Here is a 57671-nt window from a genome sequence, read left to right on the forward strand (position 1 = left end):
TGGGAGTCATTATGTCTATGTGCTCTGGCGAGAGAGAGGTTAAATTGAAGCCTAGTGTTCAGTTTAAAATACATTTGGGTTTGTTAATCTTATGCATCATAGGCTATCAATTCCAACATACAAGCATTGATGACTTCTTTGTTAACCCATTTTATATCGGTAGCATGATGCTTGGTATTCTATTAGTAATTAAAACTTTGCGTTATACCTGCCAAAAGTGTTGTAGAAATCAAGTGATACAAGGTTTTTACAAGTATCGCTTACCGTCTTCAAATTGTTATAACTGTGGTCACGATATTGATAAAAATAGTACCTAACAAGCCCTTTAAACCCATGAAACAAAAAAATACAGGAGAATCTAATGCCACATTGCGTAATTGAGCATTCTGATGATATTGATGGAAATATGTTAATTGAAGCTGTTCATAAAGGGGCGTTAGCGTCTGAATTATTTGAACCGACGGGCAGCGATATCAAAGTGAGGGCGACTTCATTTTCAGAGTACAAAACTGGCGTTGTCGACCTTAAGTTTGTGCATGTGACACTTAAAATACTCTCAGGGCGCACGGTCGAACAAAAAACGATGCTATCTAATACCGTTTTAGATAAATTAAGCGGCCTTTCACTTACAAACTGCTCAATCTCAGTGGAAGTGCAAGATATTGACCGTGCTAGCTATGCAAAAGTAATTGTGTAAGGTTTACTAATTTTACAAGCGAAACTGTTAGCGTGTAGCCCATAAAACACGGCACTATCAGTTTCGCAACGTTAATACATCTCATCGCGTGTCAGCTTTTCTAGCCATACCCTAGTTTTCCGACACCCTACCCGCTTACTAAGCTGTAACTAATCAGTACAACTAAAATGTAACCAAACATTAATATTAACAATGGGTTAAATAGCAGGTTACAACTCTTACCTAGGCTTAAGTTGATGGAAAAATAACAATCAACGAGGAGTCAATTATGGCCAAACAAAACGCTCATACGCAAAACGCAGAAGTAGATATGAACCCAATGCTGGATATTGTGTTTATACTGCTTATTTTTTTTATTGTTACCACTAGCTTTAATCAGCCAACTGCGCTTGATTTAAACCGTATGAAAGAAAACAAACAAACGCTTACGCAAACAGTTACACCGCAATTTCATATCACCGAAGATAATCGTGTAATGCTAAATAATAAGCAAATTGACTCACAATCAATCGCTATTAATTTAGCCCGCCTTGACGCTAATGGCGACATTACCGCTATTTCAGTAACTGCCGATAAAGAAAGCACGCATAACACCTTAGTGCATTTGTTAAATGAAATTAAAGGCTATACCTCAGCACCAGTATCACTGGGCAGCGCACTATAAAATTTAAAGGCTAACCGTATGGTTAGCCTTGTTTCACACAGTAAATATTACCCAAACTATTAAATTAACCAAAAAGTGCTGAAAAGCGTTTTTGTTTGTTTATTGTTGATAAAAGTGTCGATAAATTAGTTTGATGCTTCTCAAACACAAAATTTCCCATACTAATACGATTAACTCCTAGCTTCGCTAGCGTATCAAAATCAGCTAGATCTGGCATACACATCACATTTAACGGTAGTGATACACACTCGCCTACTTTTGAAATCTCGTTAAGGTCAGTAATGCACGGTACAAACAGCCCCGTTGCGCCAACTGCCTGATAGAGCTGCCCACGTTTAATGGTTTCTTGTAGTTTATCGTCGCACTCTAAAATATAAGTATCAGTGCGCACATTTATAAACACATCACAGTCACGTTGTTTTAATACCTGTTGAATGTGTGAAAGAAAACTGGCGAACTCATCTGCACTTTTGAGCACTCGGGTACCATTATTCACCTTGCTGTCTTCAATATTTATACCTACGACACCTAGGTTTACAAGTCGCATAATATTGGTTGCAACCGCTTCTGGATCATCGCTATAACCAGATTCCAAATCGACCGTCAGTGGTAAATCGGTATTTACTAAAATACGTTCAACAACCATTAGTAACGTTTCAAACGGCATGCTTTCGCCGTCTTCATAGCCAAATTGAGCGGCAACCGCAGCACTTGATGTACCAATAGCATTAAAGCCAGCGTGTTTTGCTGCGAGCGCGCTAGGTACATCCCACACGTTAGCTATTAATACTGCTGTTTGACCAAAATGCAGTTGATTGAAGTGTGTATAAGTCATTATGTTTTCCTAACTAAATAAATGTTAGGCGTAGTGTGCGTAATGGAGTGTTACTAAACCAACGATATAAATCGACTTGCATTATAAGATAAACTTATAATTCTAAAAAACGATAACCTAAAGTCATGTTTAAAAATCTACCTAACCTAAAGTTATTACGTACGTTTGAAGCAGCTGCACGCCACCAAAGTTATGGCTTGGCGGCGCAAGAGTTATGTATTTCACAAGCCGCAGTTAGCCAACAAATGCGAATGTTAGAGCAAGCTATAGGTATTACATTGTTTAACAGACAAAACAAAAACATGGTACTGACAAAACACGGTAAGCACTTCTACTCGGCCACATTTAACGCACTCAATACGGTACAAACGGCACTTAATACACTTCGCGAAAACGACCTATTTGGTAGTTTAACCATTACCTCCACTGTGGCATTTACTAACTTATGGCTAATGCCTAGGCTTAGTAAATTTGCAAATTTATATCCCAATATTCAAATAAACGTGGTGCCATCACCTAACTTCGAAGACTTAGCTAACAGCGATATTGATTTAGCAATTCGATTTGGGCAAACAGTAGAGCAACATACGCCTAAAAACTACCAATGCGAACAGTTTGGTGAAGACAAGGTGCTGCCAGTGTGTGCTGTGTCGCTTCAGCAACAACAGCAGTTTAGTAAAACAAGCGACCTATTGAGCACTTGGCTTGTAAGTTTAGATAAACCCAAACCTTATGATTGGGCAAGCTGGTTTGAATCACACGGTAACCTAGACTATCAAACTCATAATAAATGGACCTATGTGCCAAGTACCGATATGGCAATCAATGCTGTGCTTAACGGTCATGGATTTACCTTAGCAGCAGAGTACTTATGCAAAGAACTGATTGCACAGAACAAATTATGTGTGCCGATTAATATTGCGCACCCAAACACAGTAAAGCGCTATTTTGTTTACCCTACAGCGCTTAAAAGTAATCAACGACTTGCTGCGTTTACAGCGTGGCTAAAAAGTGAAATGAATTCAACGGGTCACGACAACCCAGCTGGTACGTGAAATCCAATCTGTTCGCCGTTAACTCGCTAGCCACTTTTTAAACTCGCTGGTGCGTGTTTTACTGGTGATCAGTGGCTCGTTAATGTGACTTACGTTTACCGCCAGCGTTTCTTTGCCGTAATTTTCAAATGACGTAACAAAGTGAATATTCACAATATCACTGCGATTCAGTCTGAAAAAATGCTCGGGGTTAAGGTCAGCTTCAAGCTCGGTCATCGAATTGCCCGATAACAAATGGTGATTACCTGCACTATCGTACGCCGAAAGTACGCCCGACGCGGCGCGAATACATACCACATCTTCTACATTTAAAATGCTCACGGCATTTGCGTGTTTCAGTAAAAAACGGGATTTATAGCGTTTTTCTCTTTGATTTTGAATCAATTGCTTGGTTTGAGTTAAATTTGCTTTTAACGACTCATAATTTGTCATTGCGTTTGTAAAACGCTTATAAGTAAAGGGTTTTAATAAATAAGCGATGCCTTGGTTATCAAAAGCCTCGGTCCAAAATGCGTTATACGAGGTCGTAAAAATAACCGGGCACGGTAAATCAATTTCTTCAAAGGCGTTAAATACTTGGCCATCGAGCAATTCAATATCAGAAAAGATTAGGTCAACTTCAGGTTCAGCCTGAAAAAACGCAATGACATCGGCAACCTTGTCGCATGTTTTTAGCACATTAGTATTGGCATCAAAGCGCGTGATGTAATTAACCAGTTTTTCCGCCGCCAGCGGCTCGTCTTCAATAATGACAATATTCATGCTACTTAAACTCCAAGAGGCAATGTGAGTGAAAAATGGCTGTCGCTTTCATCTACAAAAATAGGTTGGTTAAAAATGGCTTGGCACTGGGCATTTAAATGCGTCAAACCTATTTTGCTCGAGTGTGCTTTAAATTCTTTTAAGCGAAGCGGGTTTTTAATTACGATGCAATCGCTTTGAATATCTATTGTAATTTCAAGCGGATTATCGCTACTTGCTGCGTTATGTTTTACCACATTTTCAATGGCAAGTTGCAGCGCACACGGAATAATTTCTGATGTGTTTGTCTCCTCGCCTTGTGTCACATTGAGCGTGTAGGCGCCATTAAAGCGCGTATTGATAAGTGCCATATAATGGTTAGCAAACGCCAATTCATGGCTAAGTGGCACTAAATTTTTTGACTTATGTTCAAGAATATAACGATAAATATCGCTGAACTGGGCTAAATATTCTTCTGCCTCATCGGGATCTTTCACAATTAAGGCCGACAATACATTTAAGTTATTAAATAAAAAATGTGGGTCGATATGCTGTTGCAGGGTTTTTACTTGGCTATCGAGCAAGGCTTTGTCTTTTTTCGCCAAAACTAATTGCTGCCTTTGTAGTCGTGTTACTAACTCAAAAGCCAGCGAATAAGCGCCTACTAATGCATGTAACAAGGCATTCATACCAAGTGTTGCAACCATGTGCATGCTATCGACTTGCTGAATGCCAATGGCAGTTTCAAGCGCTATAACAAGCGAAGTCACTAAGGTACTAAACACTAAGTTACTGACAAAAAAAACTTTAGTAATGTGCGCCGTTATTGTGCTGTTACCTTGTTTTACAACGCGATAAACCTTAAGGGTTAGCCACTGGGCAATTACGCACTGCAAAAATATCCAAAACGGCGCATCTAAATGAATATTAAGGCTTTGCCCATTCGGGGTTGTTAATAGTGCTGCGTAAAGCACTATTAACAATGAAAATACAAATAGAACCAGATAATTAATTGCCTTTGGCACGTGCTTATTCCTATTATTATTGTTCGGCGGTTTCTGGAAGGCGCATAATAACCTTTCCATTGGCATCTAAAAACTCTAGTTTGGCTTCACCGTCTTTCGTTACAACCATTTGAATACGTTTTTTACCATCCGCATCATTTAATTGCAGGCGAGAATCACCATTTAACGTGCCGTAAAATGCGCGGCGTGCACCGAGTAATTTATTCTCAACCATGTAGCTTTCAATTTCATTCATGGTTTTTGTATCGCCAGCTTTTTGCGCTTCCATAAAGCGGTTGGTCATGTCAAAGTCCATTGCGCTGTCTGGTCTATCCATCACTGTTAAGCCGGTGATCATGTAATCATCCATTTCGATGTGTTGCATCATTAAAGTTTGATCTTGGTTGTAACGGTCAAATGACATGTGCAAACCGTGATTTACTTTGTCGTTTACCTTTTCACCGCGAAACACAAAGCCACCGTTTTCTGTCCCTTCATCGTTGTAGAAGATCATACCTGGGCGCGGTGAATTGTGTTTAAACACTTCTTTACCTTGCTTAATGGCACCTGGCGATTTATCTGAGTTAGCGAGTACCATACGGTTATAACCATTTTTCTCTACAATGTTTAAGCGCTCGACACTAATTTCTTCAAATTCAGCTACCGTTGGCTTAGCAAGGCCAACATAGCCCGCCAGTGACACTAGGCCAATGCTAAGTGCTGCGTTAATGCGTTTTTGTACAGTCAGTTGTTTTTCTACGTTGTTGTTATTCATGTTGTTATCTCGTTGTTAGTCGTTATGAGCTGATAGGGTCTAGACTAACCACAAAAACTTCGCGTTTTAATGCAAAAACAACAAGTGGGGGAAAATAAGAATTAACAGGGGGAAAAATCAAATAAATGATTATCCCACCCGTAAAAGCCGAAAATTGGCTGCGTTATAAGCGGAATTCAGCAGTTTTAAAAATGCTAGGGTCTGTTGACCTTTCAAGTTCGTTTTTGCAACAGCTTGATTGGGTTTTATACAAGGCAGAGGCTGCGTGGCATAGTTATTCTATGTGAGCCAGCCGATAACACAGGAGAAAACCCAATCAAGCGTTGCCGAACGGTTCTTTTGAGCGCACTTTTCTCATTGTTGCCTACATGGACGTAGGTAAAGAGCGTGTGCAGGACGCGGAAGCTTTGCTCGATATTCGAGGCCACACATAGAGCGTCGCGATAAAAGCACGCTGAAACAGAACAAAAATAGAACAGCAAAGGTGGGCAGACCCTAGTTAATATAAATAATCAAGAATTCACAGTTTAGAATATGTTTTTTTGATAATTGTTTTGTGGGTTTATACACATCAGCGGGGCGCGGGCCTAAATGCGTTTGCTTTTCTTCCTTTGCCAACTTAAATGTTTGGCTTATTTCTTTAAAATCGACTGTAAGAAAATTATCTGCAAAAAACCATTGGCCCTTAAGTGTGTCGATTTTATCGCTGCCATCGCCTAATAATTCGTATTCTAAAACCGCTTGTCCCTCTTTATTCAGTGCGAGTGTGCCGTCGGCAACATCGCAATATTGCGTGCGTAAATAAGGCGGTAAATCAACTTGCTCTTTACTGCCTGGTTTTCGCAGATAAAGCCCTAAATGTGCTTTGGAATAATAATGATTGCCTTCGCTAAAACGAAATTCGCGCGATGTTTTATGGCCGTTCGCCAAAAGCCAATTATCAAGCAGCGCAATCACTTCTGGCTGATTGTAGATTGGGTTTAAGGCAAGCGAAGCATCAGGAAACATCGCAGGCAGTGGAATATCGCTTAACACCACATCTATTTTTTGCTTTACAAGTTGCTCGCTCAGGCTACTTTTTAAGGCAGCAACTTCATTTTTAGAGTAGCCCTTTGTCACTAGGTGCAATTGTGTATTGGCACAAGCAGTTAAAAATAAACACAATAAGAGCGTTAAATATTTCATATACATCCTTTTAATTACAAATGTAATCTTAACCCTAATAATTACACATGTAATCTTTTGCTTCAAACAATTATTTCCACTCTTGTGATTCAACGCAAAATAGTAGTCATTTTTGATTTAAAGCAACCCATGCTTAAGGTAGGCTATTACTTTACGTTTAGTTGTTATGACCGCCTTTATGCTCAAGTATGTTTGTTTAGCACTGGTTCTTTTTGCATGTGATTTGTTTTCATGTGACATTACCGTGCGAGTTGAGCAATATTCAGCACAATCACAGAAAGTTACGGGCCGCTGGCAAGGGCTCGATGTTGAACTCGCCGAGCTATTATTAAATGAAGCACACTGTGAATTCGATTTTGTCGATTTACCTTGGGCGCGCTCGCTTAAGCTGCTCGAAAATGGTGAAATTGATTTGATGATGTCGGTCACTAAAACCGACGAACGCGAGCAGTTTGCCTACTTTGTTGGTCCGCAACGCTTTGAAACTTTGGTATTTGTTAGCCCACCTATGAGTGAAGAAATCACTCAAGTTACACAGCTTTTTTCACTAAATAACCCCGTTGCTATTCAAACAGGGTCTTTCTACGGTGAAGCCTTTATGAACACCTTGGCACAGTCTGAGCGGAATAAAGATAAAATTGTTTGGGTGACAAATAATCAAACCAAAGCCATTTTATTAAAATCGCAGCGTATTTCAGGATACCTTGAGGCCAAACTCAACATCATGTTTGAACAACAACAAGGCACGGCAATGCCAAACTTAAAAATTCATCCGCTTATTGTAAACAAGGCAGCGGTTTATTTTGCGTTCAGCAAGCAAAGCGTTTCACCTGCGCTTGTTAGCAAACTAAAACACGCGTTTTTGGTGCTACAAAAAAGCGGGAAAATCGACGCTATTTTGGCTAAATACGGTGCTAAGTAATCACAAAAACCGAAAACCTAAATCAGCTTTTATTTACGTGATGTGATTTTACATAGGCATTTGGGGCCACGCCAAAATAATGCTTAAACGCAGTATTGAAAGCCGAAACCGATTCAAAGCCAAGTTGATGTGCAATATCTTGCTGACGATACCCTGCTTCTAATAACTCTACTGCTTTAAATGCTTTAAGCTTTTGCTTCCACTGTGAAAACCCCATATTCATTTGCTTATTGAACAAACGACTGAGCGTACGACTTGATGCACCCACCTTTTCACCCCACTGTTCAATGGTGAGTTTGTTCCCAGGGTTGGCCAAAAGCTCACTAATAATTGGCATTAAGCGTACATCTTCACTTAGTGGCATCACAAAGTTAGTTTCTTTGGCAAGTTCAATACGGTCGATAAACACATCGATAAAACGCTGAGTTTTATCATCTAATTGATAGTCATCTTGCCACGTGCAGATCTCTAAAATAAGCGCACGGAGTACACTATCTACTTCAATTGATTTGGCAGATGTGCCTAAGCGCTCGGTATACTTTTCATCAATAATACACTGCGAAATTTGCCGCCGTAGCGACAAAAACTCTCATGTTCAAGCCCTGGTGGTAACCAAAGTGCTTGTTGCGGCGGAATAATAAATTTGCCTTCGGGGGTAAAAAGCGTGAGTACACCATTACTGGTATAAGCAAGCTGCCCCCACGTATGTTTATGGGTTTTTACATGCTCCCACGGCGGCATATTGGTGGCTCTTGGCAACACTGGCCTACCAAGGGTTTTCTTTTTAAAGCGAGAAGGAGTTGAGCGCCATTGGTTCATTAACGAGCATTACAATCTTGTCTGATTTTATAAATAGAATGTCATATATTCGATAACATGACAAAGCTTTACTGCTTTACACTTTTAGCGTTCTTATTCAAAACCGACAGGAGCGTCACTTTGCTTAACGCTATCAAATCTTATAAAGCCAGTCCCTTTAGCTTTTTAGCTATTGCCGGTGCGGTAATGGCATTTACCTTTTCAACGTGGAATGCGCTGTTAAATAACTTTGCAATAGAAGCCGCTAATTTTAATGGCGCTAACATTGGTATGTTGCAATCACTTCGAGAAATACCGGGGTTTCTTGCCTTTACTGCGGTGTTTGTACTATTGGTATTAAAAGAGCAAACCTTTGCACTGATCTCACTTGCACTTTTGGTAATCGGTGTAGCACTTACTGGGTTATTCCCCACCGTTTACGGCTTGTACGCCACAACCGTGCTGATGTCGATTGGCTTTCATTATTATGAGACGATTAATCAATCACTGAGTTTGCAGTGGTTTAGTAAAGACGAAGCGCCTGAAAAACTCGGTAAGTTACTGTCTATCAAGTCAATTGCATCACTGTGTGCATTTGCCATAATTTGGTTCTTGTTTACCTTTATGTCAACCTCATATCAATTTGTTTATTTATTTGTTGGTGGCATTGGCTTACTTGCTACTCTTTGGCTTTGGTTATCTCACCCAGAGTTTCAACAACACACTTCGCAGCATAAAAAACTGATTTTAAGAAAAGAATACACCCTCTTCTATTTACTTACTTTTTTCTCAGGTGCAAGGCGTCAAATCTTTATGGTGTTTGCTGGGTTTTTAATGGTAGAAAAGTTTGGTTATGGCGTTGCTGAAATTTCAGCGCTTTATATGCTCAATCACTTACTAAATATATTTATTGCACCAAAAATTGGCAAAATGATTGGTAAGATTGGCGAACAGCGCGCCTTATCGATTGAGTATATCGGCCTTATATTTGTATTTATTGGTTATGCTATCGTAGAAAGTGCAACCGGCGCTGCCGTTTTGTATGTGATTGACCATATCTTTTTTGCGATGGCAATTGCGATAAAAACCTACTTCCAGAAAATCGCTCGCCCTGAAGACATTGCGGCAACGGCTGGCGTAAGTTTCACCATCAACCATATTGCTGCAGTAATTATTCCGGCAAGTTTTGGTTTAGTGTGGCTTTACGATAATTCACTGGTTTTTTACTTTGGTGCTGCGCTTGCGTTTTGTTCATTAGTTCTTAGTCAATTTATCAATCCGCACTTGGCAAAACAGCGTTTAGTAAATAACCCAGCTTAACTAATAGGGCTATCTATTAGCCCTATATTTATATTCATTATCGCAACACCATTTATTGCGTTAAACGCATCAATATACAACAATCAAACCGAATAAATTATAATCAATTAGCACTTTATAACTAGAAAAGCCACCTAATGTATCAATTTGTAAACAGCTGGCATATTTGTCCTTTTAAACTGGTATGGACACCATTATATTGCGCAAAAATTAATCACCCTGGATTTTATTATGACAACGTTAAAATCGATTTTTCTTGCGGTAATTTGCTTAAGTGCACATGGTGTTTTAGCAAAAAATACACACTCTAAACAAAATAGCAGCCAGGGTTGGGCTTATGTAAATTATGTAGTAGATGCATCAGGTAATATCACCAACATTGATATTTTAGATCAGTCTGAATTTAGCGATGTATCAAAAAACCTAAGCCAACAAATCGAAAAACAATTACGTAAACAGCCTGCATCTCATGTAAGTAACACCCTGTTTATTGCTGCAAATAAGTCATCAAACTTACATGCGAGTAAATCGTTTTATCAAAGCTATGCGCAAATTGAACAGAGCATCGCAACAAGTTCTGTAGCGCAGCTTAAAACAGCAATTGCTAGCCAATTAAAGCCGCTAGTAAAAACAGACGCAGAGCAAGCCTTATATTACTGGCTTAAAAGCCGCGCCTTTCACAAACACCGTGCTTGGGCAGATTACGATACGGCAATGATGGGTGTGTTTAATACCGCACAAAACTTACCAGCAGAGCTTTCAGTTGCCGCGCTAAAAAGTGCTATTAACTGGTTTAACCGCGATCAGAATTACCAAATGGCAAGCTTTGCATTAAATAAACTAGAAACTATTTTAAAGCGAAACGCGATTAATACCGATGAGCTACATGAGCAATACGTTAGCGATATTCAACACGGTATTGTATCGAATAAAACACAAGCTACTCAAAAACAAATCGCTAATGATGCGCCGTTTTTTAGAAAGGTGTTTTTATCTGAAGGTGAAATTACAGTTAACCAAGGCAAAGTGTCAAACGCACAGCTACGTTGCGACGACAAAGTAGAAGACTTAAGCACCGCAAATAACACAATCGCCTTTTCAACCAAAGGTTTAAAAAACTGCCATGTGCTGGTTAAAACCAATAGCGCCGCTAATGTAACCTTAGTGCAAACAGGTAATATCAACTTAATTTAATATAATTTCACTAGCCCTAACACACGTTGGGGCTAAAAATTAAAAATCATTCATCATGATTGTGAGCGCATTCAAGCTGTTTACACAAACGGTAATTTTGAACATGCCCAATAATCACAAAGAGCGAGCCAATCAAGGTTAAGCCTTTTTCAAATCGCTCGCCAAAATCATGTCCAAATAATATTGCAGCAATTAAGAGTATTAACCCGCTTAAGCCCCAACCTAATACACGCCATGCTTTATGTCGTCTGCAACCCATAAACAACGCGCTGCAACTGGTTAGTAACACTGCCACAACCAACATTTGATGAAACGCCTCGTCAGCAAGCGTCTGTAAACCAATTGACGGGATAAACACAATCCCAATTGGCAGTAATAAGCAGTGCACTATGCACAGTGACGAAATACTAATGGCTAATTTATCTAAACGTTGTTGCACAAACGGACTCTCACAGCAAATAATGCAACAATATAACATCTCTAAACTTGTTATCAATACAGATTATGAGTTCAGCCTAAAAATCGCAACAATAGACTTACACAAAGCAACAGTTTCTCACAAAGCCTCACTAACACTTACAGAAAACAGTCCCTGCGCATTTTATAGTCTATTTGATGTTACTTTTTATCAAGGAATATAGAATGAAACACACGCTCTCTTTAATTACATTTACACTATTACTTGCTGGTTGCGGCTCATCAAAAAAAGACGATGATATTGTAATAACCCCGCCCTCAGCATTAATGCAACAAGCGGAACAAGACCGCATCAACAATAATTCGGGTGCAATTTCAGTTGCTATTTACCATAAAGGCGAAGTCGTTTTTGCTGATGCCGTTGGCAATAAGCAGCCAAATAGTAATGAAAAAGCGGATAAAAATACCCTTTTTCAAATCGGGTCTACCACCAAAGTACTTACCAACATTGCCACACTTCAACTTGTTGAACAAAATCGTTTAGCGCTAAACGATAAACTTGTTGATCACCTGCCCAATATAAACTTCCCTATTGAACACACAGATTTTTGGCAAGCAATTGAGCTTGAATGGTTAATGACCCACAAGGGTGCATTTGAAGATGACTATGAAGGCATTAGTGAAGATTCAGATTTAATTTCGTTTATGCGAGATGAATACACCATTGATAACGGCTTGCACAACCAACCTGGTCTTTTCTACAACTATTCTAACCCTAATTATTCATATTTAGGTGCCGTTATCGCGTTAGAAAGTGGGCTTGATTATGCAAGCTATGTAGAGCAAGAAGTATTTACGCCCCTTGCTATGACACGCTCAACATTTTCAAATGAAAAAGTAAAAGCCGATGGTAATTTTGCGCTTAGTATTGATGACGGCAATGGTCAAATTAAAAAGCATAGCAGTATTGATGAATTACTTAGCTCAGAAGTAGTATTACCTGCAGGTGGCAATACCTGGTCAACACCAACAGAGATGCTTAATTTAGCAAAGCTCTTACTTAAAGGTAATGAGAACGTGCTAACGCTGGCATCTTCACAAACACTTACCGACAAACACGTTTTAATCCCCAATCCGCTGCCAATTCATTATGGCTATGGCATGTTTTTAAGCGATGGCTTTATGTACGACAACAAATGGTACTCAATTCGGCATTTCGAACACGGTGGCAATGCCAATGCATACACCAGCTTGTTTTATGTATTCCCAGATCATGACTTAGCCATTTCAGTGCTCAGCAGCGGTGAATCAGATAATTTATCAGGAACATTGATTGCGGCGCTTAAACATGTAAACGTGCTGCCAGAAGCAGAGCCGTTTGAATTACCAGCCGTTAACACTGAGCTATTTGATAAATTCGCTGGTGAATACACCATTTATGGTTTGGATTTAACCATTTCAAATGTTTCGGGCAAACTACAGGTATCCATGCCTGCACTTGACGCACAAGGGGTAAGTTACAGTGGAACACTTACGCCTGTCTCTGCTAATATGTTTGCTTTAACACTAAATGATCAACAGTTAACCTTTAATTTTGTTTCAACCAATGACGGACAAAGTTATGACTACTTTGTAAGTCGACAGGCCGTTGCAACACGAAAATCGGTTAGCACCCGTGTTGAGCTAAATTCAAATAAGATACAGGTAAGCAAACTTCTTAATAACAAATAATATGCATTAAACATCAGCCGAGACACTCTCGGCTGATGATTAACACGTTAAAGCTTAAGAGCTACGCTCAATTAAGCTAACAGGCACTTGTTTTAAACTTTCCGGCTTATCGCCTTTTAAAATTTCGCACACCGCCTTTGCTATATCGTCCGCGTCAATTTTTACTGTACTAAGTGGCACACTCATTAGTTTTGAATCGTCCAAATCATCAAAACCAATCACGCCAATATCATGTCCCGGTTTAATATTTTGCTCGGCTAAATATTCCATCACGCCATAAGCCACAATATCGTTAAAGCACATAACCGATTCGATTGAGGGCACTTTTTCTAAGCACATCGACATCGCCAATCGCCCGCCTTGGCGGTTAGTCGCACTATTAAACACCCAAGAGCTTACATCTTTGTGTTCATTAATGGCGTTGTTAAAACCCAATAATCGTTGATGATAATCCGAAATCGCATCATCCCCCCCAATAAACGCAATTTGTTTATGACCACGTTTTATTAGTGCTTTGGTGGCGGTGTAAACCCCCTTTTCATTGTCAGGAAGTACGCAAGGTATGGTGCTGCCGCTTACTTGACGCATAATGCTCACCACTTGGGTTTGCATAGTTTGCAGCTCTTCAAGCCACTGTGCTTCAGTATTAGGTGCAGGACATATAATAAAGGCTTTAACGCGATATTCTTTCAACTTGGCAACAATTTGCGTTTGTGTTTCAACATCTTCACTGGTGTTAACTAGCGTTGCCATTAGCCCCAGCTGGCGCACATGTTTTTCAAGCGCCACCGCCAACTTTGCCGAATAGGGGTTGGTTAAATCGTTTATAACAATGGCCACTAAATCCGATGATTTACTGCGCATGGCAGCCGCGTCTCGGTTATACACATAACCGGTTTCTTCAATCGCCTTAAGCACTTTGTCTTTTGCTTTTGCACTTGCTTTTTCACTGCCGCGTAAAACTAACGATACAGTTGATTTAGATACCCCAGCAACGCGGGCAACATCATGAACTGTAACGGATTTTTTATCCTGTTGAGGGGACGCTTTTAGTGATTTATTTAATGAGGAGGTGTGATTTACCACTCAGCTTACCAGCTATAAATTTCGTTATTATGGCTTGTATTCTAACAAACTGATCAGTATATTCAAATTAAAATTGGAACGTTCCATTTTTGTTTTATTTCGGCATGAGGCACACAATGAAAACAATAAGCCAGCACTGGCAACGTACAAAAAACGCCGCTTTCTCCCTGTTTGCAAGCGGTGCAATGATGCTGACAATCCCTGTTGTATCGGCAAATACCCAATATGTAGACCCATTTATTGGCACTGGTGGTGACGGCCATACATTTCCAGGAGCCGTTGTACCATTTGGCATGGTGCAGTTAAGTCCTGATACCGATTCGGTGTTTCGCGGTATCGACCCGCAGCCCGAAATTTATAAACGCTGTGCAGGTTATCACTATGATGACACCACCATTGTTGGCTTTTCTCATACCCATTTTAGTGGCACAGGGCATTCTGATTTAGGTGATTTACTGATGATGCCGATTACAGGAGAGGTCAAATTAGACGCGGGCACAGCCAAAAACCCCGATGCAGGATACCGCTCGCGCTTTAGTCATCAAAACGAAAGTGCCAAACCTGGCTATTACCAAGTATTGCTTGAAGACTACAAGATTAATGCCGAACTAACCGCCACCACACGTGTTGGCATGCATAAATACACCTTTAAAGAGCACGATAAAGGCAGCGTGCTGCTCGATTTAACCCATGGCATTTATAACTTTAAAAACAAAGTAATTTGGAGTGATGTTCGCGTTATCAACGACCGCACTATCTTGGCTTACCGTGCAACCAATGGTTGGGCGAACAATCGTCAAATGTACTTTGCTATCGAGTTTTCAAAGCCTTTTAAAGACATTGAACTAATTAACCTCGATAACAGCCGTTATCGCTGTAATGGGTGTTTAAGTGAAGGCAGCGGTAAAAAGCCATCAACCATTGTTAATTACAAAATTCCAGAAGCCGCAGGCAAAGCCCTTAAAGTCGTTGCTGATTTTGATAATTTAAAAGGCAACCCGCTATTAGTTAAGGTGGGTATTTCTGCGGTGAGCAAATCCAATGCCCTTGAAAATTTAAACAGTGAAATTCCCCATTGGAATTTCGATAAAGTGGTAAAGCAAGCAGACGATGTTTGGCATAAATCCCTCGATAAATTTGACATTGAAGGCTCACTTTCACAAAAACGTCAGTTTTTCACCTCGGTTTATCATGCGCTGCAAGCACCAAGTGTGTATCAAGACATCAACGGCCAGTACCGTGGTGTTGATGGTGAAATTCACCAAGCAAAAGATCACACCCATTACACCTTGTTTTCGCTTTGGGATACCTACCGTGCGCTTCATCCGCTCTTAACGTATGTCGAGCCAGACAAAGTGTCTGACATGATTGCCTCGATGCTTGATCATTACCAGCAAAGTTATGACAAAATGCTCCCTATTTGGTCATTCCATGGCCACGAAACTTGGACCATGATAGGCTATCATGCGGTGTCGGTTATTGCTGACGCCTACCTAAAAGGTATTCGTGATTTTGATGTTGCCCTTGCTAAAGAAGCGATTTTAGCAACCGCAAACCACGCGCATTACGATGCTATTCCTGAATACAAACACTATGGCTATGTACCGCTTGATGTTCTGCCAGAATCAACCTCGATCACCCTTGAATACGCTTACGATGATTATGCCATTGGCCAGTTTTTAACAGCACTTGGCGATAATGAACTTGCAGCTGAGTACTATGAGCGTGCAACGTATTATCAAAATGTCTTTGACCCAAGCGTTAAATTTATGCGCGGGCGCATGAAAGATGGTTCTTGGAACCCAGATTTCGACCCGCAAGAAGCGAAATACATGGGCGCATTTACCGAAGGTAACAGCTACCAATACAGCTTTTATGTGCCACAAGACGTGCACGGTTTAATTAACTTAAAAGGTGGCGACAAAGCCTTTATTGCACGCCTTGATGAGCTTTTTGAGACTGAACTTGCCTATGAAAAAATCAAAGAGCATGAAGACATTGCGGGTTTAATTGGCCAATACGCTCATGGTAACGAGCCAAGCCATCATATTGCTTATTTATATAATTACGCAGGTGAACCATGGCGTACACAAGCGCGCATTCGCCAAATTATGGATACCCTATCATCAGACAAACCTGATGGCCTTGCTGGAAATGACGACGTTGGGCAAATGTCAGCATGGTATATCTTCTCGGCGATGGGTTTTTACCCTGTTGCTCCGGGTGATTTAAGTTATGCACTCGGTGCACCACAACTACCAAAAATCACCTTAAAACTTGCCAATAAAAAGCAATTTACTGTGCTTGCAAAGCACCTATCAGCAGATAACAAATTTGTCAGCCAAGTATCACTTAATGGCAAACCATTAAATCGCAGTTACATTACGCACGACGATATTATCTCAGGTGGCACCCTTGAATTCACCATGTCTGCAAAACCAAACAAAACCTTTGGTAATGCGTTATCGTCGCGTCCACCGTCACTGAGTAATCCGAAAAATCCAAATACATTGCATTAAAATTTTAATAAGAAACAACTATGAAACAGATTCTCTCTCGTTCATTGATGCTATTAACCCCGCTGCTGGCGCTAAGCGCCTGTGGCACGCATCACGCAGATACCAGCAAAAGTGAAAAAAGCGCCACAACACAAACCGATTATGTACAAAATCCAGCGCAATTTGTGAACCCTTTTATTGGCACGAAAGGCCCATTTAACCATCGCCAAGCAGCAAACGTGGTTCCGGGTGCGGTTAAGCCGTTTGGTATGTTTAACTTTGGCCCTGAGCACGCGTATACCAAAGAGCTTATGGCTGAAAGTGAAGGCATTAGTAAACGTATCAACGAAGACAATGTGCGCATTCCCGTTTCGCCCGGTGGCTATAACTGGCAAGCAACGCGCTTAAAAGGTTTTTCATTTACCCGTTTATCGGGCACAGGCTGTTTAGGTGCATCAGGTGATGTGCCAGTGCTACCTTTTAATCAAGCGATTAAACACTCCCCTGCCAGCGATAAAATTAACGCCTACTATGGTGCTAATTTTAGCCACGACGATGAAACGGCTATTCCTGGTTATTACCAAGTAGGGCTCGATTCAGGTATTGATGTGCGTTTAGCGGCCACCGACCGCACCGGTATTGCCGAATTTACTTTTGCGTCAAAAGAGCAGGCAAAACTCATTTTTAGAACAGCTTACTCGCAACTGGGCAGTGGCGATGCATTTACCAAAGTCGATGCCGCCAAAGGCGAAGTCACAGGTTATGTCACAAGTGGTAATTTCTGTGGTTACCTTGGCGAATACAATCGCCGCGATTACTACACACTGCATTTTGTTGCCAAAATTGACGTACCCATTACCGGCAGTGGCGCGTATGTCGACGACACAGTTTCGCCTAATGCGACCTCAAGTAAAGGCGGTATGGGTTATGGCGATACGGGCGTGCCAGAATGGGGCAAAGGCTCTGGCCTTTGGGTTGATTTAGACGTAAACGCTAACCAGCCTGTCACCATGCGCGTCGGCATTTCTTACGTAAGTCTTGATAATGCCCGTGAAAACTTAGAAAAAGAGCAAGCAAGCCAAAGCTTTGCAAAAGTAAAAGACAACGCCTATGCCGCATGGAATGATGCCCTTGGTCGCGTAAAGGTAAAATCAAACGATAGCGATTTATTAACCACCTTTTATACGGCGCTCTTTCACAGCCAATTCCACCCTAATATCTTTAGTGATGTAAACGGTGAGTACCGCGGTTTTGACCAACAAGTGCATACTGTTAGCGCTAACCAAACGGCGCAATATGCCAATTTTTCTGGCTGGGATGTCTATCGCTCACAGCTACAATTAATTAGCTTAACCCACCCAAATGTAGCAAGTGATATTGCCCAATCGCTGTTTAATCAAGCCAATCAGTTTAACGGCATTTGGGATAGATGGACGCACAACAATGGTCCAACAGGGGTAATGAGCGGTGACCCATCAACCATTGCGATTGCCAACTTTAAAGCCTTTGGCGCCGATAAATTTGATGTCGCTGGTGCTTATCAATCGCTTTATAAAGCAGCCACAGAGCCAACCGAATATGATTTATCAAATGTCGGCTGCCCAGTGTTTTGTCGCGGTCAAAAACCATCACTCGATGAATGGTTAAACCTTAATTACTTATCAGATCAATCTAATTCGTGGGAAGGTGCCAGCGAAACACTCGAGCAAGTATCCGCTGATTTTGCACTTTCGCAGCTGGCAGCGCGCCTTGGCAAAACTAAACACAGCCAAACGCTACTTGAACGTTCAAGCTACTGGAAAAACCTTTATAACCCGAAAGCCACAGAGCAGTTAGGTTATATTCAAGGGCGCAATCAAGACGGAAGCTGGAAAGAAAAATTCGACCCATTTAGCGGCCACCTGTTTGTTGAAGGCAGTCCAGCACAGTATTTATGGATGTTGCCTTTTGACGGCCAAGGCCTAAACGAATTACTGGGTGGCGATGAGGTGATGGCATCACGCTTAGATAATCACTTCCGTAAACCAGATGGTAGCTGGGTGCTGTATCGCGATTCAGCCGAATATGCTGATGTTTCAAACCAGCCATCAATTGCCACTCCGTGGATGTATTTGTATACCGGTAAAGCCTATAAAACACAACAAACTGTGCGCGAAACCATGAAGCAACTTTGGCATAACACAGTATCTGGCATTCCAGGGCAAGACGATTTAGGGCAAATGTCGTCGTGGTATGTGTTCTCCGCCCTTGGCATGTATCCGTTTTATCCAGGTCGCGCCGATATGGTGCTTTCAAGCCCAGCGTTTGAAAAAGCAAAAATTGGCAATATTAGCATTAGCGCACCAAACGCAAGCGCGGATCACATTTACATTGATACGCTAAAAGTAAACGGCCAACCGTCAATGCAAAGCTGGATTAACGAAAACCATGTAAACGCGCCACAGCACCTTGAATTTACCCTTAGCACTACGCCAAATAAAGCGTTTGGCCAAGCTGAAACGCATCGTCCGCCGTCGTTTTCAACATCATCAACAGTGGCAACTAAGCTTGTTGGAGATAAACCCTAATGGCCAAGCAAATTAATCAAACCATGGCGTTTTACGCCATGACCAGCTTGTTTTTTATCTGGGGCTTTATCACTGCACTTAACGATATTTTAATCCCGTTTTTAAAAGCTGAGTTTTCGCTTAGTTATACTCAAGCCATGTTGGTGCAGTTTTGCTTTTTTGGCGCTTACTTTTTAGTGTCACCGCTTGCTGGGCGCGTGGTTGCAAAGTTTGGCTATCGCAATGGTGTATTTATTGGCTTATCAACCCTTGCCCTTGGCTGCCTGCTGTTTATTCCGGCAGCCAGCATTAAAGAATATGCACTATTTTTAGCGGCATTGTTTGTACTTGCAGGCGGTATAACCGTGCTGCAAGTCTCGGCAAACCCGTATGTGAACTGTTTGGGTGAGGAAAAACATGCTGCAAGTCGCTTAAATCTGGCACAAGCAATTAACTCCCTTGGTCATACCGCAGGGCCATTGTTTGGTACTTACTTTATTTTGTCGGCAACATCACAAAATGCAGGTGCCGAACAAGTACAACTACCGTATTTTTTAATCGCCCTTGCTGCGATAACCATAGCCTGCTCCTTTAAGTTTATTGAATTACCAAAACTTGATTTTGAAGAGCAAACTTCTGCTCAAGCTAAAGATTCGATTTGGCAACATAAGCACCTTGTTTTAGGCGCACTTGGCATCTTTTTGTATGTAGGTGCTGAAGTGTCGATTGGTGGCTTTTTAGTAAACTATTTTGAATCACCTGAAATCGGCGGCTTAACCACCGCACAGGCAGGACATATGGTGGCCTATTATTGGGGTGGCGCAATGATTGGCCGCTTTATTGGCTCTGCGTTAATGCGCCAATTCTCGCCAAGTTATGTACTCGCCTTTAATGCTATTATGGCGGTTCTGCTGTTAATTGTTACGGTATTTAGCAGCGGCAAAATCGCGATGTGGAGCGTACTGGCTGTTGGCTTTTTTAACTCAATTATGTTCCCAACCATCTTTAGTTTAGCTATTCGCGGTTTAGGGCAGCTTACTGCAAAAGGTTCGGGATTACTATGCCAGGCTATTGTAGGTGGTGCGGTGTTCCCGTTAATCCAAGCGGTTGTTGCCGATGCATTTTCAGTGCAGCTTAGCTTTTTAGTGCCCGTATTTGCGTATCTGTATATTGTGTTTTTCGCCATTAGCCAGCACCGCGTTCGCGCTCAAAAGGAGTTACCAGCATGAGCAAGGTGATCTGTTACGGTGAAGCCTTGATTGATTTTCTACAAATTAATCAACAATCACAAGATGGCATTAGTTTATCGGATTACCGCCAGTTTCCAGGCGGTGCACCGGCAAACGCAGCAGTTGCCCTTGCCAAACTTGGTGGTAAGGCGCATTTTGTTGGGCAAGTAGGTGATGATCAATTTGGCCATTTTTTAATAAACAGCCTTCGTCATTATGGCGTAAATACCGACTGTACGCTTATTCATAAAAGTGCTCCTACACCACTTGCGTTTGTCCATTTAGATGATCACGGTGAACGCAGTTTTACCTTTATGCGAAAAGACAGCGCCGATTTAAAACTGCACCCAGATGAAATCAAATCACAGTGGTTTAAACACGCTTCGCTAGTTCATTTTTGCAGTAATACGCTCACTGAAACAAACGCTGTAAACACCACACAAACGGTACTGGAACACGCAAGCGCAAACAACTTAACCATCTGTTTTGATGTCAATTTACGCGCTAATTTATGGCCAAATTCAGCCCTTAATATCGCGCTTATTAATGAATTTGTTGAAAAAGCAAATGTCGTTAAATTTGCCCGCGAAGAGTTCGAACTGCTTTGTCAAAATGCGCCTGAAGATTATATAAACCGCTGCTTTAACGGCAATTGCGAGTTGCTACTTATCACAAATGGTGGTGACAACATTGAATACATAACCAAACATTACCGAGGCAGTATTAGCCCAGCTAAAACAAAGGTGGTTGATACCACCGCAGGCGGCGATGGGTTTATAGGTGCAATTTTGTATTTATTGAGTGAGCGCATCACCCTAGACGCACTTTTAAACAATGAAAACGCGCTTAAAAGTGCGATTGCATTTGCAAGTTGTGCCGGTGCGCTAGCCGTAAGTCGTCAAGGCGCATTCCCTGCACTGCCCTCATTAAACGAGGTAGACACCCTTTTTAACCAGCAATTTAGCGCCCTCACCGGCGCATTTTTTTAGAGAACGCACGTGAACTTTTATAACGCTGACTTTTTAATACATCACAGCCAATCGATTGTTAACTTTTATACCGAGCGCGCTGTCGATAACGACCTTGGCGGCTATTACCAAAACTATTTAGACGATGGCACCTTGTTTAATACAGGGTTTCGTCAATTAGTAAGCAGTACACGCATGGTAATCAACTTTTGCCGCGCCGCTAAGCATTTTAAAAACAACGAGTATTTAAACTTTGCTAAGCATGGCCTTAATTACATTGAAAATCATCATTGGATTGCAAAAACCAAGCAATACGCGTGGACGCTTGATGATAACCAACCACAGGATATGACCCAGCAAGCCTATGGCTATGCCTTTGTGTTACTGTGCTATGCCCACTGTTACAAAGCAGGTGTGATTTCATCTGATAGAAAGATAAATGAAACCTTTGAACTGCTCGAATCGCGTTTTTGGCAAGCCAATGAAGGCATTTACGCCGATACCATTTACGCCAACGGCGAGCTATGTGAATACCGCGGCCAAAATGCCAATATGCATATTTGCGAAGCGCTTATTAGTGCCTACAGTGCAACCAATGAACGCCGTTATTTAAAACGTGCAGAGCATCTTGCCGAGCGTTTTTGTTTTGAACTATCAGCCCATAGCAATGGCTTAGTGTACGAGCACTTTACACCTTCACTTTTGCCTGATTTTGATTACAACAAAGACGATGCTAAAAACCTGTATCGCCCGTGGGGGTTTCAACCCGGCCATCAAACAGAATGGGCAAAATTATTACTGCAGATTAACTATTTCGAAGAGAAACCAAAGTTTGTTGAAAAAGCGCAGCACTTATTTGATGTTGCCTTTGCCAACGCATGGGATAACACCCATGGCGGCTTAGTCTATGGCTTTGATACGCATTACGCCACCTGCGACAGCGACAAATACTTTTGGGTGCAAGCCGAAAGCTTTGCAGCTGCTGCATTACTTTTTGATGCAACACAAAACAATGCTTACTTAACCCATTACAACGCCCTTTGGCAGTATTGCTGGCAGCATTTTGTCGACCATGATCATGGTGCATGGTATCGCGTACTAAAAGAAAACAATCAAAAATACAGTGCTAAAAAAAGCGAAGCGGGAGCAAAGTGCGACTATCACACGCTCGGCGCGTGTTTTGATGTATTGGAATTTACCACAAAGCCGTTTCCAACCAATTAACACATTCCCCCAATGTGCCTCAAAGCCAAGCATTGTGCTTGGCTTTTTTACGCCTAATAAATCGTGATATTTAGGTGTAATAACACGTGATACACCCACTACCCACCTTGTCCTATTCTTGAACCCATAAGATTTATGTCTGTGAGTAGGTTACTTTGCAATACGCTATGCATTTAAAATCATTAGTAAAACAAAATATTTCAGGGCAATGGCAATTTTTTGTAAGTTCGTTATTTGACACCTTAGAAGCATCTTATCCCGCACAAGAGCGAGTTTCGTTTTTAACTAAAATGGGCAAACATGCCAGCCGCTCGTTAGACATTCACCCTGAGCTAACATTAGTAGAACTCAATGAACGCATAAACCAGTTTTGGTTTGAACGTCGCTGGGGTCACTGCAATATTTTTGAAAAAGACAATGGCTTAGTAATTGAACATTACATTTCACCGCTCTGTGCTATTTTAAAACCCGAACACCAAGAATACGGTGACGCGTTTTTAACAGGGCTTTATTCCGAGTGGCTAAAAAACGCCAGCGCACCATACCAAGGCATTATTAAGAAAGTGAATGCTGAAAACATTGATGACATTGCAGTGCGTTTAAGCTACCACGTCATTTAGGATCCATTATGAACACCCATTATACGGTAATTAACGACACCCTTATTCAGCTGACATTCCCAAATAAATCAACGCAGCAATCTGCACCATCAAAGCAAGCTGAAACCTTGGCGCAAATGTTTAAACGTCACAAAGTGTTGGTACCATCAGAATTGATTTTCAAATTTAAGTAAAGAAAATCAATAAATTGCCGTTAATGTTAGGTGTTGTATAACAACTTAACGATATAACAAAAAACATTGAATAATAAGGACGAATTTTATGAGTAACCCTACAGTTAACGTACTCGTTGACCTTAATGGTATTTTTACAAATATCCAAAATCAAACGGTTTATTGCAAAGATAATTTTGCAATGGTAGGTGACACTTTCATTAACTATGAAATTGCAGAAGGTACTGATCCACAAAACTTAATCGAAATTATCGAAGCTCCTGCAGGCTCTTTTGAACCACCAACAATTAAGATTAAAGCAGGTACAACGGTCGATTTTGTTATCAACCCAAATGAGCATGCAGGTCAACCAGTTTACTTTGATTGGTTCCATGACCCAGCGCTTAAAGCATTACGTTTAGGTGTTGCTTCTAATGCTACTCGTTATCAAGCACTGCCACATGTGCAATTTCCGGTAGATGTAACAATGACTATCATTGCTCAATTTGATATTCAAGGCCAATCAGAAGAGTTTACGATTGGTTGGGATCCTATTATTGTAGTGGACGATGTTAATCCACAATAATTGACCTGAGCTCACGCTCATTCCAGTTTTTCCAAAGAGGAGATGTTATTGCCTCCTCTTTTGGGTAACCTTTTGCTATCGCCAACTTTAATTTTTTAAGTGCGCTTTTAGTATCATTTAGCGCATCATAAGCCTGTGCGGCAAGATAAAACTCGGTTGCATTTTCCCGATGCGATAATGAATCTAGTATTTGTAATGCATCCGCGCTTTCACCGATGCGTGCTTTATAATAAGCCCAAGCAAGTTTAGCACGGCTGTTTTGTTTATTAATTGAAAATACTTTTTCCGCTAAATCAGCCGCTTGTTTGTAGGTAGAGTTTGTATCTTGGTGTTTAGTTAACCAATACGAATCCGCCAAATTGCCCCAACTGAAGTAATTTTGTTTATCTATTGCAATTGACATTTTATAAGCTGCAATTGCCTCTGAATATTGACCCAATATAAAGTGAAATCCGCCAATATTAGAATAACCTGTTGCGGTTGGGTTTAAAGTATTGCCCTCTTTTGCATAGCTTAATGCCGATTGCAAATCGCCTTTACCATAGAAACTTGCCGAAAGACCAATATAGGCGCTGCTATTTTTTGGCGTTAAGGAAACTAATCGCTGATAGGTTGCAATCGCCTTATCGTATTGCGCAGTTCGGTAGTACAAGCGCCCTAACTGATTAAGTCCTTTCCAGTGGTTTGGTGTAATTTTCAGCGCTGCTAAATAACTTTGCTCTGCTAATGCATTTTCTTTTAGTTGTTGATAGGCTCTAGCCAATTCAAAATGAAGGTACTCATCATTTGGGTTTTCTATCACTAATGCTTTAAGTAAATTACTTGCTTTTACTGCATTACCACGCCTAAGCGCAAGTTTATGCTCTAGATAATTTACCTCGGGGTGAAGCGGTTCAATTTCTGCAAGTTGGCTTACAGTGTTTTCATACTGTAATAACCATTGTTCATCTTTTGTTTTGTGAAATTTATTCAAATACGCATAAGCTAGGTTCACATAGGCATCAACATAAAGTTCATCTAAGTCAATGGCTTGCTTAAACTGAACTATAGCATTATCAATATAATTTTTTTGATCAGAGCGAAACGTATAACCAATTGCGGCTATGTAATGTTTATAAGCACCATCAAACTCGGTACCCTTACTCGCCATATTACTCTTTGGCCAATTAAGCATGGTAGTGGCTTTGTCAAACACCGCTTGGTTTGAGGCAAATAAATCTTTTGCATTTACCTTAAATTGCTGCTGCTTTAGTGCAACACCTGATGCGCCGTCTATTAATTCTAAATTGATTAAGCGCTGAGAGCCTAAGTGTTGAATACTGCCCGTTAATACTATATCGGCACCATAACGAGTATGTACATCGTTAACGGTTAAATTTTTCAGTTTGGCTACTTCGGCGCTTGGAATAACCCAGCTATTGGTTTTTTCTCTACCCACTTTGCCAAGTTCTGTACTTAACGTCACCGCTAAGCCTTGGCTAAACAGCTGTACTTGCGGGTCGTCATTAATATTTTGTAATGGCAATACCGCGATACGTTTATTCTCGCTAATGCGCTTTTCAAGTATCTGCTGATTGCTAGGCGGGAATAAAATAGGCTGTAAAAGCACGGCCATTACACCTAAAAACACCGCTGATAGGCTTACTTTTTGCCAAGGCGCACGTCGCTGCCACCAGTTTGGCTTTTGCACTAAGGCGTCGTTTAAATCGGTAAATGCATCGATTAAATCTGAAAGTGGCGGTCTTTTTGAAGGCTCAACCACCAGCAGGTTTTGAATAAGGGTGACTAACGCTTCAGGTAATTGTGTGTGTTTATCAGCTAGATTTTTAGCTTCGCCTGTTGTGATTTGTGCTTTTATCACTTCAAGTGATTTTCCATCAAAGGCTTTTTCACCCGAAAACAACTCAAACAACACAGCGCCAAGGGCAAACAAATCACTTTGTTTGCTGGCGTTTTGCCCTAAATACAGCTCAGGCGCTAAGTAAGTTGGCGAACCGATTATTGCTGCCTGTGACTCACCACCGAGTACATGGGATAAACCAAAGTCGAGTACTTTAAGCTGGTTATGTATATCAAACATAATGTTATCAGGCTTGATATCACAGTGCAGAATGTCGTTTTTATGGGCGTAATCAATGGCATTGCACAGCTGCAGCGCAATATGGGCTTTTTCTTTTAATGGTAGCTGTGTGGCGATTTTTGCTTTTAGGTTATCGCCGTCAACCCACTCCATCACGATGGCAAGCTGTTCATCATTTTGAATAATTTCATGAATGGTAACAATATTGGGGTGGCTTAATTTACTGGCAAGTTTGGCTTCTTGCACTAAGTCGCTTTGCTTATCCGTGTTTGGTACAAGTTTGAGGGCGACAATACGATCCAACACAGGATCTTTAGCTTTTAAAATTGTGGCAAAGCCACCTGAAACCGTGCCTAAAACTTCAAAGTCACTGAGGTTTCGCTGGGTGACAATAGCAGCTTCTTTTACCACATCACTTGCGGGTGTAATAACTTGTGTTATTTCTAAATCACCGCCCGTGTTAGTTTCGTTACAACGAGTGCAAGTAGCGGTTGAAACATCTAACGCGTTGCCACAGTGATGGCATAATTTACTCATAGTGCAAAGCTTTTATTATTGTTGATTGTAATTAAGCAAAGTTACACCACATAATAACGGCAAAAGATTCCAATACCAAGCGTTGATATGAGGGAAAAATGGGTACATTTACAAATTCGGTTACAGAGCAAACAATTCAGCTGCGAGACCACCACATTATTGGCCGTCACCCAGAAACAGCACACACTTTAATTAGAGAAACTGCGGTTTCACGTAGCCATTGTTTAATTGAATGGCAACAAGGAAATTGGTTTTTACAAGACATCAGTGCCAACGGTACTTACATTAATGGCAAACGCGTTGCTAAAAACATCAAACACGACTTAAAAATAAATGATGTTGTGCAGTTTGGCGATAGCGAAAGCGTAAAATGGCAAGTTTCGAGTTTAGAGCAGCCATGTCCATTTTTAAAAAGCACCAATGAAAGTGTGAGTGACTTTGCCCTTAACCACCACGTAAACATGCTTAATTGCGATGACCAAGAACAAATGATCAGCCAAACGCTCTCTGGCCAATGGTTACTTGAGCAAGAAGGTAATGTTAAAGCCATTCATAACGGCGATTTAGTGCGTTACCAAGGCAATCAATATATTTTAATTGCGCCAAGCGACATTGACGCGACACAAGAGTGCGAACAGACCGCCGAACACACCGTAGATGTGAACTTTACAGTAAGCCAAAACGAAGAGCACGTTGGTGTGCTTTTAAATATTGACGGTCAATCAATTGATTTAGAAGACAGAACGCACCACTACTTGGTGTTATTACTGGCGCGTAAATACGTGGAAGACAAACAAAACAACGTACCCGACAGCGAAGCGGGTTGGCTTGATAAAAGCCTGTTAATGCGCCAAACACGTATGGAAGAAACCCATATCAACACGCAGTTTTATCGTTTTAGAAAGCAGCTGCATACTGCGGCGAAAAAACTAAATTTAGACGTTGATATTATTGCTAGACGCCGCGGCGAAATTCGCTTGCAGTGCAACACGATTAATATTGCACAAAGCAAAGTAGCTTAAAACCGTTTAACGTGCCCTCGCACTGCTCAATGTGAGCAAGCGCAACTAATGAATCGCCCCTTGGTTGCGCTTTTTTGTGTCTGAAATTTGACTATTAAACCGATTAAACAAAACACTTTAAAAATAAATTCCAATTGTTAAAGTGTCATACGACAAACCGAAAGAATAGTCATTACACAGTAGAGTTTAAACGGCAGTCTGTTGCAACGCTGGTTATCATGTGATCAGAAATAAATTACGCAAACAAGGCTTTAACGTAATACTTGTAGCATTCGGAAGTTGATGGCATCCCCACCATGAATTAATCACGAACTGTCATAGCTAAGCCAAGAGTAAGGTAACGAAAACTGAAGTCATCTTCAGAACAGCTTTGCCTTCTGTGTGCTTCTTGCTTTTGTCACGGCTGTTTGTACTCGATATATACTTACTTTAACTTTTCTTAATAATTCCAATTTTTTTAGTATCTATATTAATTTGATTTAGGTTTAAAATTAAACACAAGGCGTATTTATCTGTAAGTTTGCCGTCGATATAACAAATTAATAACTATTAAATTAGATTAAAAATTGCTTAAGGCTCTAATAAAGGTACAATTACGGAATTCTAATAGTTCATATTAATAAGGAAAGTTAATGACTATATTAGTAAAAGGCACTGCAGGGTATATAGGATCACATACAGCTCTGCAATTATTGAAACAAAATTATTCAGGTATGTTGCGAAACAGCTTGAGTAATTCAAGTCAAAGATTTCTCAACAAACCCTCGTAGATTTAGCTATTTCACAAAGAGACAAAAACTCATTGAATTATCAGTGAGCTTAGCCCTTTATGTTTAAAATTTGCAAATTCTTTATTGGGGTCGTACTGATCAAAATATTGAATCTTATACTTATCATCAATGTTTGTCTGTTATGGCCAAAAACGTGGACTTTTTAGTTGTTAGTTGTGCTGGGAATGCGCAAACAATATCACTAATCAATAAGCAGGTTTTTGCAAATCTTAAACCTTCGGCTTTTGTTGTTAACGTTGCTCGTGGCTTTGTCATCAATCAAGCCGATTTGATTGATAGTTTACAAACCAATCAAATAGCAGGTGCTGGGTTAGATGTATTTGAAGATGAACCCAATGTACCTAATGCCTTATTAAACATGGAAAATGTCATAGTGCAACCGCATGCAGGTTCTGCAACACAAGAAACGCGTAGCTTTATGTTTTGGCAAGTAGCGAACCACCTAGTGCAATTTTACAACAGACATTAAATCAAAAAATAATCACTTAGTTAAAGTCACTAACTGAGCTAATTGGAGTATAGAAATGGATATTTCAGGTAAAGTAATATTTATTACAGGTGGTACAGGCGGCATAGGTTGGGCCTTGACCAAAGCATTAAGTAACAAAGGCGCAAAAAAAGTTTATGTCACCTATTTAAACGATAGAGATTTAGATTTTGAACCATTAACTTCTCCCACTTTGATTGAACCTATAAAATTAGATGTCACTCAACCAGAATATGTGGAAGAGGCAATTTTACGGTGTTCAGATGCGGATATAGTAGTTAATAATGCAGGTGTAGAATTTGCAAAGTCATTTTCAGATGCAGATACACTTAAAGCAGCAGAGTTTGAGATGCGAGTAAATTATCACGGTACTCATTATGTATCACATTATTTCCTACCTCATCTTAAGGAAAAGTCAGAGGCATTACTAATCAATGTGTTATCAATAGGTGGTTTCGTTTTAGTTAATAAATTAGGTACTTATTGCGCATCAAAAGCTGCAGCTCATTTTTTAACAAAAGGTCTACGATTAGACTGTAAAGATTCAAATGTGACTGTTATGGGTGTTTACCCTGGTTATGTAGACACTGCGATGACACAAAACTTAGATGTCGAAAAAGTCACACCAGAGTCAATCGCCAATTCAGTGATTCAAGGCATTGAAAGTAATTCAGAAGTCGTATTCCCCGACCCTATGTCTGAAAGCTTAAAAGATAAAGTTGTATGGGATAATGCAATTTTTGAAACCTTAACAGATTAAAAAACAACTGATAAATCAAATGCTCACATAATTGACTTAGTATGTATAAGTGCAATGACACACAGACATTCGTTGCCTTCATACTTTTTACTAATGTCACCGTGAGCATTTAAAAATATAAATAACCGCTTTGATTTTATAAACTCCAATACAGATGCAAAACTTATAAAGCATTTTACTAAATCCTAAACCCTTACTCGTATTTATAAAGTCAGCTCCAAAGTTAATGGTATAAGACTACATTTTCGCTATCAGGCTGTCTGTTCCACTAAAAATTCCGTCGGGAATACGTTTTTTTTCAGCTGACTGTTGCCACTTTTTTGAGGTGCGACAAAAGTATCTCTACCTATTTTCGACAATGACGTGTTACTTGCCGCACAAATTAGCCAATTAATTGAAAACGAATCCTTATTTTTACAAGCTAATCTCAAGGTCGCAGATGTCGCTCGTCACTTAGATGTGCCTGAATACCGTGTTAGCCGTGCGTTAAAAGCGCACATTAGCAATAAAAATTTCAATCAGTACATAAATGGGCTGCGTATTGCGCACGCCAAAGAGTTATTGGCCGATACGACTAAACAAGATTGGTCGGTACTAGTGATTAGCCTTGAAAGCGGGTTTGCTTCTGTAGGGCCATTTAGCCGCGCGTTTAAAAGCGAAACAGGTATTACTCCCAACTAATTTCGCCAAATGCATTTGAGTGATGCGTTAGTTAACGCAAGTTAACAAGCACGATTGTTGCTGCGGGTGTTGCTAATAAATTAAAAAGGGCCTGAGCCCTTTTTTAATTACGATATGGCAGTTGAAAATAACGGTCGCTGTTTTACCAATACAATACGAATAATAATCGCGCTTAACGCAAAGATTTGCCAGTCGGGTACATCCAACGCAAAGGTGTAGCGCATCAATGCCAGCAAACCAAAATAACCAATCGCCGCGTATTGCAGCCACAACCAAACAAATGGCGTATTGTTTTGCCTGCACCCTAAGCGCTTGCCAACTTTAAGCCCAGCAAGAGTAAATAGATACACCACAGCGCCCACCACAAGAAATGATGTCCAGACAAACACGGTTTGCCACTCAACTACTTGCGCCGACTTTGCAGGCCCCGACCAAAGCGCATCCCAACTTACCGCAACAATCAACGACCACGAAATGGTCGCGACCAGCGGATCGGTTTCATCATCGGCAAATATCTCGTGATATAAATACACCGCAATAAAGCCAATTGCGACAATACCCAACATCGGCGTTAGCCAAGGCAGCCATTTGATACCGTAAAAACTCAGTAAATAGCCACACATAGGTAAAAGTGTGTGTGAGCCAACCACGCCGGTGATCCATTTCGTGCGTGTTTTACGGCACGTAAGCTTGGTACTATAAAGCGCTGTTACTAGGGCTACATCCATGCCAATTGCTGCGCCCATCAGTAAACACGCAATAAGGTATTCAGCGGCGAACTGCATTGTCTTCACCCATTAACCATGCAAGTCTAATATCCCACTTATGGTGATGCTCAGGCGCAAGTGGCGCTTGCTTGTCATCAACCTGTTCAAGTACATTTTTGGCTTTGCTGATATTGGCATCGCGACCAAATAAGAAGCTTTGCTCTTGCACTATGGTTTTATAGGCTTTGTTGAGTTTAAGCGCGCGCTCTTTTGACGGCATAATCAGTTCATAAATGCTGCTAAGGTTAGCAACTTTATCGCGTTTTACTGCGCCATCACTGTCGAACCAACGCAGTAACATTTCTTGGTTTTGCCTAAACTCATCACCGCCGCCAACGCGTTGTAGGTACGTTAAGAACTCCCCTTGCGATTCGCCTAGCGTAGGAACATCTTTTTGCGCTTTTAAGTCGATATAACGCCAACCGAGTTTGCCTTCCACTTTGCGTGGAAACGAAAAGGTTTGGTCTATAGTCGTGCCAACGGTTTTATGACAGCCGTTACAAAACATCAGCTCTTGATAATGTTGCGGGCGAAGTTTGCCTTGTTGGTCTTCAATATAACCATTAATGGTCCAACTAAAGCCGTTATCAATACCGCGCTCGCCAATTGAAATGGTTTTAGGTAATTGCTCAAATTCTTTTTCTTTTGCCTCAAGCGTGTATGCACCGCGCAGCTTGTTGGCTGATTTGAATCCGTGCTTTTTCATATAACGCACTTCTTTCATGCGCGGGGCATTGTAAATTTCGCCTTGTTCGTCAACCCCTAAATAACGCACTGTGTGTAAGAACTCGGTGCCTTTCGGGTACAGCATACTGTGAAGTGGCACTTGTTTAGCATCACCCAAGTAGTGGCTTTGTTTGTTGATTTGCGTAACTTTGCTAAGCGTGCCGTCGTTATTTAAATCAACATTAATAATACGCTCGTCAATTTCAGGGGTAGAAATTGTTGGCAGCTCTTTAATTGCCATTTCTACCAAACTTAAGTTGGCAAAATACACATCAAGATTAAATTCGCCGTTTATTTCACGAAAGGCGTTAGGCAAGCGGATCATCGCATCACCGGTTGAGCCATTTGTTGGCCAAAAGGTACTTGGAAACGGCTTGTAGTTAAATGCAACCCAATGACTGTTATCTTTTGCAAGCCCTTGCTGATTAAAGGCTTTTTCAGGGTACGCCAAATTATTGATAAACATTGCATTGGCTTGAGGCGATGTAGGATGAGTGTGTGCAAACTGACCATAGTTATCTTGATTAACGTAGGCCAAAATGGCGTCGTCACTGATACCTTTAATTAAGTCAGAGCGATCAATAAACAGGTTTTTCCAACTGTTGTTCATGCCTTCATCTGAAAACTGATAATCGCCCTGTAAGTCGCCGTCATTCATAATATTTGGGCGTTTTTCGCTGTGCTTATAGGTTTGGTGGCAGGCATAACACGGGTTGTTTTTGCCTTCGGTTTTGGTGTAACACTGCGGTGGGATCACCGCCTCGGGGTTATAAATTTCATTGTGTTTAATGTAATCGAGCGCGTTATGACTGGCATTTTGTTTGTTTGCAAAAACACAAAAACTCGCAAACGTTATAAACGCAGCAAGTACAAGGTTTAGGTATTTCATACTCATTCTTCCAACTAAATGAGAAGTGCTTATACCAATTCTGTTAAGTATGTGATCAACAATAGAACTGGATAAATGAAATGCTAACAAGGCAGAATTTTTCTTATGTAGTTGTTCTACATTGATAAATTCTAACGCAGTTAGCATGATATTTAATCCGCTAGCATAATCAGCTACTTGAGTGAACTGGTATTATTCACTTCTCTTAAAACAATTACTTACTTTTTCACAGGCTCATAAAGCCAAAGCGTATTGTTTTCTTGGAAACCGTCTTCACCAATGATGATGCGGCCGTCGTCCATTACGATAACGTTATCTGGTTGTGAAAGTTGGTCAACATCACAACGTGCTGCACCTGATAAGCTGCTGCGGTATGTTGAACCCATTACTAATGGTTCGATGCGGCTGATGTTATACCCTTCTTCTAGTTTTGCACGATAAACACCACCACAATCTTTAACACGGCTTGATAGCTGAATATCACCTTCGTTATCAATTAGCGTGTTATCTAAATCGGCAATTGCAAGGTACACGTACGCATCACGTACATCTTCACCATCAATGGTGTTTACGCCTTCAATTGCTTCTTGTGCTCGTTTGGTATTAATTGAAATACCTTCAAGCTTACGCCATTCTGCTGTTGCCCCTTTTAAACGTGCTGCTTGACGTGACTCTAGGAATACCGCTCGGTTATCCATCGGCTCACCCGCAGTCACTTTACCGCCGCCATTGGCAACCGTTGGGTAAGTTGCCGCGCCATTTGCCCACGCTTCCACGTCAGCCATGGTCATGTAGTTTGACTCGCCCTCAACGTATTGATCGGTACCAATACCGTCAAAATCAGCAATCCATGCTTCAATCATTGTATTATCGCCGTGACCAAGTTCAATCCAAGCTACATCAAAACCTGTTGTCGCAGGGTCATTCTGACCAACGTCTTGGGTTAATTTAGCACCGTAAAGCGTACCTGCACTTAAATCTTCTGGCGTATCGGCAACAAATTTAAATAGCACACCACCTGTGTCATCTTGCGATAGGTACACCGTTTTACCATCTGGCATTACCGTTGCGTTTTCATGTTCAAAACGACCTAATGCGTAGTGCTTAACGACCATTGGCTCATTTGATGTTGGGTTTTGTACTTCGGCAATATAACCATAGCGATACGGGTTTGGCGCATCCGGAGCAGTAAGTTGCCACATGTAACCAATCATATCGCTGCTAACAAGCGCTGGGTTGTTCCAGTTTGGATTAGTTGTTGTGTCTACTTTTGAATCTACAATCCACTCTTCAGATGTGAGCGGTGTATTCCAAGGTGTTACTGAACCAAAACAGTTTGCCGCTGTACCTTTTACACCATCAAAATCAAGCATCATGGCATCAGTAACTGTCCAGCTGCCTTGGTTATCTTTTTCAAGCGCCATACGGCTCATTCCACCTGGGTACATTTCCCAGTTAGTGAATAAATAGCCTTTACCCGCACCTGTTTGAATAAAGCCGTTAAAATCTGGCATGTCGTTTTCAAGAATAAGCTCATCGCTTACCATCGAATAAATATGGCCTAAGCCTTTTGCTAATTTGCCATTGTAAGTATCGCCCGTTTGGCCGAGGATTTGATATTGGCCGTATGCACTCATTACCGTTTGACGTTCTTCTTCGCTTACTGGTACAGGTGAATCAACCAGCGTTTCAGGTAGGTTATTAAAATTAACACCAGCAAGCACACCCACAGTACCTGTGTGGAATGTTTTACCTGCAGCATTCGTTACAGTGTTGCTATCTGATGGGTGCTGGGCGTTGAAAAATAAATCACCTTCTTGTGATAAAAAGATACCCGTCACTTCAGCGCCTGTTGGCACTGTTGCTAGGCGCGTTAGTTTGCCAGCTGAACCATCGCTACCATTTGTGCCATCTAAACCATCAGTACCATTTTGGCCTGCTGCCCCTGTTGGGCCTTGTGCGCCATCATCGCCATCTGAACAAGCCGTTAGCGCGAGTAATACTGACAGCGCAAGTGCGCTCATTTTTATTTTTTTATGTTCCATTTTATTTTCCATAAGTGACGGTAATTAAATTCGCGCCCTATGGTGTCGCGTTAATATGAAAAATAAGTTACTGAATAATTAATAAAAGAAGTCGGTTTGATTACGTTACATGTTTAGCGAACCCATTTAGGTTTAATTTAGGCGTACGCATTAAACTCAACGTGCCAGCCTTAGATACAACACAGAATTGTGCTTGAAGTAGGTGTAAAGATGAGAGTAGCTTATGTGGAATGATGTTCTGTGTAACTATTCTAAATACCCATTTATCTGGAATGCAAAATGAGACTCTTTCGAGTGGATACTAGAACACTACTTTTCAGCACTTATTTTATATCTAGTCACAATGAGCAAATATCGATCGTTTACATACATTCAATTTATTTCTTATAACTTAATTGATTTTTCAATAGATTAAGATTTTGTTATTTTGCTTTTTTAGTATTTTACAAGCTAAACAACTTTGTAAAGCCTGACTTGTGAACTTTTATACGTTTGAGGGATAAACAGTGAATGATATTGAAAGAAATAAACTAATAAAAACAAGTTGGCAATTGCATAGTTTGGTAGAAGATAGTTACCTCAATAACTCCGCCACCAAGGGAGATGAAGAGTGGCTAGAGAAGCAGCGTATTCTGTTAGCAGATATGGCAATTCATTTATTACAAACAGCTATGAAACCAGGAAGCATAGAACTTGATAAACTAAAAAATAATCTTCACTCCATTTTGACCATCACAGATCAGTTTTTACCGCACTCTGGACTCAAAGAAGCAACAGATAAACTTTACGAATAAATATAGAAGTTAATAAAGTGGTAGGACAAAAACCAGTTGGCTTTGTGGTGCCTGACAAATGTTAGTAAACTATTTATTACCGTTTATTTGGGGGAACACGAATGTCAGTTGTAGGCTCTTCGCGAAAGTACCCCTCTGATTTTAATTATGTTTCTGACGGAAATAAGCAAAAGCTAACATAGATAAAACTTGAATCAGCATGAAAAGCGCAAGACCTGTTCCTATTTTTATTGTTATATTACAATATGATGCCGAATCATAATGGTTCTTAATTTTACAGGGATTTAAAATAACAAATGTTTAGAGCTTTTTTATTATGTTGCATTTTAATCAGTGCGAATTCAGCTTATGGAAATACACCGCCCTATTTCACCGAAGACATTGATCTCGAATACCGAAAACTGCTTAAACATGCTAACGAGATGCTGCCTAAAACAGATAAACAGCTAGCTTATCTTCCTTCATTTTTCCCTTTCAGTTTGCTAGACATTCATCCAACAAATTTCGTCAACAATAACGATAAGCAAGCCTTTGCAAATTTTAATTTTGGAGTATTAGGAAGTAGATTTTTGAATATTAGTGAGAAGCAGCTTTCAAATTTACCAAGTATTTCAATATGTAAGAAGCAAAAATGTACAAAAGAAAGAATTGAGCTGATAAATCAGTTTTTAGTCGATTCAAAGAGCGAATTAGAAATGTTGAGGCAAAATACAAATCTATATATTGTCCAGCAAACGGCACCTCATGTTTTTCGCGTCAATAATACGTTTTATAGTCCAACACAGCTTATTACCTACTACCCAACCAAACAAGCAGGATTTATTCCTTCTGGTGACTATAAACTGTCCAAGCCAGAAGATGCTCCAAATCTACTAGCATTATCTGAAGTTACCAAGGCTCTTAGAGACATAATGGCGAAGTATAATGTTGCTGCAATCGCGAAGGCAAATGAAGAAAGTATCAACATAATCTTTGGAGGGATAAGTGATAACCATTGGGGAGTCGTAATTAACCACAAATCAAATATTCCAAATTCAGGCGATTATAACCATATAGGCTTGGAGTATAATATTGTTCAAAAAGTCTCCGATAGCAGCTTTTACTATCAAACAAACTAGGCGCTCTTTGTGGCCATTTTAGAAAATAACCCTTTGAATTAATTTATGTATTCAGCAGTAATGAGCGAAAGGCTGACGTACAATAACTTATTATTAACGATTCAGAAATCAAAAATGGCCTGAATGTTACTAAATAACCAGCCTTATAATTTAGATTCCTACAAAATTACATGGCTGATTCTCTAACTTGATAGGTGGTGTTTAATAAATACTATTGATTACCTATTTTCAGAATAGATCTTAGAGGCAATCTTCCAGCAATTCGCAGTTTTAATTAAAGACCAACTGACAGATCCTGTTGAATATAATTTATCGTCGAGTAAGAACTCATATTTATAAAAAATACTGGCGACATTGCCATCAGTGTTTATTTTGATATCGGACATTGTTTCTTCAAATTTGATACCTGAATTTACAAGCCAATTGGTAAAACCTGGTACAGCGCCATATACAAGACCTTCATTACTTGGAAGATTTCCTTGTCTTTTGGCAGGATTAACACCAACCCAAGGTATTGAATAGGAGAGAAACAAATTTAAAAACGCTTGCTCATCTTTTTGTGACACTGAGGTTTGATAGGTTTCAATCACATCGTTTAAGTTAGGGCATGATTTAGATTCAGTTTCTTTGGCAGAACAAAAGCTACTAAATATAATAATTATTAGAATTAAAGAATTGGCAAAAAACTTCATAACTTTTCCTTGTTTGATTTAATAATGAATGGCTAAAAGTAAACTTTATTTGATCTAATGTGAATTTAAATTTATTGTCTCTAATAGTTTGTTAGGGAGAACATAAATTGAAAGTATTCATAAAAAACAAAGTATTAATAACTCTTGGACTGTTATTCTTTACCTCTTTAAGCGCTTATTATTACATTCATAATCAAAGCAAATATCAGCAATTTCTTATAGCTTCTCTCCAAGACAACGACTTCTTCATCTTTTCAACGTCACAACTCTCTGGTGAGCCAAAAACACGCTTTGATTATGCTATTGCGAAGATAATCAATATAAATGATTCAGAAGTTAGTTATCAAATAGGTTCAACGAGTTATCGATATAAAAAAGATCTTATTAAGGCTATTCGACTCGACACCTTAATGATTGACAATTATTTTTTAAATGAAATCAGAACCCTTAGTATTTCAGAGCTACAAACATTATCAGAAAATGGATCAATTATTGAATTAATGAGGCCTACAGGGCGTTATCTTTTTGGCGGTCTCGTTTTAGAAGAACAAAAAATGAAATTGATACAACCCACTTACAACCTACAAGAGTTTAATGAAAGTGCTGTTGAATCTTATCAATTGGGAGATATTGATACAGCCTTTGCTTTATTTAAGAAAGGGGCTGAATCAGGTGAAACTTGGGCTCAAATTAATTTGGCAAATATGTACATTGATGGTGAAGGTACAGATAAAAATATTGGTTCAGCTATATATTGGCTAAATACCGCATATGAGTCAGGAAATCCTGATGCACAGCCTAAATTAAAGTTGTTATGCCAAGAATACAACCATTTGAACAATGAGATTTGCTCTCGTATTTTATAAAAATTGTCTAACTCAATTAAGCTCGCAAACTAGCTCGCCCTACCAGCAAGCATTCACCAAGCGTTGTCCGTGCTGCTATTTTTTGCAGTAACAACGCATTCTTCCCACGTTTAAGAAAACGCTTTTATTTTCTTAAACTAATGAAGTTGTACTAACTCTTTGCTAAATTTTTTCATCACGGTAAGCAACACGCCCTGCTCATTAACATCGCTGACATAACGTGCAGAGTCTGACAACTGAGCAAGCGTTTGCTTTTTATGAGTCGTTAATGAGTAGCTCCACAGTTCGTGCTGAGCGTTTATACCATAAATTTTATTATCAAATAGCGCAAAATAGGGGCGTTCAAACTGCCCTTTCGGTAAATCAAGGGTTTGCGCTACACCATTTTTTACATAATAAAATACAAGCTCATCATTTAAATAGACATAGCTTGTTTTATTTATCATATGCGCCCAATACACGGGCTGCGTGCTCAATGTTTGATATTGCTCTGATGCTATGTCGTACACATAAAGCGCTTCAAGCCCGTCATTTCGCCCTTTTAACAGTAAGTTATTGTCACTTGTCCACTGCAATATTCCACTAACTAAAAAAGGTATGTTTATAACTTGCTTTTGCCCGTTAAGCGCAACCAGTTCAATTTTATTATTAGTTAAACTCGCAACGTGTTTACCGTTTGGTGACCACACTGCCGATTTTCCATACATAGAATCCGTTTGTTTTGGCAGTAACTGGGCTTTTGAGTTTTGATTTTGGTGGTGGCTCAACCAAATTCGGCGTACACCTTCACGTTTCGAACTCCATAAGATTAAATCACCAGACGGTTGAAAACGTGCCATATCATCACTCGCGTTTGAGCGCGCAAGGGTGAAACTAAGTTCGTTAATAGGTTTATCATGGGTCATTTTATCAAACGGAATATAGGCAATATCAGTGTCGGCATTTATTTCCGTCGCAATCACAGATTTTCCGTTTGGGTGGTAACTTGGCGATTGCAAAGTAAAACGCGATGACGTGAATAATGGTGAAAACACGCCTTTTTGACTTATCTTAAAGATCCCCTGATTTGTGCTCGTAATGAAATACGCTTCTGTGGGGTGCAATTTAATTTGAAACGCAGTATAAGATTCAACATCAGCAGGCAGCTGCAATGGGTATTCACTGAGCTGATTTCCCTCTCTATTTAGATGGATTAAATAGTGCTGCTCCTGGCGATTTATGGCTAATAATGAATATTGCTGAGACGCATCATTATAAGTGAAACTATAAATTTCTTTATCTGCGTTTGAATATAACAACTTAGGTTGCTGGTCATCACGACTAAGCGTATAAAGCCCCATTACCCCTGCTCGTTCTTGCAATAAAACCGCTGTTTCATCGCTTATCCAATTCACCTGTCGAATAAAGTTTGGTGCACAATCGAGTAGCGGCGCTGCCTCAAAAGGTGAGTTTGGTAATGTGTCTAAGGTTATTTGTGCGACTGACCAACAAAACTCTTGGCGTACCGGCTTGTTATTTGTTGGGCATAAATTTCGCTGAGAAAACACCAAATGTTTACCATTAGGCGACCAATTCGGCTGGCCATATACTCCCGCTTTTTTGGTTAACTGGTGCGATTCGAATGTTGTTGTGTCTTTTAACCAAATTTCACTTTCACATGCATTAATGTTCTTTAGATACGCAATGTAACGACCACTTGGTGAATAACTCGCATCAGATTCGTTGTCGTCTGTATTGGTAACCGCACTCACTTTAGAAAAAGCATGGTGGTTTTCGTCATTAGAGTGCGACAAAAAATTGATTAACAAGACGGTAGTGAAAACGCATAGCATTGCCACTAGATATCGTGTAGCTAAAAAGACACGCGGTATTTTTCTCTTAACGATTGGTATTTCAAGGCTATACCCGCTTTTTGCATGAGTACGGATGACTTCCTGCTGACTATCATTAAACACTTTTCGTAATTGCGATATACACCGTTGCAACGTATTGCTCGTCACTACGGTATTTGGCCACACTTCTGCCATCAAACTTTCAAAGGAAACAACTTGCCCTTGTTGCCTTGCTAGCACATGTAATACCGCCATTACTTTTGGCTGCAAATTAGTGGTGTTGTTTTTATAGGTAATTTGATTGCGTGACAGGTCAATAAAATAATCACTTAACCAAAATTGCTGTTTATTCATTCAAATACTGCAAAAATCAGTGAGAAATCAGGCTAAAATCAGTACTTAACATTCTGTTTATAGCGGAAAATTCTTATCGTAGCATAAGTTTAAAAACAAATTGAAGGAAGCTTATGATCCGTTTATGTTTACTGTTAATTTCACTATTTAGTGCAAGTAGCCAATCACAACAAATAACTAATGAACAACTTACTGTCGGAAACAAAATAACAATTCAATCTGAAGTGTTGAAGGAGCAACGCGAACTACTCGTTTACTTACCAAAAAACTACGATGCAACTAACAGGTACCCTGTAATTTATGTTCTTGATGGTGAGTTTTACTTTATACCGACCATTGGGGTAGTAAGCTCTTTAAGTGCAACAAAAGCGATTCCAGAGTCAATTGTTGTTGCAATTCCAACCAGTATTCGCGTTCGTGATTACTTACCTCCCATCAAAGGCGAAGCGCAAAGTAACCAACAACAATTTATCAAACAAAAGTTTCCCCGTTTCGGTGGTCAGAAAAATTTCAAACCTTCTTAATGACAGAAGTGTTTACTTATATCGACTCACATTATTCAACCTTGCCAAACCGGACTTTAATTGGTCATTCGAATGGGGGCGTTTTTAGCTTACATACTTTGTTGTCTAACCCAGACCTATTTACTAATTATCTTGTAATTAGCCCTGCGCCATGGTGGGGAGACGCTGAGATTGACAGTAATTTTGCGTCTATTAAAGAATTAACACTGGCAAAAAACCTATTTATCACACTGGCAAGTGAACCTGGGCGATACTATGCCCACATGATGCGTATTCTCGCTAACTTAAAAAGCCATGCACCAAATTCATTTCAGTGGCAATATCAACATTTGGCTGAACACACCCATGAGTCTTCTGTCTACCCTGCAATATACGCCGGCCTCACTTACCTCTTTAACGACTTCAAATATAGTCCAAGTGAAGAGCTTGCAAAATACGGCGATGTATCACCGATTATTGACTACTATGAAGGGCTTTCTAAAAAGTATGGTTATACGGTTGATATTCCGCACAGCGTGCTAGCACAATTTTCATCACAGCAACTAGAATTAGGCCGCAATGAACAAGCGTTCGAAACATTAAACTACTTTGTTAAACACAACCCTAAAGTAGCCTATGCACATCAAAGTTTAGCCTTCGCTTATATGCGAGCAGGGCAATACTTAAAAGCAAAAGAGGGGTTTTCACACGCGCTAACGCTGTATAAAAAAAATGGCGGTACTGATTATACTGTGGTCGATTTTTTAAATAACATGATTAGTGACGCAAATACCAAGCTAATGCATTAAGTTAATACAAAAAAAGCGCCAGATGTCATTGGCGCTTTTTTTCTAGCATTTTGATTTATCTAACTATAAGCACCGTTAGTTAAAGGTAATTGACCAACTGTTTAGTGTGCCCGTATCTTTACGATAGTTGTCTTCTACGCGTAGCTGCCACTCGCCGTTTGCAACCGATGAGGTTGATACTGCGTATTGCGCTTTTACGTCATTAGCAGAGTCTGAGCCATTTTTACTTTTAAGCGTAAACTCATTGCCGTCGGGAGCAATTAACACCAAACTAATATCACCGCGATAGGTATGGGTTATATCTACATCAACCGTAATAGTGTTGGCACTGCCAAAACGCGTTACCGCTAAGTTTGATGTTACTGACGCGTTATCTGGAATTGCCGTTGATGTCGTATTGGTAAATACTGACTGCGCAGGCTCAGTTGGTGTTGTGCTATCACCTTCAAATGTTTGACCTGAATTTACTTTATTTGATGTAGCCGATGCCAAGTGCCAACTAAAGTCACTATACACTTTGCCTGTACCTTTAAGCTGTAACGACATGCCAACTGCGGTGCTGGTATTTTCAGCCATACCAATATCTGTCGATGTTAATCCATTAGCTGGGCCATCTGTTGCTGTTAAACTGCCTTCGTAGCTTAAAAATTGCACCACTTCGTTTTTCGAATTTATCAGTGCGAGGCCATCAGCCGCGCCATTTTGCAAACCTGCAATCGCAAAAAATTGCGTGCCGAAACCGCCCTGCTGATCTGCAAGTACGCCCGATAAACTTACGGTTTTATAAGCGCTGCCACCATTGCCATTGTATGCCACCAGCGACCAACCGCTCAAATCAATGCCCGCGGCACCTGCAATTTCAACACCTTCGTTTACGTCGGTGCCGTCATTGTCATAATGAAGCTCGTTAATCCAAGGCGTGCTGTCACTTGGTGTGGTCGGTGTGCCAGTATCAGGGCCTTCACCTGAACAACTGCTTTCAAATACACATGCAACAAATTCTGGATGGTCAATAAATGGATTGCGATTACCTTGATGCTCAAAGATTGCGTCGTTTCGGCGCGTTTCAAAACTGTCTACGGGATCGGCTTTATGCCATGCCAGCAAAGTTGATTTTAGTCCCATGTAAGCAATCGCTTCATTGCCACCTGTTTTTGAGCCCTCAATTAACATGCGGTCATCGGTCAGAATAAGGTCAGGTTCTAACACCCCTGTGACTGAGTGACTACCACCTTCATAACGCACTGCTAAGTACATAAGTGCACGCGCTACATCACCACGGCGTGCAGGCCACGTTTGCCATGCTCCCGTCGCACCCGAACCCAGCGTTAAGTTAATATCATCTGAGCCACCGCCGCGATTATTGTTAAGCTCCGTTGCTTTTACAATGCACGCTGCATCGCTGCACGTTGCATACGGTTTATTACTGCGGCTTGAGTTATAACTGCTATCGGCAATAAACAAATGGTGCAAATCTGTGTAAGGGTAATTATTGCTGCCGTCACTTGGAAAGCCGTACGACTTTGGCCAACTGTGTTCGCGATTATACTGAGTGTTGCCGCCGCCAACTTTTGCATAGCTCGCGTTTTTATACACATCAATCACGTTATTACTATTTGCCGGATCTTGATCCGCAATTTCCAGTACATCCCAAGTGTCGGTGCTTGATGAGGTATACGGAATTTTAGTATGCCCTTTAATGATGTTATGTAGGCTTTGTTTTAGGTTAGTTGGCGAAGATTGATCAGCCGATTGATAGTAATTTTCAGGTGCTGCTGCCAGCGATTGTGTTGCATAACTTGCAACAATAATTGATGTTACGATTTTTAAGCGTGAGAGATTCATGGTTATCCATTTGTTTTTATTAAAAATTCAAATCAATACCATCCTTTGTATACTGCTTCCTGTGCAACTTTTTGAAATTATTGCCGCGCTACTTTAAAGTATTATTTTTACAATTTCCTTACATTTAGAGTCAAAACTCTATTTAAATCTCGATTGAGCCTGCTGTAGGCCATACAGAGCAAGGGGTTTGCAGCTTCGATAACAAATGTAAACAGGAGGTAAAAATAGTTGTTTAAAATTTCTTCAAACTGTGTCATTAATTTGTAATCAAAAACGGGTAAACCAAAAGATGAGCATATAAATCATCGGTGGCAATATGATGACAACTAAACGATACCTAATTGAATTTGCGATCAGTGAAGATGACAGCGTGTCACGTTATGTGGCAGGGCCTAATCTATCACTTGATGGCGTAACCGCGTGGGCAGAAAAACTAGAGCAAGAAGAGGAGATTTTTGAATCGTTTACGATTAAAGATGTATCTGACTAGCAAAGACAACTGCCCTAGCGCGCATTGAAAGCATTCTGAACTTGGCTAAACTTGAAGTATGCCAATATCACGTCGTTATTTTATCAAATCGTCGAGCGCGCTTGTTGCAAGCTCGCTTTTTCAGGTTGGCTATTTAAACGCAGCAACAACCCTACCAAATGCCGACGATTTGGCACAAGACAACGAAATTAAACAGCGCAGTGAACACACCTTAGTATTCGCATCGCCCTATCACACCTCAGATGCCTCATTCGTTCCACATTTACACATCGAGTTTAAACGTAATATTCAAGCCCTGTCACAAGGCAAGATATATGTTGATATTCAAGGACAAGGGGCTATGGGTATTGGCACCGATCTTATGGCTGCGGTATCGCGCGGACGCGTTGATGCAGCACTTATTTCGGTTGCTAATTTATCGCGCGCGTTACCACTTCTAGATATTCTAAACATTCCATTTTGGGCAGGTGACAATCAAGCCTTGTTAAATCTCATCAGCTCACCATACTGGCAGCAAAACGTCATTGAAAAAATAGCAAAGCAAGGCAAATTGGCTATTTTATATCACTACATTACAGGCGGGCGCACACTCAGTACCACAAAACGCACAAACACAGTTATTAAGGTCCCTACCGACCTTAAAAATAAAGTCCTGCGCATACCCGCAAGTAAGGTGCTTAAACACTTTTACAGCATGACCGATGCACATATTGTTGAAGTTAATTGGGCAAACGTGGCAGCAATGGCACGCGTAGGCAAGTTTCACGTGCTCGACCCCGGAATAGTTGGCTTGTATGCAGGTCCTAATAATTTACGTGACGAAATCGCCACCATTACGCAACTTAATTCTGTGCCAGATACTTGGGTCAACGTAGTCAGTCAAAAATGGCTTAACACCTTACCGCGAACGCTGCGTTTAGCAGTGAACGATGCCGCTGAAAAAACCTTTTTATCTCAGCTAAATAATATCAGTCACATCGAATCAAGCTGTGAACAAGAGTTTATAAAGCGCGGCTGCACCGTGTTTAAGCCAGATCAGCCAACGATTGCCTTATGGCAAGACCAATTTGGTCATCATCGCCATGAATGGCGCGACATTAAAGAATCACTGCTCGGCTCAAGTAATGAGTTTTCTAAATTATTAGACGCAACTAAAGTCCCGAGTAAACATAATTTGGGTTAGGGGAAACACAGCTTTTTATTTGCCGTGCTTTTTACTTAATTAGTGAAAAGCTAAACGTTTAACACGCCAAAAGGCCTAGATTAGTGAGTACCTACTCGCGCCAAAGATTGGCTTTCAAGCATCTGTTCAAATTCATTTTGTGGCAAAGGTTTAGCAAAATAATATCCCTGATACATGTAGCAACCTTCGCTGTTTAGCACATCTAACTGTGCCTGTGTTTCTACACCTTCTGCAATGGTGTGCATACCTAAGTTATTGGCTAATTGAATAATGGTTTTAACCACCATATGCGCTCTTTCGCAAGTGGCGCAGTTATCAACAAAGCTTTTATCGATTTTAAGTACGTCGATCGGTAACTGACTAAGTTGACTTAATGAAGAGTAAGCCGTACCAAAGTCATCAAGAGAAAGTGTAAAACCAGCCTGCTTTAATGCGCTAAGAACTTGAATATTTTCTTGCATATTGTCCATCAGTGCACTTTCAGTTTGCTCAATTTCAATGAGTGATGGCGAGCAGCCTGTTTCATTTAATGTTGCAAGCGTTTGCTCAATAAAATCATCTTGTGCCAGTTGAATGGCCGATACATTAACCGCAATACGTTCAAAATGTGCGACCTGTTGCCACTTTAACGCTTGTATGCTGGCTTCTTTAATCACCCAATTACCAATTGCGATTATTTGGCCTGTTTGCTCTGCAATTGGAATAAACTCGCAAGGACTGATAAAACCCAATGACGGATGGTGCCAACGCAATAATGCTTCTGCCGACATAATCACGCTGTTTTTTGCGCATACTTTAGGCTGATAATAGAGTGACATTTGGCCATTTTGTATTGCACTTTTAAGGTCGGTTTCGAGCGTGTAACGGCGTGTAGCGCTTTCGCTAAGTGAAGGTTGGTAAAAATAATAGGTATTTTTACCCTCTCGTTTGGCTTTATACATCGCCAAGTCGGTATACGAACAGAGCGTTTCTGAATCTTGCGCATCATTTGGCATAATCGCGATGCCGATACTTGCGCTTAGCGTGTATTTCTTTTCTTTACACACATAACGCGATTTACTTTGCGCAATAATTTGCTGCGCAAGTGATGTTGCGTAAGGCTTTACATCTTCTTTCGGCAGACAAATAAAGGCAAACTCGTCGCCGCCTGTTCGAAAAACGCGATAATCATCATTAGCTAATGTAGCAAATCGATTCGCTACAAGTTTAAGTGCAGAATCCCCGGCGATGTGGCCGATGCGATCATTTAAGTTTTTAAAGCCATCTAAATCAACCACTAACAGGGCAAAGTTTAACTGTTTATTGTGTTCACATTGACTGATACAACGCGCGAGTGTTTCTAAAAAGTGCTTACGATTAGACAATCCGGTAAGGTAGTCGGTGTAGCTTTCTTTACGGAACAACTTCATTTGATCGCGAGATCGTTTTTGAAAAAATGCCATAATCGTTGCAAAAATCGTAATAAATATCAGTTCAGCGGCATCTTCAAGTACATCTGCAAATATTGCACTGCTAAAAGAAGGAATATAAGCGGTTAACAATAAAAACGCCGCTAAGATAGGAAACAGTGAACCGGGAAACGTCATCACGTAAAGCAGCGGGATCAGAATATAAACTTCTTCAATAACCTCTATATCGAGCTGAAAAAGCGAACCGACAAGCACCATGCTCGCCAGAGAAATACATGCAAAGGCTTGTTTTAATTTGGTACTTTTTACTAAGTATGCTGCCGCAGAAAACCCCGCAAACAGTGTATAGCCAAATTGTGCCAAAACTGGCTGTTCAAATCGGAAAATAACGAATACCGTTATGCACCAAATCGCGAAAAATACCGTGGTTAATAAGGCTGTAACTGAAAAAAACCTCATTGAACGTAACTCGACCTCTAAAAACAATACAAAAGAACCAATAAAAACAGAGTTTCTATGAATTTTTCAGTATTTTATTGTAAATGAATATAAAAATACAGCCGTGCGTTAGTCTAATAATTTATAACATGCCACGACTTGCACAAAAAGCAAACACCTTAGTACTAAGCATTCAAAAACTGGTGCTAACGTGCAGTAACTTATTCAACAAGTAGGTGGGGAAATCTTGTTAAAGCATCGTTCTATCGTCCTGCTCACGCCCCTTACCTACGTCCCTGTAGGCAAAGCTTCCGCGTCCTGCTCACGCCCCTTACCTACGTCCCTGTAGGCAAAGCTTTTATTGGTGGATGAGGTATTAAGTTTGCTCTAAAAAACAACGGAGCTACGCCTAAGAACAATAAATGCAACTCAACAGACCTACAACGTATTGCAATTAGTAGTTATTATCATTAACATCCGCACTAATTTTTACTCAAGTATCGGATCAACCATGTTAAAAACCTCCCTCAGCCTAACCGCACTCTTTGTTTCTAGTGCCGTATTTGCCGACGCACCCAATGCCGAACAGCAAGCCAAAGATATGGAACGCATTATCGTAACAGGCAGCCGTGTTGAAGAACGTTTAGATGAAGTAACAGCATCGGTAGTGATCGTTGATCAGCAAGCACTACTAAGAAACATGGAAGTAACCAATGAATTGCAAAGCATTTTAGCCATTCAGGTACCAGGTATGGGGCCAAACACGGGCACTAACAGTAGTTCAGGTCAAAACTTACGTGGCCGTAGTGCGCTTGTATTAATTGATGGTTTACCGCAATCTACTCCCCTTAGAAATGGTCGTTTAGCAATTCGCTCTCTTGATCCTAGTGTTATTGAACGCGTTGAAGTGATTAAAGGTGCTACCTCAATTTATGGTAACGGTGCTGCAGGCGGTATCATCAACTACATTACTAAAAATGCCGACAGCAAAGACGGCTTTAACGGTAAACTTAATCTTGCGACTAATTTTTCAGCAACCGACTTCGACGACAGCTTAGGCAAACGTGCCGATGTAACACTGGATGGTCGTAACGATAAGTTAAGTTTTGTTGCCAATGTCGCTTATGAAGATAACGGCATTATTAAAGACGCCGACGGCGACCCGCTTGGTTTGCTTTATGGTATGTCTGGCTTTGAATCAAAAAATGCATTTACTAAAATCGGCTACGACCTAACCGATCAAAGTGCGCTGTCGCTTACTTACAACTATTTTGAAGGTCAGCAAGAAACCGACTATATCAGCATCAACAAAACCGTTAACGACGGCGAAAAAAGCTACGCTGAGAAAAACACCAGCGGAATCAAAGCGCCGGGCGATCCGCAAGGGCCGCGTGGTAACCACAACTTAAAGTTACAATACGAGCACGCTGAAATCTTTACCGATACCTTGTTTACCGGTGATGTTTACTGGCAGAAACTTGAAAATGTGTTTTTCTACAGCACTAAATTCCGTGATCCTGAGCTAGGGTTAGCAGGCGGTCAGTCTATGATTGAGTCTGAAAAAACCGGTATTCGTGCAAACTTTAATACTACAGTTGATTTTGATAACACTGCGGCAAGCTTCACTTACGGTATTGATTTACTCAACGACGTGACAGCGCAAACCATGGTAGATGGTCGTGATTGGACACCTGAAATGGACATGGATAACGCCGCGCTTTATTTACAATCAAAGTTCGTAATAAATGATGATTGGGTAGTAAAGGCAGGTCTTCGCCATGAAGAAATTGATGTATCGGTGAATGACTTTCAAACTCTTATGGTGTGTCGCAAAACTTGTAGCGACGTAGTCAATGTCGCTGGCGGCGATATTGAATACAGCGCAACAACCTACAACCTTGGTTTACGTTACAACGCGTTTGACACCTTTATGCCATTTGTAAGTTATTCTGAAGGCTTTGATGTGACAGATTTAGGACGTACCTTACGCACCGCATCTGCACCAAGCATCAATAAAATTGATACAGATGCGTCAATCATTAAAAACTATGAAATTGGTTTTGACGGCTACTACGGCATTTTCAACTATCAGTTTGCCACTTTCATCAGTAAATCAAATATCGGTACCAGCCTTGTAGAAGATGCAGCAACAGGCAAATACGAAAGCGTGCGCTCACCGCAAGAGATCTACGGGTTTGAAGCGGCACTTGAAGCAAAACCAAGCGATACCCTTACACTCGGTGTTAACTACAGCTGGTTAGAAGGTAAAAACACCGATACCGATGAATACCTTAACGGCAGTACGATTAACCCGCCTAAGTTTGCCGCTTATGCCGATGTCACCATCACAAATGACTGGCACGCATCACTTACCATGATGCATGTTGGCAGCCGCGACCGTTTTGAAAAAGTAGGTGACGTATACACAGGCACCAATGGTCCGGTAAGTAGCTACAATGTTGTTAACCTGAGCACTTCATACCAAATAAGCCAAGATTTCAAAGTATATGGCGGTATAGAAAACTTACTTAATAACGATTACTACCCTGCTCGCTCTCAGTCTTACACAGGCAGTGGCTACAATGTGAAAGGCAAAGGCGCTACGGTTAATTTAGGTATTAACTACCTGTTTTAATCAGTAATTAAATTAAAAAAGGCGCCAATAAGCGCCTTTTTTATGTAATTAAAATACCATTATTGTGCATGTGCTAAACGTTTTGTAAAAACCCGATTTAGCCAAAGCGCCAAGAGCATAATTGCCCCGCCAAGCGATAAACGAAGTAAATCTGCATCGCGATTCCAAATCACTAAATTTACAACAATACCCGCCGGAATAAGCACATTATTCATTACCGCAAGTGTGCCTACATCAACCGCTACTGCGCCTTTGTTCCATGCAAAGTAACCAAAGCCCGAGGCGATTAATCCTAAATAAGTTAAAACGCCCCATTGCGTAACTGTTGTTGGTAATTTATTAATATTGCCAAATAAGGCAAAGCACGTTGCCGCAACAATTAAAGCACCCACAAAAAACCAGGCAAATGCTGTTTTATGATCAAGCGATTGTTCGCTCATGACACGCTTATAAAATACTTGTCCGCTGGCAAAGCAAATATTAGCGCCTTGCACTAAGCATAAGCCAAACACAAAATCGCCATCAATGCCCTGATAGCGAATCGCCACCGCGCCAATAATGGCAATAATGGCTACCAGTAAAAACTGGGCGTTAAAGCGCTTTTCTAAAACATCGTTTAATAGCGTGATATAAAGCGGTGTCATTACCGTAAACAGCAGTACTTCAGGCACACTTAAATACAAAAAACTGTGGTAGTAAAAGCCATACATAGCGCCTAATTGAATCGCCCCGATAGCAATTAATTTAAGCGCAAGCGGTTTGGCAATACGGGTAATGTTTAAAAACGGTAAAAACACTACTGCGGCAAGCGCTACACGCATTAGCACACTAAACCAAGCGTCGACTTGTCCTGCCAAGTACACACCGATTAAGCTAAATGAAAATGCCCACAAAATAGTGACTGAGATTAAGTAATTCATGAATAAATATGGATGGTTAATAAAGCTATGTTATTCCAAAGAGTGTAACCAATTCCCCATCACAATGGTATTAAAGACGCGTTTTCGGGCTGGTATTAAACTGATTAATTAAAACGGTGCTTGAAATTAAAACGGTGCTAAAAACCTAAAGTGATATGGTAGCGCCATATCACTTTAAAACGTATTGCGTGCTAAATAAGTATTTACACCCTATTAGCCAATTAATCTTTTTCAAGCACAATACGATAGCGCGCTTTGCCCGACTTTAAATGCGCCAACGCATTGTTCACATCACTCATTTTAAAGGTTTCAATGTGTGGTTTAATATTATGCTGTACAGCAAATTCCAGCATTTGGGCTATCGTTGCCGGACTGCCCACAGGTGAGCCTGATACTTGTTTTTGCCCGCCAATTAAGCCAAACGCACCTAAATCAAGTGGCTCTAGCGTAGCTCCCACAAAGTGTAAGCGCCCTTTTGGTTTTAATGTTGAAAGGTATAAATTCCAATCCAGCTTTACATTAACTGTTGAAATAATGAAGTCGAATTGATTTGCCGCGGCCTCAATTTCACTGCTATCTCGCGAGTTAAGCGTATGGTGTGCACCAAGGCTTTTTGCTTCGTCTGATTTTGCCTCAGATGATGTAAATGCAGTAACTTCACAACCCCATGCATTTAAAAATTGCAGCGCTAAATGCCCAAGGCCGCCAATGCCGATTACCGCAACTTTATCAGTTGGTTTTATATCAAATTGCACCAATGGGTTAAATACAGTAATACCGCCACAAAATAACGGCCCCGCAGATTGTGCATCCATGCCATCCGGTAGCGCAACAACAGCCTTTTCATTAGCTCGCACTTTATTCGCAAAGCCGCCATGGCTCATTATCGTTGGCGTTGCCGCTGCGCATAAGTTTTCATCACCGGTATTGCACGAATAACAGGTTTGGCAATAGTCTGAATGCCAGCCTAAGCCGACTAACTGTCCTTGTTGTAAACTATTTACGTGACTGCCAGTTTCTACAATACGACCAACAACTTCATGACCCGCCACAAGCGGGTATTGTGAAAACCCCCATTCGTTATCGATCATTGAAATATCAGAGTGACAAATGCCACAATATTCAACTTCAATTTCTACCTCGTGATCGCCTAAATCACCTACTTCAATCGTATGTTTTTCTAGCATGCCACCGGGTTCTTTTGCTGCGTAAGCTGTAATCATGATTGGTTTCCCTTAGTTTTTAAATTTGCATAAGTGGGTACTGAACAACACAGTGTGACGATCACTTAAAAGTCGCAATCTAATAATTTCATTGGCTTATCTGCCGCCATCACACATCCTCTTGCCTCATCGCTCGCCGCTTTACACTGCTTCAACATTTGTGAACTGCTCGGCGCTTTATCACCTAAAACACGCTTTGCATGGCTTACCACGGCTTTACATTCAGTTACGGGAACGGGGTCGGCTTTTGAACAGCCACTTAACAATACAATGGCAAAACTGCAACTTAGCGCAAGGGTAACGCTAGACGCGTCGAATTTAAGATGGTTCATAACAAGTCCTGAGAAAATAATCGTTCACTCAGTATAGTCATAAATTGGGGTGGTCAATTCGCTGTTAACGAATATAAGCCCACTTTGCGTTCGCTATTGAGTGGGCTTAGTTACAGGTTAAAAGTTACAGGTTAAAATTTTGCAAGAAAGGTTTGATAAGCAACTTGCACATTTTTACTTTTGAACATTTCGCCGTGACCGGCATTTTCTGCAATTACCAGCTGCTTTTCAGTACTTGTACTTGCGTTAAATAGTTTCTCTGACAAAATTGCAGGCGTTTGTTTATCATCAGCAGCGCCAATCACAAGCAGTGGCCCTACATAGTTTTCACTAAGTACCTGTTTATTATCAACCGAGTAAAACGCATCATCAATTTGCACATCAACAAATACTTTAGAATACCAAGGCATCGCTTCATCTACCCAATCATCCACATTAGTCGCCGAGCCTTGCATGACTAGCCCATCGACCGCTTTATTTTTGGCAAGTTGCGCAGCAATAAAGCTGCCAAGTGAATAACCATGCACAATCACTTTGTCGGCTTTAAGGGATTGCTTGGTGTAGTCGAAGGTAACATTAGCATCGCTGATTAAATTAGCGATTGTGGCAGTGCCTTCGCTCGCACCTAAGCCGCGACGGTCAAATATCACGATGTCGTAATCGTATTCGGCAAGCTCAAGCAAGGCACTGGCGGCCGCTTTTTCAACGCTCATGCCATTGCCGGGGATATACAAAACTGTGTTTTGTGTTTTCTCATTATCTAAGAACACGCCGTACAAAGTAGTGGTTTTATCTTCTGACGGGATTGAGATCACGTTGACATTATGGCGCGGTGTTTGCGCGTTCAAGGTGTTGATAAAGGTATCGCTATAGAGCGTTTTTTCATCATCTTGTGCAATAAAGCGTGACTCTTTAATAGTGGCCGTACAGCCGGTAAGCGCTAATGCAGATGCGAAAAAGACCAGGCGTTTCATATTTATATCCTTATTATTATTTTTAATATAAGAGCATCACCAATATGAAAAGTTCAACATCTTCATGTGTTTAGTTATTAGCTTAGTGGCTATTAAACTCTACTGTTGTAAACCCACTAAGCGCAACTAATCATTCCTTGTTGCAACGCGAATGCCATTTTTATAAAGATAGCGTTTATCTTCTGCATCATATTTTTCGTAATTGCGATGGCTACGCATAAAGGTGTTCACATCTGCACCTTCAACTCGTGATCCATGCCAATAAACAAAATTTGCGTCGCGAATCGCCATATCACGATTAATCACAACCACAGTATTTAAATCAACGCCTTCAATTTTTTTATCTTGAAAATAAACTGCATTACCATCACTTGAGTAACTTGCAAAGCGTTCCAATAAGGTGAAATAGTCAGCATTGGCACCTTCTATTACTTTACCTTGGAAAAATACTTTGCCACCACTTACTAAATAATCATCATTACTCAGCACTTTTAACGGTGTTTGTTTCTCACCAAGTAATTGGTTTTTGTAGTAAATACGCGAATTATCACGACCGTAACTGCCGTGCTCTAGCAATAACGCATAACTGTGCGCATCGGCATTAGGTAATCGGTGTTGTTGATAAAACACCTGACTGGCATCTTTGGCAAAGCCGGCATTATTAATAATCTGAAAGGTTTTAGCATCAGCGTGTGCTACACGGTTTTTGCCAAAATAGACGCTATCATCAAGCGTAAAATAATCGTCATTAAATTGCGTAAAAGAATCGATATTTTGATAAGCAACCGACTCCAACCATACGCTTGATTGCGAGTCGCCATTATCGTTTTGCTGATAACTGGCATCAAACCAATACAGCTTATGCTCGTCATAAATAAACTGTTCATTGAGTGCGTTAACATGTAGGCCCGCAACTTGGGTTTTAATAAAACGATCATCGTGTTTAATAAATACCGAATGCGCATCTTTCACTATGTATTCATTTAAAAGCGCTAACGATGCAACATCAACCGCTTGCGGTACAAAATAATAATAAGCCTGCTTATCATCTTTCGTCCAAGCATCATTTATTATTTCAAAACTAGCTGGATTTGCATCACTAATGATATGCAACGGGGAATCTGATTGTTCAGCTAAGGCACTTTCAGCAACAAATCGCGATGGCACATAAACGTGGTTTTTATCGCGTACAATTAGCTCATTAATAAGTGAAAAAGTCATGTAATCAACTGAACGGGTGATCACGTCTGATTGGTAATAAATATTGTTTTTGTCTTTTGCGAAATCGCGCGCCAGTACTTCAAATGTCTCAACATCAGCCCCTTCAATTAGGGTATTGCCAAGTTCAAACCAATTCCCCATGGGCGAATAACGAATTTGCTGTTTATCGTATGAATAATAATAAGAATCTGATTTGTCTTCGTCGACTGCACCAGAGAACCAGAACGATGGATTAATAAGGTAACTTAACCAAGGTCGGTCATCAGCGCGTAATTGTGATGCAAAACCCAAAAGTACCGCAATAAACACGGCACTTAGCCAGAATTTGCCATTAAACAAGAAATCCATTGCTTGATTAGCCTTTATTTTTTTATTTTTATCCTAATCTAAAACGTAATTTATGTCAGTGTTTATTATGACTAATTTGCATATTTAATGCGCAACTTAGTCGCTTGTTACTGATACTGAAACACGCTTTCTAAAGGCAAATTAAACACAGCAGCAATTTTAAACGCGACCTCAAGCGAGGGGGAATACTTGGCAGCTTCAATTGCCATAATGGTTTGGCGCGTAACGCCTACGCGTTCGGCTAATTCTTTTTGCGTCATTTCGCCATTCATAAAACGCAGCATTTTAATTTGATTAGTAATTTGAAGATCAGCCATATACTGCACTCATTCGGCCTTTAACAAGCTGCATTATATAGTTAACCGCCTCCGATACAATAAACGACACAACCATAATATGCAGCGCAAAAAATGGCAGTTGATGCCCTTTAGCTGGCAGCCAATTTTGCGCCTCAGCAGTGTACTGAAAAATAGCAATGCATACACCTGCTTGCAGCACCCACGAGGCATGCTTATTGGTTAAGTGACAGTATTTTTTATAACAAGCTCCATCACACAACAAATAATTACGCTCTTATCGCATCAAACACCTCTGCCATATTTATAATAAAAACAATAACTGTTATCATTTGCTGTAATTGATTTTATTTCTCGTTTATTTATGGAACATGTTTCGTCAAAAAGCAGTTTTAAAAAGGAAATCTGCTACCGCATTTTAATTGCCGCATTTTTAGGTTATGCACTAACCATCTCGGCCAGTGTTTTAATTTCTTTTCTATTGCCTCTTTCACAAAAGGACGCCGTTGCTGCTAGTTCAATGCTGAGCTTTGCTATTTATACGGGTTACATCATGTACGTATTTTCAGCAAAACATTATCGCAGCGTTTTCATTAACAGCCTGTTAGTACTCGCCGTTAGCGCGCTGGCCAACGCGCTTATTTTTTGGCTGAGAGGTTAATATGAAAAGTGGATTTCGCCAGTCTATGGCGTGGCTTCATACCTGGACCGGCATTTTAGTAAGCTGGCTGCTTTATTTTATTTTTGTTACCGGCACCTTAGGTTATTTCGACAGTGAAATTGATGCATGGATGGCGCCCGAATTGCCAAAAAACACCGCCAATATTGAAACGTCGTTAACAACCGCGCAAACCCATTTGCAGCAATACGGGCAAGATGCCAAAGAGTGGCGAATCTATTTACCACTGGTACGCAGCGAGCCCCACCTGCAAGTGAATTACCAGCAAATAAATGAACAAGGTAAGTTGAGTCGCGTTAGTAAAATACTGGATAGTGAAAGCGGCGACGTACTCGAGCACCGCAAAACAGGTGGTGGACAAGCCTTGTATCGCATGCATTATCGATTGCATTACTTGCCGACCCGCTTTGCTTATTATTTAGTGGGTATTTTCACTATGTTTATGCTGCTTGGCCTAGTTACTGGCATTGTGGTACATAAAAAAATCTTTAAAGAGTTCTTTACGTTTCGCTCAAATAAAGGCGCTACATCTTGGTTAGATGGGCATAATTTAATGAGTGTTTTGAGCTTGCCGTTTCATTTAATGATTACCTACTCTGGCTTGATCATGTTTATGTTTACCTATGTACCGTTTGTTATGAACGCCAGCTACGGCCTAGGTGAACAAGGCAAAAAGCAATTTTTTGATGAATATTATCAACGCGGTGCACCGAATGATGCAGCTGGAATACCTGCCGCCCAATTACCTCTGCCTATACTTTATCAAAAAGCGCAAGATGTATTAACGCAGCATAACGATACACGGCAAAGTTACGCAATGCGTATTTATCACCCTAACGATCTAAACAGCTTAGCGGTGTTTTCCCTTGAACAAACCTCACCAAGTGATGACGGTGCAAAACTTATTTTGCACGCAACTAACGGTGCAACGTTCGCATATACACCACAATTTGAAGGCACGCGTCATGTGCAATCTATCTTTTTAGAATTGCATGAAGGGATTTTTGCCACGCTATCGGTGCGTTGGTTGTACTTTTTAACGGGGTTAACGGGCTGCGCCATGATTGCCTCTGGCATGATACTTTGGACGACAAAACGCCGCAAAAAAGCGCTCTCAAACCCTGCTGGTTTACACTTTAGTTTTAAATTAACCGAAGGGTTAAACATAGGTACAGTGGTCGGATTGCCCGCCGCTATTGCTGTATATTTTATTGCGAACCGTTTGTTGCCTGTAGAAATGGCATCGCGCGCTAATTGGGAAATGCACTGCTTGTTTATAACTTGGTTAGTGTTTTTGCTGCATGCGTGTAAGCATTCTTGGCAAAATCGCGGCGCAGTTGCCTGGTACCAGCAATGGCTTATGGCTGCCGTTTTATTTGCGCTGGTACCAATTACCAACGGCCTAACCACCGAGCGCGGTTTAATTACCAGTATCAAACAAAACGATTGGGTTTTTGCTGGTTTTGATTTAGTTAATCTTGGTGCTGCTGTGCTTTGTATCTGTATTGCAATGCTTGTGAAAAAACACCGTTTAGTAAACGCTGAGATAGCACCAAAGGAAAAGCAACGCCGCGAGGTAGTCGCATGATTTTATTAGTTTCAAGCCTATTAATTTATCAAGCGCTTTGCCTATTTATGTTGGCGATGCCTAAATACACCAAAGTACTCGGTCGTGAGT

55 protein-coding genes (1 of these 55 running past the window's edge) are annotated in these 57671 nt (G+C 40.6%); 31 read left to right on the forward strand and 24 right to left on the reverse strand.

Annotated elements, in window-relative coordinates; genetic code table 11:
• From C2M30_RS21760 to C2M30_RS13290, 3 genes are all read left to right on the forward strand, one after another.
• The coding region (locus C2M30_RS21760) for a hypothetical protein (protein ID WP_234004732.1) at positions 1-317 on the forward strand (317 nt) is incomplete at its 5' end.
• 44 nt (positions 318-361) lie between these two features.
• Positions 362-697: a 5-carboxymethyl-2-hydroxymuconate Delta-isomerase gene (locus C2M30_RS13285; RefSeq protein ID WP_105171960.1), complete on the forward strand. Its 336-nt coding sequence runs from the start codon at positions 362-364 to the stop codon at positions 695-697.
• Between the two features lie 268 nt (positions 698-965).
• A complete protein-coding gene (locus C2M30_RS13290) occupies positions 966-1361 on the forward strand; it encodes an ExbD/TolR family protein (protein WP_105171961.1) in 396 nt (131 codons plus the stop codon).
• A gap of 64 nt (positions 1362-1425) precedes the next feature.
• Here the strand turns inward: C2M30_RS13290 and C2M30_RS13295 are convergent, their stop codons facing one another.
• Entirely contained in the window at positions 1426-2196 is a 771-nt protein-coding gene (locus tag C2M30_RS13295) for an isocitrate lyase/PEP mutase family protein (RefSeq protein ID WP_105171962.1), read from the reverse strand.
• 125 nt (positions 2197-2321) lie between these two features.
• Between C2M30_RS13295 and C2M30_RS13300 the strand changes: the two genes are divergently transcribed.
• Complete coding sequence (locus C2M30_RS13300) at positions 2322-3251, forward strand: LysR substrate-binding domain-containing protein (protein WP_105171963.1); 930 nt, start codon at positions 2322-2324, stop codon at positions 3249-3251.
• 18 nt (positions 3252-3269) lie between these two features.
• Here the strand turns inward: C2M30_RS13300 and C2M30_RS13305 are convergent, their stop codons facing one another.
• From C2M30_RS13305 to C2M30_RS13320, 4 genes are all read right to left on the reverse strand, one after another.
• The gene (locus C2M30_RS13305) at positions 3270-4013 is read right to left on the reverse strand and encodes a LytR/AlgR family response regulator transcription factor (RefSeq protein WP_105171964.1); all 744 of its coding nucleotides are present in this window, start codon (positions 4011-4013) and stop codon (positions 3270-3272) included.
• A 5-nt stretch (positions 4014-4018) separates the two neighbouring features.
• Positions 4019-5017, reverse strand: coding sequence for a sensor histidine kinase (locus C2M30_RS13310; RefSeq protein ID WP_158683431.1), 999 nt, complete (start codon positions 5015-5017; stop codon positions 4019-4021).
• Between the two features lie 16 nt (positions 5018-5033).
• Positions 5034-5771 carry a hypothetical protein gene (locus C2M30_RS13315; protein ID WP_105171966.1) on the reverse strand — a complete coding sequence of 246 codons (738 nt, stop codon included), beginning with the start codon at positions 5769-5771 and terminating at the stop codon, positions 5034-5036.
• Positions 5772-6266: 495 nt separating this feature from the next.
• Positions 6267-6956, reverse strand: a complete 690-nt coding sequence (locus tag C2M30_RS13320; protein ID WP_105171967.1) for a hypothetical protein — start codon at positions 6954-6956, stop codon at positions 6267-6269.
• Between the two features lie 178 nt (positions 6957-7134).
• On the opposite strand from C2M30_RS13320, the gene C2M30_RS13325 reads away from it, so the two are divergent.
• Entirely contained in the window at positions 7135-7878 is a 744-nt protein-coding gene (locus tag C2M30_RS13325) for a substrate-binding periplasmic protein (RefSeq protein WP_054979329.1), read from the forward strand.
• Positions 7879-7900: 22 nt separating this feature from the next.
• Here C2M30_RS13325 and C2M30_RS13330 read toward each other — a convergent pair whose 3' ends face one another.
• On the reverse strand, positions 7901-8461 hold the full coding sequence (locus C2M30_RS13330) for a helix-turn-helix domain-containing protein (RefSeq protein WP_234004733.1): 561 nt from the start codon (positions 8459-8461) through the stop codon (positions 7901-7903).
• Positions 8401-8697, reverse strand: a complete 297-nt coding sequence (locus C2M30_RS21765; protein ID WP_234004734.1) for an AraC family ligand binding domain-containing protein — start codon at positions 8695-8697, stop codon at positions 8401-8403. The genes C2M30_RS13330 and C2M30_RS21765 overlap by 61 nt, the downstream gene beginning before the upstream one ends.
• A gap of 120 nt (positions 8698-8817) precedes the next feature.
• On the opposite strand from C2M30_RS21765, the gene C2M30_RS13335 reads away from it, so the two are divergent.
• Entirely contained in the window at positions 8818-9996 is a 1179-nt protein-coding gene (locus C2M30_RS13335; RefSeq protein ID WP_105171969.1) for an MFS transporter, read from the forward strand.
• A gap of 231 nt (positions 9997-10227) precedes the next feature.
• Entirely contained in the window at positions 10228-11190 is a 963-nt protein-coding gene (locus C2M30_RS13340) for a hypothetical protein (protein ID WP_105171970.1), read from the forward strand.
• A 46-nt stretch (positions 11191-11236) separates the two neighbouring features.
• On the opposite strand, the gene C2M30_RS13345 is transcribed toward C2M30_RS13340, so the two are convergent.
• Entirely contained in the window at positions 11237-11629 is a 393-nt protein-coding gene (locus C2M30_RS13345; RefSeq protein ID WP_105172964.1) for a MerC domain-containing protein, read from the reverse strand.
• Between the two features lie 203 nt (positions 11630-11832).
• Between C2M30_RS13345 and C2M30_RS13350 the strand changes: the two genes are divergently transcribed.
• Entirely contained in the window at positions 11833-13338 is a 1506-nt protein-coding gene (locus tag C2M30_RS13350; RefSeq protein WP_158683433.1) for a serine hydrolase domain-containing protein, read from the forward strand.
• A 54-nt stretch (positions 13339-13392) separates the two neighbouring features.
• Here C2M30_RS13350 and C2M30_RS13355 read toward each other — a convergent pair whose 3' ends face one another.
• The gene (locus C2M30_RS13355) at positions 13393-14424 is read right to left on the reverse strand and encodes a LacI family DNA-binding transcriptional regulator (protein ID WP_105171972.1); all 1032 of its coding nucleotides are present in this window, start codon (positions 14422-14424) and stop codon (positions 13393-13395) included.
• A gap of 185 nt (positions 14425-14609) precedes the next feature.
• Between C2M30_RS13355 and C2M30_RS13360 the strand changes: the two genes are divergently transcribed.
• From C2M30_RS13360 to C2M30_RS13390, 8 genes are all read left to right on the forward strand, one after another.
• On the forward strand, positions 14610-16943 hold the full coding sequence (locus tag C2M30_RS13360) for a GH92 family glycosyl hydrolase (RefSeq protein WP_234004789.1): 2334 nt from the start codon (positions 14610-14612) through the stop codon (positions 16941-16943).
• 20 nt (positions 16944-16963) lie between these two features.
• Positions 16964-19489 carry a GH92 family glycosyl hydrolase gene (locus tag C2M30_RS13365; RefSeq protein ID WP_105171974.1) on the forward strand — a complete coding sequence of 842 codons (2526 nt, stop codon included), beginning with the start codon at positions 16964-16966 and terminating at the stop codon, positions 19487-19489.
• Positions 19489-20697, forward strand: coding sequence for a sugar MFS transporter (locus C2M30_RS13370; RefSeq protein ID WP_105171975.1), 1209 nt, complete (start codon positions 19489-19491; stop codon positions 20695-20697). Before C2M30_RS13365 ends, C2M30_RS13370 begins: the two co-directional genes overlap by 1 nt.
• A complete protein-coding gene (locus C2M30_RS13375) occupies positions 20694-21686 on the forward strand; it encodes a carbohydrate kinase family protein (RefSeq protein WP_105171976.1) in 993 nt (330 codons plus the stop codon). Before C2M30_RS13370 ends, C2M30_RS13375 begins: the two co-directional genes overlap by 4 nt.
• A gap of 9 nt (positions 21687-21695) precedes the next feature.
• Positions 21696-22889: an AGE family epimerase/isomerase gene (locus C2M30_RS13380; protein WP_105171977.1), complete on the forward strand. Its 1194-nt coding sequence runs from the start codon at positions 21696-21698 to the stop codon at positions 22887-22889.
• A gap of 167 nt (positions 22890-23056) precedes the next feature.
• Entirely contained in the window at positions 23057-23509 is a 453-nt protein-coding gene (gene bcsD, locus C2M30_RS13385; RefSeq protein WP_010559468.1) for a cellulose biosynthesis protein BcsD, read from the forward strand.
• A gap of 8 nt (positions 23510-23517) precedes the next feature.
• Positions 23518-23682, forward strand: coding sequence for a hypothetical protein (locus C2M30_RS21495; RefSeq protein WP_158683435.1), 165 nt, complete (start codon positions 23518-23520; stop codon positions 23680-23682).
• Positions 23683-23770: 88 nt separating this feature from the next.
• Entirely contained in the window at positions 23771-24247 is a 477-nt protein-coding gene (locus C2M30_RS13390) for a hypothetical protein (RefSeq protein ID WP_105171978.1), read from the forward strand.
• Here the strand turns inward: C2M30_RS13390 and C2M30_RS13395 are convergent.
• Positions 24234-26864, reverse strand: a complete 2631-nt coding sequence (locus tag C2M30_RS13395) for a serine/threonine-protein kinase (protein WP_105171979.1) — start codon at positions 26862-26864, stop codon at positions 24234-24236. The genes C2M30_RS13390 and C2M30_RS13395 overlap by 14 nt on opposite strands.
• 98 nt (positions 26865-26962) lie before the next feature.
• Between C2M30_RS13395 and C2M30_RS13400 the strand changes: the two genes are divergently transcribed.
• The 4 genes from C2M30_RS13400 (at position 26963) to C2M30_RS13415 (ending at position 30605) form a co-directional block, all read left to right on the forward strand.
• Positions 26963-27886: an FHA domain-containing protein gene (locus C2M30_RS13400; RefSeq protein WP_105171980.1), complete on the forward strand. Its 924-nt coding sequence runs from the start codon at positions 26963-26965 to the stop codon at positions 27884-27886.
• 840 nt (positions 27887-28726) lie between these two features.
• Positions 28727-29146: an NAD(P)-dependent oxidoreductase gene (locus C2M30_RS13405; RefSeq protein ID WP_105171981.1), complete on the forward strand. Its 420-nt coding sequence runs from the start codon at positions 28727-28729 to the stop codon at positions 29144-29146.
• Positions 29147-29201: 55 nt separating this feature from the next.
• Positions 29202-29924: an SDR family NAD(P)-dependent oxidoreductase gene (locus C2M30_RS13410; RefSeq protein ID WP_105171982.1), complete on the forward strand. Its 723-nt coding sequence runs from the start codon at positions 29202-29204 to the stop codon at positions 29922-29924.
• 363 nt (positions 29925-30287) lie between these two features.
• Positions 30288-30605, forward strand: a complete 318-nt coding sequence (locus C2M30_RS13415) for a helix-turn-helix domain-containing protein (RefSeq protein WP_158683437.1) — start codon at positions 30288-30290, stop codon at positions 30603-30605.
• 107 nt (positions 30606-30712) lie between these two features.
• Here C2M30_RS13415 and C2M30_RS13420 read toward each other — a convergent pair whose 3' ends face one another.
• From C2M30_RS13420 to C2M30_RS13430, 3 genes are all read right to left on the reverse strand, one after another.
• On the reverse strand, positions 30713-31390 hold the full coding sequence (locus tag C2M30_RS13420) for a manganese efflux pump (protein ID WP_105171984.1): 678 nt from the start codon (positions 31388-31390) through the stop codon (positions 30713-30715).
• Positions 31374-32987: a hypothetical protein gene (locus C2M30_RS13425; RefSeq protein ID WP_105171985.1), complete on the reverse strand. Its 1614-nt coding sequence runs from the start codon at positions 32985-32987 to the stop codon at positions 31374-31376. Before C2M30_RS13425 ends, C2M30_RS13420 begins: the two co-directional genes overlap by 17 nt.
• Positions 32988-33205: 218 nt before the next feature.
• Positions 33206-35032, reverse strand: a complete 1827-nt coding sequence (locus C2M30_RS13430) for an alkaline phosphatase PhoX (RefSeq protein ID WP_105172965.1) — start codon at positions 35030-35032, stop codon at positions 33206-33208.
• Positions 35033-35538: 506 nt separating this feature from the next.
• Between C2M30_RS13430 and C2M30_RS13435 the strand changes: the two genes are divergently transcribed.
• Positions 35539-35826 carry a hypothetical protein gene (locus C2M30_RS13435; RefSeq protein ID WP_054979312.1) on the forward strand — a complete coding sequence of 96 codons (288 nt, stop codon included), beginning with the start codon at positions 35539-35541 and terminating at the stop codon, positions 35824-35826.
• A gap of 296 nt (positions 35827-36122) precedes the next feature.
• Positions 36123-36944, forward strand: coding sequence for a hypothetical protein (locus C2M30_RS13440; RefSeq protein ID WP_234004735.1), 822 nt, complete (start codon positions 36123-36125; stop codon positions 36942-36944).
• 218 nt (positions 36945-37162) lie between these two features.
• Here C2M30_RS13440 and C2M30_RS13445 read toward each other — a convergent pair whose 3' ends face one another.
• Entirely contained in the window at positions 37163-37636 is a 474-nt protein-coding gene (locus C2M30_RS13445; RefSeq protein WP_105171986.1) for a hypothetical protein, read from the reverse strand.
• A gap of 107 nt (positions 37637-37743) precedes the next feature.
• Here C2M30_RS13445 and C2M30_RS13450 point away from each other — a divergent pair, with 107 nt between their 5' ends.
• The gene (locus tag C2M30_RS13450) at positions 37744-38502 is read left to right on the forward strand and encodes a tetratricopeptide repeat protein (RefSeq protein ID WP_105171987.1); all 759 of its coding nucleotides are present in this window, start codon (positions 37744-37746) and stop codon (positions 38500-38502) included.
• 137 nt (positions 38503-38639) lie between these two features.
• Here the strand turns inward: C2M30_RS13450 and C2M30_RS13455 are convergent, their stop codons facing one another.
• Positions 38640-40688 (reverse strand): winged helix-turn-helix domain-containing protein, encoded by a 2049-nt coding sequence (locus C2M30_RS13455; protein WP_105171988.1) that lies wholly within the window; start codon positions 40686-40688, stop codon positions 38640-38642.
• 113 nt (positions 40689-40801) lie between these two features.
• Here C2M30_RS13455 and C2M30_RS21970 point away from each other — a divergent pair, with 113 nt between their 5' ends.
• Positions 40802-41212: an alpha/beta hydrolase-fold protein gene (locus tag C2M30_RS21970; RefSeq protein WP_105171989.1), complete on the forward strand. Its 411-nt coding sequence runs from the start codon at positions 40802-40804 to the stop codon at positions 41210-41212.
• Complete coding sequence (locus C2M30_RS13465; RefSeq protein WP_267894204.1) at positions 41212-42000, forward strand: alpha/beta hydrolase-fold protein; 789 nt, start codon at positions 41212-41214, stop codon at positions 41998-42000. Before C2M30_RS21970 ends, C2M30_RS13465 begins: the two co-directional genes overlap by 1 nt.
• 75 nt (positions 42001-42075) lie before the next feature.
• On the opposite strand, the gene C2M30_RS13470 is transcribed toward C2M30_RS13465, so the two are convergent.
• Positions 42076-43845, reverse strand: a complete 1770-nt coding sequence (locus C2M30_RS13470) for an endonuclease (RefSeq protein ID WP_105171991.1) — start codon at positions 43843-43845, stop codon at positions 42076-42078.
• A 316-nt stretch (positions 43846-44161) separates the two neighbouring features.
• Here C2M30_RS13470 and C2M30_RS21500 point away from each other — a divergent pair, with 316 nt between their 5' ends.
• Both C2M30_RS21500 and C2M30_RS13475 read left to right on the forward strand, forming a co-directional pair.
• The gene (locus tag C2M30_RS21500) at positions 44162-44335 is read left to right on the forward strand and encodes a hypothetical protein (protein ID WP_158683439.1); all 174 of its coding nucleotides are present in this window, start codon (positions 44162-44164) and stop codon (positions 44333-44335) included.
• A 58-nt stretch (positions 44336-44393) separates the two neighbouring features.
• Entirely contained in the window at positions 44394-45518 is a 1125-nt protein-coding gene (locus C2M30_RS13475) for a TRAP transporter substrate-binding protein (protein WP_105171992.1), read from the forward strand.
• Positions 45519-45598: 80 nt separating this feature from the next.
• Here the strand turns inward: C2M30_RS13475 and C2M30_RS13480 are convergent, their stop codons facing one another.
• Positions 45599-47386 (reverse strand): putative bifunctional diguanylate cyclase/phosphodiesterase, encoded by a 1788-nt coding sequence (locus C2M30_RS13480; RefSeq protein WP_105171993.1) that lies wholly within the window; start codon positions 47384-47386, stop codon positions 45599-45601.
• Positions 47387-47876: 490 nt separating this feature from the next.
• On the opposite strand from C2M30_RS13480, the gene C2M30_RS13485 reads away from it, so the two are divergent.
• A complete protein-coding gene (locus C2M30_RS13485; protein ID WP_105171994.1) occupies positions 47877-50000 on the forward strand; it encodes a TonB-dependent receptor in 2124 nt (707 codons plus the stop codon).
• Between the two features lie 59 nt (positions 50001-50059).
• Here C2M30_RS13485 and C2M30_RS13490 read toward each other — a convergent pair whose 3' ends face one another.
• The 7 genes from C2M30_RS13490 to C2M30_RS13520 form a co-directional block, all read right to left on the reverse strand.
• Complete coding sequence (locus tag C2M30_RS13490; protein WP_105171995.1) at positions 50060-50920, reverse strand: EamA family transporter; 861 nt, start codon at positions 50918-50920, stop codon at positions 50060-50062.
• A 221-nt stretch (positions 50921-51141) separates the two neighbouring features.
• Positions 51142-52143 (reverse strand): NADPH-dependent aldehyde reductase Ahr, encoded by a 1002-nt coding sequence (ahr, locus tag C2M30_RS13495; protein WP_105171996.1) that lies wholly within the window; start codon positions 52141-52143, stop codon positions 51142-51144.
• 65 nt (positions 52144-52208) lie between these two features.
• Positions 52209-52475: a hypothetical protein gene (locus C2M30_RS13500; protein WP_105171997.1), complete on the reverse strand. Its 267-nt coding sequence runs from the start codon at positions 52473-52475 to the stop codon at positions 52209-52211.
• A 131-nt stretch (positions 52476-52606) separates the two neighbouring features.
• Entirely contained in the window at positions 52607-53449 is an 843-nt protein-coding gene (locus C2M30_RS13505) for an alpha/beta hydrolase (protein WP_105171998.1), read from the reverse strand.
• 126 nt (positions 53450-53575) lie between these two features.
• Positions 53576-55018, reverse strand: a complete 1443-nt coding sequence (locus C2M30_RS13510) for a DKNYY domain-containing protein (protein WP_105171999.1) — start codon at positions 55016-55018, stop codon at positions 53576-53578.
• Between the two features lie 107 nt (positions 55019-55125).
• Positions 55126-55335, reverse strand: coding sequence for a helix-turn-helix transcriptional regulator (locus C2M30_RS13515; RefSeq protein WP_010559486.1), 210 nt, complete (start codon positions 55333-55335; stop codon positions 55126-55128).
• Positions 55328-55516, reverse strand: coding sequence for a hypothetical protein (locus C2M30_RS13520; protein ID WP_199775890.1), 189 nt, complete (start codon positions 55514-55516; stop codon positions 55328-55330). The genes C2M30_RS13515 and C2M30_RS13520 overlap by 8 nt, the downstream gene beginning before the upstream one ends.
• 162 nt (positions 55517-55678) lie before the next feature.
• On the opposite strand from C2M30_RS13520, the gene C2M30_RS13525 reads away from it, so the two are divergent.
• The 3 genes in view from C2M30_RS13525 to C2M30_RS13535 are tightly spaced (at most 1 nt apart) and all read left to right on the forward strand, a layout consistent with a single transcriptional unit that may run on beyond the window.
• Complete coding sequence (locus C2M30_RS13525) at positions 55679-55975, forward strand: DUF3649 domain-containing protein (RefSeq protein ID WP_105172000.1); 297 nt, start codon at positions 55679-55681, stop codon at positions 55973-55975.
• A 1-nt stretch (position 55976) separates the two neighbouring features.
• On the forward strand, positions 55977-57581 hold the full coding sequence (locus C2M30_RS13530; RefSeq protein WP_105172001.1) for a PepSY-associated TM helix domain-containing protein: 1605 nt from the start codon (positions 55977-55979) through the stop codon (positions 57579-57581).
• Positions 57578-57671, forward strand: the start of a protein-coding gene (locus tag C2M30_RS13535; RefSeq protein WP_105172002.1) for a DUF3325 family protein. The gene runs 272 nt beyond the window's last position; 94 of the gene's 366 nt are visible here — the first part of the coding sequence; its start codon is at positions 57578-57580; the stop codon falls past the right edge of the window. Before C2M30_RS13530 ends, C2M30_RS13535 begins: the two co-directional genes overlap by 4 nt.

It is taken from the genome of Pseudoalteromonas sp. T1lg24 (assembly GCF_002964745.1).
Taxonomy (GTDB): Bacteria; Pseudomonadota; Gammaproteobacteria; order Enterobacterales; family Alteromonadaceae; genus Pseudoalteromonas; species Pseudoalteromonas spongiae.

Bases quoted from the DNA above. Each gene is read 5' to 3' on its own strand.
- C2M30_RS13285 (WP_105171960.1), top strand. From the start codon at position 362: ATGCCACATTGCGTAATTGAGCATTCTGATGATATTGATGGAAATATG.
- C2M30_RS13290 (WP_105171961.1), top strand. From the start codon at position 966: ATGGCCAAACAAAACGCTCATACGCAAAACGCAGAAGTAGATATGAAC.
- C2M30_RS13295 (WP_105171962.1), bottom strand. From the start codon at position 2,196: ATGACTTATACACACTTCAATCAACTGCATTTTGGTCAAACAGCAGTA.
- C2M30_RS13300 (WP_105171963.1), top strand. From the start codon at position 2,322: ATGTTTAAAAATCTACCTAACCTAAAGTTATTACGTACGTTTGAAGCA.
- C2M30_RS13305 (WP_105171964.1), bottom strand. From the start codon at position 4,013: ATGAATATTGTCATTATTGAAGACGAGCCGCTGGCGGCGGAAAAACTG.
- C2M30_RS13315 (WP_105171966.1), bottom strand. From the start codon at position 5,771: ATGAATAACAACAACGTAGAAAAACAACTGACTGTACAAAAACGCATT.
- C2M30_RS13320 (WP_105171967.1), bottom strand. From the start codon at position 6,956: ATGAAATATTTAACGCTCTTATTGTGTTTATTTTTAACTGCTTGTGCC.
- C2M30_RS13325 (WP_054979329.1), top strand. From the start codon at position 7,135: ATGCTCAAGTATGTTTGTTTAGCACTGGTTCTTTTTGCATGTGATTTG.
- C2M30_RS21765 (WP_234004734.1), bottom strand. From the start codon at position 8,697: ATGAACCAATGGCGCTCAACTCCTTCTCGCTTTAAAAAGAAAACCCTT.
- C2M30_RS13340 (WP_105171970.1), top strand. From the start codon at position 10,228: ATGACAACGTTAAAATCGATTTTTCTTGCGGTAATTTGCTTAAGTGCA.
- C2M30_RS13350 (WP_158683433.1), top strand. From the start codon at position 11,833: ATGAAACACACGCTCTCTTTAATTACATTTACACTATTACTTGCTGGT.
- C2M30_RS13360 (WP_234004789.1), top strand. From the start codon at position 14,610: ATGATGCTGACAATCCCTGTTGTATCGGCAAATACCCAATATGTAGAC.
- C2M30_RS13365 (WP_105171974.1), top strand. From the start codon at position 16,964: ATGAAACAGATTCTCTCTCGTTCATTGATGCTATTAACCCCGCTGCTG.
- C2M30_RS13370 (WP_105171975.1), top strand. From the start codon at position 19,489: ATGGCCAAGCAAATTAATCAAACCATGGCGTTTTACGCCATGACCAGC.
- C2M30_RS13375 (WP_105171976.1), top strand. From the start codon at position 20,694: ATGAGCAAGGTGATCTGTTACGGTGAAGCCTTGATTGATTTTCTACAA.
- bcsD (WP_010559468.1), top strand. From the start codon at position 23,057: ATGCATTTAAAATCATTAGTAAAACAAAATATTTCAGGGCAATGGCAA.
- C2M30_RS21495 (WP_158683435.1), top strand. From the start codon at position 23,518: ATGAACACCCATTATACGGTAATTAACGACACCCTTATTCAGCTGACA.
- C2M30_RS13390 (WP_105171978.1), top strand. From the start codon at position 23,771: ATGAGTAACCCTACAGTTAACGTACTCGTTGACCTTAATGGTATTTTT.
- C2M30_RS13395 (WP_105171979.1), bottom strand. From the start codon at position 26,864: ATGAGTAAATTATGCCATCACTGTGGCAACGCGTTAGATGTTTCAACC.
- C2M30_RS13400 (WP_105171980.1), top strand. From the start codon at position 26,963: ATGGGTACATTTACAAATTCGGTTACAGAGCAAACAATTCAGCTGCGA.
- C2M30_RS13410 (WP_105171982.1), top strand. From the start codon at position 29,202: ATGGATATTTCAGGTAAAGTAATATTTATTACAGGTGGTACAGGCGGC.
- C2M30_RS13420 (WP_105171984.1), bottom strand. From the start codon at position 31,390: ATGCAGTTCGCCGCTGAATACCTTATTGCGTGTTTACTGATGGGCGCA.
- C2M30_RS13425 (WP_105171985.1), bottom strand. From the start codon at position 32,987: ATGAAATACCTAAACCTTGTACTTGCTGCGTTTATAACGTTTGCGAGT.
- C2M30_RS13430 (WP_105172965.1), bottom strand. From the start codon at position 35,032: ATGGAACATAAAAAAATAAAAATGAGCGCACTTGCGCTGTCAGTATTA.
- C2M30_RS13440 (WP_234004735.1), top strand. From the start codon at position 36,123: ATGTTTAGAGCTTTTTTATTATGTTGCATTTTAATCAGTGCGAATTCA.
- C2M30_RS13445 (WP_105171986.1), bottom strand. From the start codon at position 37,636: ATGAAGTTTTTTGCCAATTCTTTAATTCTAATAATTATTATATTTAGT.
- C2M30_RS13455 (WP_105171988.1), bottom strand. From the start codon at position 40,688: ATGAATAAACAGCAATTTTGGTTAAGTGATTATTTTATTGACCTGTCA.
- C2M30_RS21970 (WP_105171989.1), top strand. From the start codon at position 40,802: ATGATCCGTTTATGTTTACTGTTAATTTCACTATTTAGTGCAAGTAGC.
- C2M30_RS13465 (WP_267894204.1), top strand. From the start codon at position 41,212: ATGACAGAAGTGTTTACTTATATCGACTCACATTATTCAACCTTGCCA.
- C2M30_RS13470 (WP_105171991.1), bottom strand. From the start codon at position 43,845: ATGAATCTCTCACGCTTAAAAATCGTAACATCAATTATTGTTGCAAGT.
- C2M30_RS21500 (WP_158683439.1), top strand. From the start codon at position 44,162: ATGATGACAACTAAACGATACCTAATTGAATTTGCGATCAGTGAAGAT.
- C2M30_RS13475 (WP_105171992.1), top strand. From the start codon at position 44,394: ATGCCAATATCACGTCGTTATTTTATCAAATCGTCGAGCGCGCTTGTT.
- C2M30_RS13480 (WP_105171993.1), bottom strand. From the start codon at position 47,386: ATGAGGTTTTTTTCAGTTACAGCCTTATTAACCACGGTATTTTTCGCG.
- C2M30_RS13485 (WP_105171994.1), top strand. From the start codon at position 47,877: ATGTTAAAAACCTCCCTCAGCCTAACCGCACTCTTTGTTTCTAGTGCC.
- C2M30_RS13490 (WP_105171995.1), bottom strand. From the start codon at position 50,920: ATGAATTACTTAATCTCAGTCACTATTTTGTGGGCATTTTCATTTAGC.
- ahr (WP_105171996.1), bottom strand. From the start codon at position 52,143: ATGATTACAGCTTACGCAGCAAAAGAACCCGGTGGCATGCTAGAAAAA.
- C2M30_RS13500 (WP_105171997.1), bottom strand. From the start codon at position 52,475: ATGAACCATCTTAAATTCGACGCGTCTAGCGTTACCCTTGCGCTAAGT.
- C2M30_RS13505 (WP_105171998.1), bottom strand. From the start codon at position 53,449: ATGAAACGCCTGGTCTTTTTCGCATCTGCATTAGCGCTTACCGGCTGT.
- C2M30_RS13510 (WP_105171999.1), bottom strand. From the start codon at position 55,018: ATGGATTTCTTGTTTAATGGCAAATTCTGGCTAAGTGCCGTGTTTATT.
- C2M30_RS13515 (WP_010559486.1), bottom strand. From the start codon at position 55,335: ATGGCTGATCTTCAAATTACTAATCAAATTAAAATGCTGCGTTTTATG.
- C2M30_RS13525 (WP_105172000.1), top strand. From the start codon at position 55,679: ATGGAACATGTTTCGTCAAAAAGCAGTTTTAAAAAGGAAATCTGCTAC.
- C2M30_RS13530 (WP_105172001.1), top strand. From the start codon at position 55,977: ATGAAAAGTGGATTTCGCCAGTCTATGGCGTGGCTTCATACCTGGACC.